Raw genomic sequence first — 56,497 nt, 5'->3', positions numbered from 1 at the left:
CCACCAGTTGCTGCTCTACGGTGAACAGCGGATTGAGGGAGGTCATGGGATCCTGGAAGATGAAACCGATGCGGGAACCACGGATGGCCCGCATCTCGTTCTGGCTCTTGCCGGAGATGAGTTCGCCGTTGAGATAGATGTCACCACGGGCGATGCGGCCCGGCGGGCTCAGCAGATCGATGACGGCATTGCCTATGGTGGATTTACCGGCGCCAGATTCGCCCACCACACCGACGATCTCCCCTTTTTCGACACACAAAGAGAGATCTTTGACCGCGGCCAGCACCCCATAGCGGGAGGGGTACTCGATCCGCAAGTTTTTCACTTCGAGCAAGGACATGTTTACCTCTGCGGGGGACATCCGTCCCAAATAATTCGTCCGTAAATCGGCCGCAGATGCCGGTTGTGCCTTGAGTACTGATCTTGAGTGCTTTTCTGAGTAATAAACGCTCAATCCATGAGGCAGCGAAACCAGCGATCCGGGCGGGTTTTTTGCATTTTTTTGGAATAACCCGCGAGTAACTTAGACGGTTTGACCGCGAGTGTAAATGATCGGGTTATACAATTTCGCAATACTTTGCTCAGCCAGTGGCCATTGCAGCAGTCATAAATGATGACTTGCGTCACATAACCAGACTATATGACCACCATCAAGATTTTTTAGTGCTTTTACTTTCAACAAAGACGCAACAGGCGGGAATAATCACTATTGGCACAATAGCATTAAGCTTCGAATGAGTAGTGAATATTTATGTGAAATGATTTTTTAACGGCAGCATATGCCGATGAATGAAAACTAAACAGAGCTATATAGGGGGATGCCAGGCTGGCGATCCCCCTTGCGGGGAGATTCACCCCAGCCAGTATGCCAGCAATTGCATACAAAACAGGGCGAACAGGCCGGCGATGAGATCGTCCAGCATGATGCCGAGTCCGCCGTGAATGCGGCGATCAAACCAGGAGATGGGCCAGGGCTTGAACACATCAAACAGCCGGAACAGCACGAAACCGGCCAGCACCCACTGCCAACCGGCTGGCGCCGCTATCATGGTCACGCCAAAACCTATCACCTCGTCCCAGACGATGGCACCGTGATCCGGCATGCCGATGGCATCGGTGGCACTCTGGCAGATGCGAATGCCCGCCACAAACCCCACCGCCAGCAGGGCGATGAACCAGGGCGTCGGCAAACCGCTCACCAGCAGATAGAGCGGAATGGCGACCAGCGTCCCCATGGTGCCCGGCGCCCTGGGGGAGAGACCGGAGCCAAACCCCACCGCCAGCAAGTGCAGCGGGTGCTTCAGGTTCAGTCGTGTCAGTTCGGGCTTTATCCTGAACAAGCTCATGCGAAGTGATCCCACCCTTTCAGTTGCAGTTCAACCATTTGCTCGCCTCTCAGGTAGTCGATGCCCACCTCGCCCGCTACAATGCGGCCGATGCGGGTGAACTTGACGCCACAGTTGGCCAGCGCCGTATCCAGCGCGCCGCGATACTCCTCCGGCACGGTGAAACAGAGTTCGTAATCATCGCCACCGGCCAGCGCCAGCTGCCAGGCATCCTGCTCGGGTACCGCATCCTGCAGCACGGGCGAGAGGGGCAGCAGGCCGAGATCTATCTGCGCCCGCACCCCGGAGGCCTTGAGGATGTGGCCAAGATCCGAGGAAAGCCCGTCGGAGAGATCCAGCGCACTGCTCGCCAGCCCGCGCAGGGCCTGCCCTGCCAGAATGCGGGGATGGGGATGATCGAGCCGTGGCAGCACGGCGGCCAGCTGGTTCTCGTTGAGGCTGCGCTTGCCGAGCAGATGGGAGAGCGCCAGGGCGGCATCCCCCAGGGTGCCGGTGACATAGATGCCGTCGCCGGCCTTGGCACCGCTGCGCATCAGGGCGCGACCGGCGGGGACGGATCCCTTCACCGAGACTGTGATGGAGAGCGGGCCGCGGGTCATGTCCCCGCCCACCAGCGCCACGTTGTAGTATTCGGCCAGTTCGAGAAAGCCTTCGGCAAAGCCGGCGACCCAGGGTTCGTTGATGGCGGGCAGCGTCAGTGCCAGCGACACCCAGCGCGGCTCGGCGCCCATGGCGGCAAGGTCGGACAAATTGACCGCCAGCGCCTTGTAGCCGAGATCCACCGGATCCATGTCGGGGAAGAAGTGGACGCCGCTCACCAGGGTATCCGTGCTCACCGCCAGCTGAGTATCGGCCGGCAGGGTCAACAGGGCGCAGTCATCTCCAGGGCCCATCACCACGTCCTTGCGGGCGTGGGGGACCTTGAAGTACTTATCAATCAGCTCAAATTCACCCATACAGTAAAAAGCCAGCGGTTAGGCTGGCTCCTCTCTTAATGCTGACGGACAGCAGGATCAACGCTTGGCCAGCGTCTTGATCACCTTGTCCAGTACACCGTTGACAAACTTGTGGCTGTCATCGGCAGCAAAGGCCTTGGCCAACTCGATCGCTTCGTTGATCACCACGCGCGGCGGCACATCATCACGACGGGTCAGCTCATAGGTCGCCAGACGCAGGATCGCCTTGTCCACCATGTCCACTTCTTCCAGCGGACGGGAGAGGAAAGGGGAAAACACCTTGTCCAGCTCGTTGCAGTGGAGGGCTACCCCGAACAGCAGATCGCGGAAATAGTTCAGGTCCACACCCTTGGTGTCCTGATCTATCTTGAACTGCTCTTCGATGTCGCCCACGTTGGCCCTGGTCATCTGCCACTGGTAGATGGCCTGGGTGGCGCAATGGCGGGCTTTACGGCGCTCGGACGGTTTCAATGTACTTCTCCTCGTTACACGTCCAGCTGTTTCAGGACGTTGATCATTTCGAGCGCGCTCAGTGCAGCCTCTGCACCCTTGTTACCCGCCTTGGTACCGGCGCGCTCGATGGCTTGTTCAATGTTTTCTGTGGTCAGTACGCCGAAGGCAACGGGAATTTCATATTCCATCATTACCTGGGCCAGGCCCTTGCCGTTCTCGCTCGCCACCAGCTCGAAGTGGTAGGTGCCACCACGGATGACGGTGCCCAGCGCGACTATGGCGTCGTATTGACCACTCTTGGCCAGCTTTTTGGCAGCCAGGGGGATTTCGACGGCGCCCGGCACACGCACCAGGGTCAGATTGCTGTCCTGGATCTGGCCTTGACGCTTCAGCACGTCCACAGCACCGTCCACCAGGCTTTCGTTGATGAAGCTGTTGAAACGGGCAACGACAATAGCAACGCGCGCCTCAGGAGCGGCGATATTTCCTTCGATAACCTTCATTGGAAATCCTGTATCTGTGCAATCAAAAGGGGCCGGAGTCAAAAGTGCGCATATTCTAGCACAACAGACCCACGACAAAAACCATGGCCGCAACGGGCGGCCATGATCTCAATGTCATTCGGACGACGCGCTTATTCGCCCACGTATTCCACCACTTCCAGGCCGAAACCGCCGAGGGCGTGGTATTTCTTCGGTGAGCTCAACAGCCGCATCTTGCCGACCCCCAGCGTCTTGAGGATCTGGGAGCCCACGCCGACCCGGCGCGAGGTGCCCTGCCACTTGGCCCCTTCCGGTTGCAGCCCCTTGTCGGCGGCTTCAAAGCCCTTGACCCTGGCCAGCAGCTCCTCGCCGTGGGCCTCGGCCCCCAGGATCACCAGCACGCCACCTTCCTGGGCAATGCGGGCCATGGATTTGGGCAACGGCCAGCTGCGGGCGGCGTGACGGTCGGTCAGCAGCAGATCGCTCAGCACGTCGTGCAGATGGACCCGCACCAGGGTCGGCTGCTCGGCCTGTACTTCGCCTTTCTTCAGGGCAAAGTGCACCTGGTTGTCTATGGTGTCGCGGAAGGTGATGAGGTCGAACTCGCCGTATTCGGTAGGCAGCTTGCACTCGGCCACCTTCTCGACCGTGGTTTCGTGCTGGTTGCGGTATTCGATAAGGTCGGCAATGGTGCCAAGCTTGATGCCGTGCTGCTCGGCGAAGATCTCCAAGTCAGGCCGGCGCGCCATGGTGCCATCCTCGTTGAGGATCTCGACGATGACGGAGGCCGCCTCGTAGCCCGCCAGCCGGGCCAGATCGCAGCCCGCTTCGGTGTGACCGGCACGGGTCAGCACGCCGCCATCCTGCGCCATCAGCGGGAATATGTGGCCCGGCTGCACCAGATCGGCGGCCTTGGCATTGGGCGCCACCGCAGCCTGTACCGTGACGGCGCGATCGGCAGCCGAGATGCCAGTGGTCACCCCTTCGGCCGCTTCTATGGTGACGGTGAAGGCGGTGGAGAACTGGGCATTGTTGCGATCAACCATCAGCGGCAGCGCCAGCTGCTTGCAGCGATCCCGGGTCAGGGTCAGGCAGATGAGACCACGGCCATAGCGGGCCATGAAGTTGATATCCTCCGGGCGGACACAGGAGGCGGCCATGATGAGGTCCCCTTCGTTCTCCCTGTCTTCGTCATCCATCAGGATCACCATCTTGCCAGCCTTGATATCGGCAATGATTTCCTGGGTTGTGCTCAGCGCCATGGGTTACTCCATCAACATGCTTGGGGGATTGAGCCTGCCGGCTCGGCTTGATACGGGATTATTCTGCTCTAGATGGGGGCACAAGGCCCCATTTCAATCGGAGCGGGATCACAGAAAAGCGTTTTTCCCGCGGCATCGGCCGTTACAGGAAGCCGGACTGGGCCAGCTTTTCCAGCGTCAGGGTCGATGACGAGCTGTCATGGGCCTTGCCTTGCATCAGTCGCTCCAGATAGCGGGCTATCTGATCCACCTCGAGATTCACGCTATGGCCCGGTTTCCAGCGCGCTATGGTGGTCTCCTGCGCCGTGTGGGGCACTATGGTGAGCCGGAACAAGTCCCCCTGCACGGCGTTGACCGTCAGGCTGATGCCGTCCACCGCGATCGAGCCCTTCTCGGCTATGTAGCGGGAGAGCGACCCTGGCGCCTTGATCCAGTATTCGATGGCGCGGCCGCTGCTGGACTTGCTCTTCACCTCCCCCACTCCGTCCACATGACCGGAGACCAGATGGCCGCCCAAGCGGGAGCTGGGCATCAGCGCCTTCTCCAGATTGACGGGATCGCCCACCTTGGCCGTGGCAAAGCCGGTGCACGACAGGGTCTCCAGCGACACATCGGCGCTGTAGCGCTGGTCGCCAAGGCTAATCACAGTCAGGCAGACACCGTTGGTGGCGATGGAGTCACCCAGTTTGACGTCACTGAAATCCAGAGTCGGGGCCTGGACGGTGAGAACCATGTCTTCACCCTGGCGACGCAGCTCGGCCAGGGTGCCCACAGCTTCGATAATTCCGGTAAACATGCAGATCACCTTGCTGATGACGGGGCCGGACAGGCCCCAGATAAACATTGAAAAATCAGGCTATTTTGGCCGTGATGCGAATGTCCTGCCCCACCAGCCGCACATCCTTGATGTTGAGCTTGGGTGCCTGGAACAGCCGGGTGAGTTCGGGCAGATGGAACAGGCCACGCCCCTCATCCCCCATCAGTCTGGGTGCCTGGTAGAGCACCAGCTCATCCACCAGCCCCTTGTTCAACAGGGCGCCACACAGCCGCGGCCCCGCCTCCACCAGCACCGAGTTGATGTGCTGCTTGGCCAGCAGCATGAAGAGGCTGACCAGATCCAGCTTGCCATCCAGCAACGGCAGCTCCAGTTGCTGCACCCAGGCGGGCCAGTCGCCGGCAGCCTTGTGGCGGGCCAGCAAGACAGGGCCTGTGCTCTGGAACAGGGGCAGGTCCGGGGTGAGCCGGTTTTGCGAGTCGACTATGACCCGCAGCGGCTGGCGCAGGGTCTCTTTGGGGTAACTGGCCTTGACCGAGGGGGGCAGCTCGTCCCAGCGCACGGTCAGGGAGGCGCCATCGGCCAGCACGGTTTCGGCGCTGGAGAGCACGGCGTCGTGACGGGCCCGCAGTCGCTGCACATCGGCACGGGCCAGGGGCCCCGTTATCCACTGGCTCTCACCGCTTGCCATGGCGGTGCGGCCATCCAGGCTGGCGCCGAGCTTGACCGTCACCTGCGGGAAAGCGGTGCGCATCCGCTTGAAGAAGCCCGGATTGAGTGCCTCGGCCTCGGCGCTGAGCAGGCCGAAGTCGGTCTTGATGCCGGCCTCAGACAACATGCGCAGCCCGCGTCCACCCACCTCGGGATTGGGATCGACCATGGCGGCCACCACCCGGGTCACCCCGGCCTTGATCAGCGCCTCGGCGCAGGGCGGGGTACGGCCATAGTGGGAACAGGGTTCCAGGGTCACATAGGCGGTGGCGCCACGGGCCTGTTCACCGGCGGCATGCAGGGCATAGACCTCGGCATGGGGCTCGCCGGCACGCTTGTGCCAGCCCTCACCGACCACAACGCCGGCTTTCACCAGCACGGCACCGACGCAAGGGTTGGGCGCCGTGGTATAGCGGCCGCGGCGGGCCAGTTCGAGGGCCCGACTCATCCATTGGTAATCATCTTGACTAAACATCTGAGCTCCCGTTCAAAGCGAGAAAATGGGCGTTGCAGGTTCGATTAGCGCAGCGAGATCGGACGTTGGGAAAGCTTGTTTCTCCAACTTCGTAATCTCTTCGCCGCTTCTTGCCATAAACAAGGCGAATCTCTTCGACGCCGCGATAGGTGGAAACGAAGCGGATATCAGCTTGCCCACCCGACAGCGTTACTTCTCCAGCTTGGCGATCTCTTCGCCAAATTCACGAATGTCTTCGAAGCTGCGATAGACGGAGGCGAAGCGGATATAGGCGACCTTGTCCAGGCCCTTGAGCTCATCCATCACCAGGTTGCCCACCAGCTGGGAGGCGACTTCGCGCTCACCTGTGGCCCGCAGGCGGGACTTGATGTGATTGACCCCCTTCTCGATGGCCTCCATGCTCACCGGCCGCTTCTCCAGTGCCCGCAGTATGCCGGCACGCAGCTTGTCTTCGTTGAAGGGTTCACGGGAGCCGTTGGACTTGATGACGCGGGGCATCACCAACTCGGCCATCTCGAAGGTAGTGAAGCGCTCGTGACAGAGCAGACACTCACGACGGCGGCGCACCTGATGGCCTTCTGCCACCAGACGGGAATCGATCACCTTGGTATCAACGGCACTACAGAAAGGGCAATGCATCTGACCTCCGGCGTTAACTGAAAAGGCACCTGCCCCGCGGGGTCAGGATCTTGGTCGGCCAGTGTAGCACGGCCATCCAAAGCCGGTAAAAGCCCAGAAAAACAATATGTCACCGCAGCTGCACCTTGGCCGTCTCAGCCAGTGCGCAGCGCCTCTATAGCCTCGCCTGGCAACCAAATCACAGTATTTGCATCCCCCTCGATCAGCGCAACGATGGCCTCTCTCGGGCCTGTTTGCCAGGCCTTGGTCCCATAGAATGCCGCCTGGGAGCGGTTCAGATGCTCAAGGTCATCGTAGGCCCGCATCAGAAAATAGGCGTCCGGATCATGCAAGGAGGGGCCATGGCTCACCACATCCATCCCCCAGGCAAGGTGCAAGGGCAGGCTCTGCTCGGTAACCAGCCGATGAAAAGCCGCACGGCTCCCGGCCTTGAGCCGATAGCTCCGGATCTCCAGCACTCGCTTCATCACGCTTTCTCCTGCTAAAAACGGCGTAAAAATGCCCGTATGGCGCCACTCAATCGACCAGAGGCTCAATCGTCATAGGGCAAGGCGTCGGGGTCGCAGTCCACATGGTCGGGCGCCGGGTCTTGCTCGAACTGCACCGCATCGATATGGGTATGGCCCTGCATCAGCGCCTTGCTCACCCTGTGCATGCCATCCATGACCCTGCCCGCACTGTCCAGAATGATGGGATAGACGAGGTCGACGGCCAGCATCAGCTGACAGTGCTCGACTATGCTGCGCACCGTGGGCCGGATGTTCCCATGCCCGTACCAGTGCTCACTATCGAGCTCCGCGATCTGCGAGAGCGGCACAGCTTGCACCGGCAGCCCGCGGCTCAGCCGCACCAGACGGCGCACATCCCATGCCAGCAGGCCCTCGGGGCTATCGCGAAAGTGATACTGGGCGCGGATGGCAGAGATGAGTTCCTCATCACTGAGCGCGGTCTGATTTGGCATGGTGCCTCCTCTGTCGGTCGAATGAGTACAGCCCTATGGCAAGGCCGGAGCAGAAACAACAATGCCACCCTGGGGTGGCATTGTTTTTATACCAGAGTCTCTGGCGTATCAGGCATAAACCGGGAAACGACGGCAGATATCCAGTACCTGCTCGCGCACTGTGGCCAGCACGGCATCGTTGTCATGGTTGTCCAGCACGTCGCAGATCCAGTTGGTCAGCTGGATGGACTCGGCTTCCTTGAAACCACGGCGGGTGATGGCCGGGGTACCGATCCGCACACCCGAGGTGACGAAGGGAGAGCGCGGGTCGTTCGGCACCGAGTTCTTGTTGACCGTGATGTTGGCCTTGCCAAGGGCGGCATCGGCTTCTTTACCGGTCAGCTCGCGGCCGATCAGGTCAACCAGCATCAGATGGTTGTCGGTACCGCCGGAGACGATCTTGTAACCGCGCTCGATGAAGGTGGCCGCCATGGCCTTGGCGTTCTTGACGACCTGAGCCTGATAGGTCTTGAACTCGGGCTCAAGCGCTTCCTTGAACGCCACGGCTTTACCGGCGATGACGTGCATCAGCGGGCCGCCCTGGCCGCCCGGGAAGACGGCGGAGTTCAGCTTCTTGTAGAGCTCTTCGTCGTCGGCGGCGGAGAGGATCAGGCCACCACGGGGACCGGCCAGGGTCTTGTGGGTGGTGGAGGTAACCACGTGGGCGTGGGGCACCGGGTTCGGGTAGACGCCAGCGGCAATCAGACCGGCCACGTGCGCCATGTCGACGAACAGCCAGGCACCGATCTTGTCGGCGATTTCGCGCATGCGCGCCCAGTCAACCACGCCTGAGTAGGCGGAGAAGCCACCTATCATCATCTTCGGCTTGTGCTCGACCGCCAGACGTTCCATCTCGTCATAGTCGATCTTGCCGGACTCATCGATACCGTAAGGAATGATGTTGTACAGCTTGCCGGAGAAGTTGACCGGGGAGCCGTGGGTCAGGTGACCACCGTGGGCCAGGTTCATGCCCAGCACGGTATCGCCCGGCTGCAGCAGGGCCATGTAGACGGCGCTGTTGGCCTGGGAGCCGGAGTGCGGCTGCACGTTGGCATAGGTGGCACCAAACAGTTCCTTGGCGCGCTCGATGGCCAGGGTTTCGACCACGTCGACGTACTCGCAACCACCGTAGTAGCGCTTGGCCGGATAGCCTTCGGCGTACTTGTTGGTCAACTGGGAGCCCTGGGCTTCCATGACGCGGGGGCTGGTGTAGTTCTCAGACGCGATCAGCTCGATATGCTCTTCCTGACGACGGGTCTCGTCTGTGATGGCCTGCCACAGCTGGGGATCATAGCCTGCGATGGTCATGTCACGTTTCAACATCCGTTTCTCTCCTGAAAATCGTTTGCGCGTTAGGTGAAGTGGGCAGCGGCATTGTAACGTGAGCGAGATCAAAGAGACAGTCCAACCACCCAAAAAAATGTTTAAAAAATGTAAAATGTGTCGCAAATATCCAAGCCAGCGCCAGGTGAGCTGTCTCCCGAGAGGGTGCCGGTCAAGGCCCTCTTTCCCATGCCTCCTTCCCTGCTGTTCACTCCTCCACAGCGCAGCAAGCCGCCGCAAGCACAGCCAACAAACAGCAAAAACCAGAGCCGGATCATGGATATAGCGTTTACTAACAGATAACATCTTTGCGTGGCACAGTGGTTGCCCAGCCAAGATGGAGGCTAACAATGCCGAGCAAGGCCCTCACCCTGCTCCCGATGGATCTGGATCTGCACCTTCCCCTGGCGCTCACCCTCCGCCAGCACACCTGCCGACCCTGGGTTGGTGGCGACGACCGCCTGACTGAGCCGCCCAGCCGCCGCCGGCCGCCCCATTGCAACGCCATGTTCCCGACCCACTTCCGCCTCTCTCTTCCTTCTCTGCACCGGCTCTATACGGGAGTACGCCATGATGGATAACCTGATGCTTTTTCTGATCATATCGGTATTCGCTGTTTTCTATTGGGTCTACTATACCGGCAGTCGCAAGAGCCCCTTTACCCACCAGTGGGAGGCCTTGCCCACCCGGGAGCAGTATCTGGCCGCCCATCCGGAGGCCGTCGATGGCGATATCATCTTCTGCATTCATTGCGGCCATCATGAGCAACTGGACGTCGGCCTGCTGCATCAGACCGACTTCCGGCGCCAGCATATCTGCACCCGTTGCAAGCAGGCGCTCTACCGCGAAGAGCGCTGAATCATCAGCCAAGGAACCGCAAGATGAAACAATTGACCGCCAGCTGCCTGTGTGGCGCCGTGGCCCTGAGCCTGCCCGACCGGTTCGACTACCTGGGCAACTGCCACTGCTCCGAGTGCCGCAAGTTCTCCGGTGCCGATTACGCCCCGGTCGGCGGGCTGGACGGTGACAAGGTCACTGTCACCCGTGGTGAAGAGGCCATCAGCCGCTTTCAGAAATCCCCCGAGACCAGCCTCGCCTTCTGTCGCCACTGCGGCTCCAGCCTGTTCAGCGAGAAGCGCAGCAGCGGCAAGCTGAACCTGCGCCTCGGCATCCTCAACGAGGCGCCGACCCAGCGACCCGGCTTCCACATCTTCGTTGGATCCAAGGCGCCCTGGCACGAGATCTGTGATGCACTGCCGCAGTTCGAGACCCGCCCCACGCCCTGACGTCGTCGCCGACATACCCTGAAAACGTCGCCTCCGGCGGCGTTTTTGCTGGCCTGTTCGGTGAATTGTCACCTATGGGTTAACTTTTCTGCCAAAGCCGTTAGAATCGGGCTCACTCTGTTTCCCGCTTGCCATCCACGGAGGAAAAATGCAGGAATTTCTGGCCACTAGCGAACGTCGGGCCGAACTGTACTGGTGGTTTGCCACCCTGTTTAGCGCCGAGCTCAGCGATGAACAGATCGCCGAATACGACAGCTACGATGTGCGAAGCTTCCTGAAGAGCCTCTCCACGCTGGATCCCATGCGCCCGGCCGTCGCCGAGCTCAACGAGGCCATCACCCGCCTGCTGGTGCGCCCGGATCGGGCCCTAGCCCTGGCGGCCGATTTCAAGGCACTGTTTCTGGCCGACCCGGCCGTTCAGCCTTATGAATCCGCCCATCTGACGGCCGCATCCCTGGTGCGCATGCAGCAACGGCTGGCACGGCTCGCCATCGACGTCAGCGCCAAGTACCCGCAGCCGGTCGATCATCTGGGGGTCGAGCTGGATCTGATGGGCAATCTCATCATACGCGCCGCCGAGGCCACCAGTGCCGATCAACGTGAACTCTGGCTCGGCGAGCAGGAAGAGTTGCTGCACACTCATCTGCTGGTCTGGTTCCCCCATTTCGAGGCCGCCTGCCGCGCCGCCGATCCATTCGGCTTCTATGGCGCCAGCGCCCGCCTGCTGGGGGTATTCCTCACCATGGATGCCAACTACCTCAGCCTGGTCAAACCGGCCCGCTCCGCCGACTGAGTCGATGAAAACCGCCCTGTTGCTGATCGCCTGCTGGCTGCTGACCCTGATCCCGCAGGATCAGGGTCTGACGCCGCTCTTCAGCCTGCTGTTCCATCCGGACAGAGACTTGTATGGTACGGCACAGCTCACCGGCTTTGGCGGCATATTGCTGACCCTCTACCTCGCCAACCTGGGGGTGGAGGTGGTACTGCGCCGCCGCTTTCAGATAGCCGGCATGCTCACCCTGCTGGTCGCCTGGATAGGTTTTATCAATGCCAGCGGCAGCGAGGCCCACTGGCTCTTGTTACTTGCCCTCTCCCTGCCCTTTCAGGTGCTCGGCCTGCTGGTACTGGCGCGCGGCATTCAGGCATTCGGCCGCCAGAAGGGCTGAAAAAGCGCCAAAAGTATTACAAATCATGACAGCCGGATCCGCAGATCCCCCGTTATCGCGGGGCTGACGCAACCACAGCCGGTAACATCCGCTTACATTCAGCTCCCATTCAGTTTTGTTGCAACCGTTATAGTGCCGCTCCTTTTCCCACCGATACAGGAGCAACCCCATGCCTCCACAGGACGCACGCATCACGGGTCTCGACCTGTTGCGAGGGCTCGTCATCTTCATGGCCGTCTTCGAACACTACACCGGCTACCTCAACTACTGGTACATCGATTTCTTCACCCGGGAACAGGCCCTGTGGGACAGCTTCTATCTGTCGCACAAGGCCATGGCCGGCCATCTGCTGCCCATGGATCACACCACGGCCCAGGTCTCGGCCTGGCTCATTCCCTGGGTGAGCCAGATCTACCTGGCCCTGGCGGCCTTCAACCTGAGCCGTCGCGATCAGGCCAGCTTCAGACCGCAGCTGGGCGGCAAGCTGGTGTTGTTTGCCAGCATCATTCTGGTGCTCTATGTCGAGGGACTGGTCATAGCCCCCAACTTCGGCGAGGCCATCTCCTTCTATCCGGTCATGCTGTGGATGTGCCTGCTGGCGCTCTTCTCCCTGGTCTACGCCTGGTTCGGCATTCGCGGCATGCTGCTGCTGACCCTGCTCAGCCTGCTGCTGGATCAACTCGGCGTGCAGACCCTGCTCGGCCACATCGACGGCTGGATGAAGCTGCACGTGCACCCCGACTATGAGCTGGATGCCCGCCTCGATCTCTTCATGGCCAGCGGCTGCTTCGGCTTTCTGTATGGCTGGTGCTGGCATCAGCGTCCCCAATGGCGGGATCGCCTCAACGGCCTGGTGCTCACCCTCTCCCTCATAGCCCTCGCCGTTTACCTGGTGTTTGGCGAGAGCAGTTCGGTCGAACTCAACGACATCTACGCCAACGAGCATGAGCTGGCGATGGACATGACGGGCCGCGCCGGGATCTGGGGCATGGAGTTTCTGGTGATCGGGGTCGTGCTCTGGCTGCATCAGCGCAACATCCGCCTGTGCTGGCGCCCGCTCAACTGGATTGGCATGTATTCGCTGACCGTCTTCATCTTCCACAAGAGCATCTTCGTGCACCTGTGGGGCCCCTTGCTGCTGTGGTGGACTGCGCGCCAGGGCACCATATTGCCCAACAGCTTCGGCCTCATCATGGCACTCAGCGCCACCAGCGTGCTGCTCATCTACGCCTTCCAGCGCTCCGGCATCATCTGCCATCTGATGGGCATGCATCAGGACAGAGACTGGGTGCGGCTCTATGGCAAGTAGTCATCGCTGGCTGCTGCTGACCCTTGCCCTGGCCTTGCCCCTGTCAGCCAAGGAGCCGGACAACCAGTGGCAAGTGGGCGGCCAGTGGCAGCTTGGCAGCAATCAGGCGGGGGTCAGCGCCGATGCCAGCATGCAGTTCTGGCTCGCCTACGAGCGGGAAACCCAGGTCGGCCTGCTCTTCGCCGATGGCCAGAGCGCCGGGCTGGCCTTGCCGCTATATAAAAAGAGCTTCTTTGCGGTCGGCGTCGCTCCCATGCAGGTGGTCGATCGTACTCGCTTCAGCGCGCTCTGGCGCCTCGGCTGGCAGCTGGACGAGGATCATCAGCTGACCCTGGGCCAGCTCTATGATATCACCGGCCGCTATGGCCAGATCTGGTATATGGAGCACAGCCTGCCGCTGCCGGCAGCCCTCTCCCTCAACCTCTGGCTGACCCGGGGCAGTCAGGCGCACATGGCAGCCTATGATGCCGATGCGGGTTGGCGGGACTGGGGGCTCACGCTGGAGCGCAGCTGGGCCTGGCAGCAATGGCGGCTTGGCACCGAGCTCGGGGCCAAGCAGTGGCTGATCAAGGAGCACGACTGGCAGCCTGTGGTGTACCTGACCCTGAGCTATCGCTTCAGCTGGTAGCGCCCCCACCACGGCACCTTTGACAAGCCAACCCCTGAACGGGTCAGGCACCAGATAGGGGGCAAATGCAGCCCCCTCTCTTCCCTCCAAAGCGCTTCATGCCATACTGACAACACCTTAAATGACAATAAAGTCAATTCAGGAGCCGTCATGCGTGAAGAGACATCCGAATCCATGCCTGATCCGCCGATACCGGGTCAGCTGAATCCAAACGAGCTGCAGCAACTGTTCGAGCTGGCGCCGTTTGGCATAGGCGTGTTCGACCGCCAATTTCGCTGCCGCAGCGTCAATCAGACCCTCGCCGATATCAACGGCCTCTCCCGGGAGGATCACTACGGCAAATACCTGCGTGAGATAGTGCCGACGCTGGCACCTGTGCTGGAACCCCTGTTCCAGCAGATCATCAGCAGCGGCGTCCCCCAGGTGGAGCTGAGCCTGAGCGGCCAGACGGCGGCGCATCAGGGCCAGCAACGGCACTGGCAGGCCATTTACAGCCCCATGCGGGATGAGCAGGGCACGCCTGACGGCATCCTGACCATAGTGCGGGATGTGACCGAACAGGTCGAGGCGCAGCAACGGCTGCAACTGGCCATGAGCGCCGGCCAGGTCGGGGTCTGGGAGTGGCACGTGGCAGAGGATCGGCTGCAATTTGATGGTCAGGTCGAGCGCCTGCTCGGCACGCAAGCCAATCAATTTCAGGGGGGAATGGATCAGTTCATCAAGCGCTTCGACCCGGTATCGGGGGAGCAACTCAGATCGGCACTCAAGGGCACGGCCCCCCTTCACCTGACCCTGAGCTATCTGGGGCCCGATCAGGTGCGGGGCTGGGTCGATCTCCACGCCGATCACGTGGCGGCCACCGACAGTCTGGGGCGTCGCATCATGGGGGTGCTCCACGACGCGACCGATCGCTGCATCCAGGAGGACCGGCTGCGCCAGGCCAATGTGGTATTCGAAACCACGGCCGAGGGCATCATCATCATGGATGGCCAGCGCCAGATCATCTCGGTCAATCCGGCCTTCTGCAACATGACCCAATATGAAGCGGACGAGATTGTGGGCAAGTCGCCGGAATCCATCATGCATCCGCGCCGCCATACCGACATCGACTACCCCTGGCATACCCTGCTGCCCGGCAGCCATGCCTGGCACGGGGAGATGATGTGCCTGCGCAAGGATGGCGGCTACTTCACCTCCTGGCAGCATGTCAGCGCCGTCTACGACAGTCGCCACAACACCACCCACTACGTGATCGCCTTCTCCGACATCAGCGCCATCCGCAAGGCCGAGGCACAGCTCAATCACCTCGCCTATCACGATCCCCTGACCGAGCTCGGCAACCGCAACCTGCTGCAGGAGCGGCTCGAACTGGAGCTCAAGACAGCCCAGCTCAACCGGCAGCGGCTCGCCCTGCTGTTCATCGACCTGGACGGCTTCAAGCTGATCAATGACAACCTGGGCCACAGGGCGGGGGATCAGCTGCTCAAGCTGCTGGCCGAACGCATCCGCCTCTGCCTGCGTCACAACGATGTGGCCACCCGGCTCGGTGGGGATGAATTCCTGGTGTTGATCCCCTATTTCGAGCAGCCAGAAGAGCTGGAGCGGCTCGCCGAACAGCTGCTGGCCCGCCTGCGCGAGCCGGTCGAGCTGGCGCACGAGCAGGTCGCCGTCTCCGCCAGCATAGGCATAGCCCTCTACCCGGAACACGCCCAGAACCCAGATGCCCTGGTCAGCGCCGCCGACAACGCCATGTACGAGGCCAAGAGTCAGGGCCGCAACGGCTATCTGTTCTACACCCCCGGCATGGCCGAGCAGATCCGTGAGCGCATGAGCATGGAGCAGGGACTGATCAAGGCCATAGAGCAGCATCAGCTCTGCATCCTGTACCAGCCCATGACGGATCTGACCAGCAACCGCCTGAGCGGGCTGGAGGCCCTGCTGCGCTGGCAGCATCCCGACGAGGGCATGATAGCCCCCGCCCGCTTCATCCCGGTGGCCGAGGAGTGCGGTCTGATAGAGCAGATTGGGGAGTGGGTGATGCGCACCGCCTGTCAGCAAGGGCAGACGTGGCTGGCGGCCGGGCTGTCGGTGCCACGGCTCTCGGTCAATGTCTCGGTGCGGGAGATGCGATCCCTTGGCTATGTGGAGCGGGTCGCCGCCATTCTGGCGGAGACAGGTTTCCCGCCTGAGCGGCTGGAGATAGAGGTCACTGAAAGCATCATACAGCGGGTCGATCAGAGCCTTTTGCTGTTCACCCGCCTGAAGGCGCTGGGAGTGCAGATCGCCATCGACGACTTCGGAACCGGCTTCTCATCCCTGAGCCTGCTGAAAAGCCTGCCCATCGATCGCATCAAGATAGACCGCACCTTCGTGCAGGCCCTGCCGGATGACAAGCACAGCCGGGAGCTGTGCCGCACCATCATCAACCTGGCCGACAGCCTGAACATGGCAGTCACCGCCGAGGGGATAGAAACCCAGGCTCAGCGCCAGTTTCTGCAATCCTTGCACTGCCAGGAGGGACAGGGCTATCTGTTCAGCCACCCCTTGACCGAACCCCATCTGGCGGCGCAGCTGGCTCCCCAGAAGGGAGTCTGGTGCTGAAACGGGTGTGGCAACAAATGCTCGATGACAGATAAACAACTCACTCGCTGAACGTCAATCGGGCACCCCATCCCTCACTCTGCCCCTGGGGCGAGTCTGCCAGCAGAGAATTCTGTGGATAGGGCGACTTTTTCTCTTCGAGGGTGACGGACACCGGCGGTTTGCGGGCCAGAAATGCACTCCCCATCTGCTCGGCGACACGCTCCCGCACCGCCGGCGAGCCCGTCTGTTCGCGGGTCACGGCAAACTCTTTGGGCTGGGGAGCCGCCAGTGCGGCGTCATCGGCAAGCGGGGGGGCATCGAACTGCCAGAGAGAGGTGCAAAGGAACAAGGACAGCATGGCTATCTCCATCGATAAAACCGATGTTTTTACTCAATCACCGATGAATTGTCACTCATGGCGCTGTAAGCGGATGTTTCCATCTATCCAAAAGTCTAATTGCCCTCCCTCGCCAAAGGTATAAGTTGTTATCTAATCATTACGAGAATGTATTCAAAGGAGTGACAGATGAGCGAGAGCAAGGTCTACCCGGTCAAGGCCCACATCAGCAAGGGCGCCCTGTTGAACAAGGCAGGCTATGAGGCCATGTACCAGGCCTCGGTGCAGGATCCGGATGCCTTCTGGGGCGAGCAGGGAAAAATCCTCGACTGGATCAAGCCCTATACCAAGGTCAAGAACACCTCCTACGACCCGGGCCACGTCTCCATCAAGTGGTATGAAGATGGCCTGCTCAACGTCTCGGCCAACTGCCTGGATCGCCATCTGGCACAGCGCGGTGACAAGGTCGCCATCATCTGGGAAGGGGACAACCCGGCCGAGGATCGCAAGCTGACCTACCGCGAGCTGCACGCCGAGGTGTGCAAGTTTGCCAACGTATTGAAAGCACAAGGTGTGCATCGGGGTGACGTGGTCTGCCTCTACATGCCCATGGTGCCGGAAGCGGCCATCGCCATGCTGGCCTGTACCCGCATCGGCGCCGTGCACAGCATAGTCTTCGGCGGCTTCTCGCCGGAGGCCCTGGCCGGTCGCATCATAGACTCCGGCTCCTCCATCGTCATCACGGCCGACGAGGGGCTGCGCGGCGGCCGCCCTGTCCCGCTCAAGAAGAACGTGGATGAAGCGCTCACCAACCCGGAGACCCAGGTCAGCAAGGTGATAGTGCTCAAGCGTACCGGCGGCAAGGTCGCCTGGCACGGCCACAGGGACATCTGGTGGCACGAAGCCATCACGACCGTCAGCGCCGACTGCCCGCCCGAGGCCATGGGTGCCGAAGATCCCCTGTTCGTCCTCTACACCTCGGGTTCCACCGGCAAGCCCAAGGGCGTGCTGCACACCACGGGCGGCTATCTGGTCTATGCCACCCTCACCTTCAAGTACATTTTCGACTACCACGAGGAGGACATCTACTGGTGTACCGCCGACGTGGGCTGGGTCACGGGTCACTCCTATCTGGTCTACGGGCCTCTCGCCAACGGCGCCACCACCATCATGTTCGAAGGGGTGCCCAACTACCCGGCCACCAACCGCATGAGCCAGGTGGTGGACAAGCACCAGGTCAGCATCCTCTATACGGCACCGACGGCGATCCGCGCCCTGATGGCCAAGGGCCGTGATGCGGTCGAGGGTACCTCGCGTTCGAGCCTGCGCATCATGGGTTCCGTGGGTGAGCCCATCAACCCGGAAGCCTGGGAGTGGTACTACCGCACCATAGGCGAGGAGCGCTGCCCCATAGTCGATACCTGGTGGCAGACCGAAACCGGCGGCATCCTCATCAGCCCGCTGCCCGGCGTCACCGATCTCAAGCCAGGCTCGGCCACCCGTCCCTTCTTCGGCGTGCAGCCGGCGCTGGTGGACAACATGGGCGAACCGCTGGAGGGGGCCACCGAGGGCAACCTGGTGATCACCGACTCCTGGCCGGGCCAGATGCGCACAGTGTTCGGCGATCACGAACGCTTCGAGCAGACCTACTTCTCCACCTTCCCGGGCCGCTACTTCACCGGCGACGGCGCTCGTCGCGACGAGGATGGTTACTACTGGATCACCGGGCGGGTGGATGATGTACTGAACGTCTCGGGCCACCGCATGGGCACAGCCGAAATTGAATCTGCGCTGGTCTCCCATCCCAAGGTTGCCGAAGCGGCCGTGGTAGGGGTGCCCCACGAGATCAAGGGTCAGGGCATCTACGCCTATGTCACCCTGATCGCCGGGGAAGAGCCAAGCCGCGAGCTGCATAAAGAGGTGAAGGAGTGGGTGCGCAAGGAGATTGGCGCCATCGCCACCCCGGATGTGATCCACTGGGCCGAGGGGCTGCCCAAGACCCGTTCCGGCAAGATCATGCGCCGTATATTGCGCAAGATCGCCACCGGCGAGACCGACAGTCTGGGGGATATCTCCACCCTGGCGGATCCGGGCGTAGTCGACAAGCTCATTCGCGAGAAGTCGGAAGCGGCTTGATCCCGCCCCTTATCCACCTCCAAAGCCGGCCCTGTGCCGGCTTTGTCGTCTCTGCTACTGAGCAATTGAACAGCGAACCAATAAGCTCAAAAAATAGACAGATGTAGAGATTAGACCAGTAAAATGCTGCTAATTTTCACGAAATCAATATAATTGCGAAATCTGTGTACCAGTGCACACCGAATTGCGCAGAAAATGGCTAGATTTCTGGTAGTCCACAAGATAGCTGATAGATAGCAGCATTATCATCGAGGATGTACTCAATATGTCGCAACATCACCGAATTCTCCTGCTCAACGGGCCTAACCTGAACCTGCTGGGCAAACGGGAACCGGGCATCTACGGCAGCAAGACGCTCGACGAGATCGTTGCCGATCTGATGCACAACGCCAGCGAACTCGGCGCCACACTGGAACACCTGCAATCCAACGCCGAACATGAGTTGGTCAGCCGCATTCACCAGGCCATGGGCCAGGTGGATTTTATCATCATCAATCCGGCCGCCTTCACCCACACCAGCGTCGCCATTCGCGATGCGCTGCTGGGTGTGGCCATCCCCTTTATCGAGGTTCACCTGTCAAACGTCCATGCCAGGGAACCCTTCCGTCATCACTCCTATCTGTCTGATGTCGCCAGGGGGGTGATCTGCGGGCTGGGTGCCGATGGCTACCAATTCGCTTTAACCGCGGCCGTGCATCAGTTGCGCGCGGCTTGATAATCACTGATCAGATAAAGAAGAAAGAGAATGCTAATGGATATCCGCAAAATCAAGAAGCTGATTGAACTGGTTGAAGAGTCCGGCATCGCCGAACTGGAGATCTCCGAGGGTGAAGAGTCCGTTCGCATCAGCCGCAACTTCTCCGGTCAGGTGACCACCGCCATGCCGCAGATGATGATGCAGCCAGCCATGGCCCCTGCCGCCGCACCGGCAGCTAGCGCCGCAGCACCGACCGCAGAGGCGGCCGCGCCGAGTGGCCATCTGATGCGCTCCCCCATGGTGGGTTCCTTCTATCGCTCCTCCAGCCCGGAAGCCAAACCGTTCGCGGAAGTGGGTCAGCACGTCAATGTCGGCGATACCCTGTGCATCGTCGAAGCCATGAAAATGATGAACCAAATCGAGTCTGACAAGGCCGGCGTGATCAAAGCGATCCTGGTTGAAAATGGTCAGGCCGTCGAATTTGACGAGCCGCTGTTCATCATCGAATAAGGGAAATTGCCACCCATGTTGGACAAAGTAGTCATCGCCAACCGCGGTGAAATTGCCCTGCGGATCCTGCGCGCTTGCAAAGAGCTCGGGATCAAGACAGTGGCCGTTCACTCCACCGCCGATCGGGAGCTCAAACATGTGCTCCTGGCCGACGAAACCATCTGCATCGGCAAGCCTGCCAGCGGTGAATCCTACCTCAATGTGCCGGCCATCATAGCCGCCGCCGAGGTGACGGGTGCCGTTGCCATCCACCCGGGTTACGGCTTCCTCTCCGAGAACGCCGATTTCGCCGAAGTGGTCGAGAAATCCGGCTTCATCTTCATCGGCCCGCGTGCCGAGACCATTCGCCTGATGGGTGACAAGGTCTCCGCCATCGAGGCGATGAAGAAGGCTGGCGTACCTTGCGTACCAGGCTCCGACGGCCCCGTCGACAGCGATGCCAAGCACAACGCCGCCATCGCCAAGCGCATCGGTTATCCGGTGATCATCAAGGCCGCCGGTGGCGGTGGTGGTCGCGGCATGCGCGTGGTGCGCAGTGAAGCCGAGCTGGCTGCCGCCATCGCGCTGACCAAATCCGAAGCAGGCCAGTTCTTCAAGAACGACATGGTCTACATGGAGAAGTACCTGGAAAACCCGCGCCATATCGAAATTCAGATATTGGCAGACGGCCAGGGCAACGCCCTCTATCTGGGCGAGCGTGACTGCTCCATGCAGCGTCGCCACCAGAAAGTGGTCGAAGAGGCACCGGCACCCGGCATCACCGAAGAGATGCGCAAGTTCATCGGCGAGCGCTGCGTGCGCGCCTGTATCGAGATCGGCTACCGCGGTGCGGGGACCTTCGAGTTCCTGTACGAAAACGGCGAGTTCTATTTCATCGAGATGAACACCCGTATCCAGGTTGAGCATCCGGTCACCGAGATGGTCACCAGCGTGGATCTGATCAAGGAGCAGCTGCGCATCGCCGCCGGTCAGCCCCTGTCGATCACCCAGCAGGACATCCGCATCCGTGGCCATGCCATCGAATGCCGGATCAACGCCGAAGACCCGGCCACCTTCATGCCGTCTCCGGGCCTGATCCAGCGCTTCCACGCGCCGGGTGGTCTGGGCGTACGTTGGGATTCCCACATCTACGCCGGTTACAAGGTGCCGCCTTACTACGACTCCATGATCGGCAAGCTGATCTGCTACGGCGAGAACCGTGACGTCGCCATCGCCCGCATGCGCCAGGCGCTGGACGAGCTGGTGGTGGAAGGGATCAAGACCAACGTCTCCCTGCAAAAAGAGATCATGAAGGACGAAAACTTCCAGCACGGTGGGACCAATATCCACTATCTGCACAAGAAGTTGGGTCTGTAAGGATCCAAGGCAGAACAATGACTTCCGATAGAAGTCAGCTCCGCAAGGAGCCTCTGTTGAAAAAGGGCCATGGCGACATGGCCCTTTTTTGTTATCCTTGCGCCCCTCAAAATTGTCGGAGGCCAAGGTGAATCGTTTCGCGCTCGCTCGCCGGGAAGCAGCCCTCTGCCTGCTGCTGACCCTGCTCTACTTCCTTGCCTGGTATGGCACTGCCTATTTCATCCCCGAAGAGATCGAATACTGGGACATGCCGCTCTGGTTCCTGCTCAGCTGCATTGTGATGCCGCTGCTGTTCATAGTGCTGTGCGGCCTGATGGTGGATCGCCTGTTTGTGGATATTCCCCTCGATACGCCTCATCCCCCTGCCAAGGAGTCCACCCATGAATCTTGAGCTGATGCTGCCGCTCATCATCTATCTGGTGCTGGTGCTGGGAGTCGGCTTCTGGGCCAGCCGCCACCGCGCCGGCGGCGACTTCGTGCAGGAGTACTTCATCGGCAACCGCAGCATGGGCGGTCTGGTGCTGGCCATGACCCTGGTGGCCACCTACACCTCGGCCTCCTCCTTCATCGGCGGGCCCGGTGCGGCCTACAAAATCGGCCTGGGCTGGGTGCTGCTGGCGATGATCCAGCTGCCCACCGTCTGGCTCACCCTGGGGGTGCTCGGCAAGAAGTTCGCCATCATAGCCCGCCGGGTCAATGCGGTGACCATCAACGACATGCTGTGGGCCCGCTACCAGAGCAAGGCGGTGGTGGTGCTGGGCTCCGTCACCATCATCCTCGCCTTTATCGCGACCATGGTGGTGCAGTTCATCGGCGGCGCCCGCCTGCTGGAGACGGCGACCGGCCTCAGCTATCAGCAGGGGCTCTTCCTGTTTGCCAGCTGCGTGCTGCTCTACACTGTGATCGGCGGCTTTCGCGCCGTGGTGATGACCGACGCCCTGCAGGGGATCATCATGCTGATCGGCACCGGCGCCCTGCTGGCGGGCATTCTGGTGGCAGGCGACGGCCTGCCCAATCTCATCCACCAGCTCAAGGTGATAGATCCCAAGCTGGTGAGCCCGCAGGGGGCCGGCGACATGCTGACCCAGCCCTTCATGCTGAGCTTCTGGATCCTGGTCTGTGTCGGTGTGGTGGGGCTGCCCCACTCGGCCCTGCGCTGCTTTGGCTATCGCGATAGCAAGGCGCTGCACAGAGGCATTCTCATCGGCACCGTGGTCAGCGCCCTGCTGATGTTCGGCATGCACCTGGCCGGGGCGCTCGGTCGCGCCATCCTGCCCGGCATGGACAGCCCGGACAAGATCATGCCCTCGCTGATGATGGAGGTGCTGCCCCCCTGGCTGGCCGGGGTCTTCCTGGCGGCGCCCATGGCGGCCATCATGTCTACCATCGACTCCCAGCTGATCCAGGCCTCCGCGACCCTGGTGAAGGATCTCTACCTCAACTACCTCAGTCCGAAGCAGGAGAAGCTGGAGGTGCACATTCCCCGCCTCTCCCTGCTCTGCACCCTGATCCTGGGCACGCTAGTGCTGCTGGCGGCGCTGCAGCCCCCCGAGATGATCATCTGGCTCAACCTGCTCGCCTTCGGCGGCCTGCAGGCCGTGTTCCTGTGGCCGCTGGTACTCGGCCTCTACTGGTCGCGGGCCAACGGCCCCGGCGCCCTGGCCTGCATGGTGTCCGGCATCGTCTGCTATGGCGTGCTGAGTCAGTGGGGGATCAAGCTGGCCGGACTGCACGCCATAGTGCCGAGCCTGGGGCTGGGGCTGGCCGCCTTCGTGGTGGTCAGCCTGCTGACACCGCCACCCAGCCAGAGCGTGCGGCGATTGTTTGAACAGCAATAACAAATAGATTAATAAAGGGTTCCAAAACTATCCCCAAATGGGTGTTTTGCGGGTAAACTGTGCGCCAAGTCACAAAACGCCGCGCCCTTATGCCAGTACAGAACGCCAGACAGATCCTGACTCATGCCCTGCAACGACTCGGTTATGCCCTGTTGTTACCGGTCTCCATACTGCCGCTGGCGGCCCTGCTCTATCGGCTCGGTCAGCCGGATGTGCTGGATCTGGCGGTGCTCTCCCTCACGGGGCGCGCCCTGTTCAGCCAGATGCCGCTCATCTACGCGGTGGCCATCGCCTTCGGCCTGAGCCGGCAGGGAGAGGGCACCCAGGCGCTGGCCGGGGCGGTCAACTTCCTGCTGCTGAGTTCGGCGCTGGGCACCCTGGCCCCCGGCCTGCATGCGGACATGATCTGCGGCCTGCTGGCGGGCATGACCACGGCCATCGTCTACCCCTGGGTGAAACGGCACACACTGTCTGGCTGGTTGCAGAGAGTGAATGGGGATTTCCTCTGCCTGTTCGCCTCGGCGCTCAGCTGCCTGTTGCTGGCGTTCCCCCTCTCCCTGTTCTGGCCCCTGCTGGAGCAGGGCATCACGCTGCTGGCCTCAGAGCTGCTCACCACCCCGCTGGGAGCCTTCTGCTATGGCGTGCTGAACCGCTTGCTGATCCCGCTCGGCCTGCATCAGGTATTGGGCAGCCTGATGGGGCTGGGCGAAAGCAACCTGCTGGCGCTGGCCAGCGCCCAGCCGCTGCACGAAGGCTATGTGGCCGGGCTCTACCCCATCATAATGTTCGGCCTGCCCGGCGCCTGCTTTGCCATCTGGCTGCACCGCCAGCGCATGCAGCGCCTGCCGCAGGGGGGCCTGCTGCTCACCCTGGCGCTCACCTCGGCGCTGGTGGGGATCACCGAACCCATAGAGTTCCTGTTCGCCTTCACCGCCCCCTGGCTGTTTCTGGCCCACGCCCTGCTGACCGGGCTGTCGCTCGCCATCTGCAGCGGCCTTGGCATCCAGGTGGGCAGTTACTTCTCCGCCGGCCTGCTGGATCTGGTGCTGAGCTATCAGTCCGGCGAGCACAGCTTCTGGCTCATTCCGGTCGGCATCCTGTTCTTCGTCGCCTATACCCTGCTGTTCTATCAACTGCTGGAGCGCGCCCCCCTCAGCCTGCCGAGCAAGCCCATCGCCAAAGAGCATCCACGGCTGGCGAGCGTCGCCCCCTCGGATCCGCAGATGCTGGCGATCCAGTATCTCAAGGTGCTGGGCGGGATGGACAACCTGCAGGCCATGAGCGTCTGCCTGACCCGTCTCAGCCTGCGGGTGCGCGACATAGCGCTGGTGGATCAGTCCCGTCTGCTGGGGCTGGGTTGCCTCTCCTGGATCCAGCTCAACGACCATCAGCTGGTGCTGGTGCTGGGCCCCAATGCCAGCCTGATCGAGGGGCAGATCCGCATGCTGGCGGAGCGCCAGTCGGTGCCGCTCGGCCTCAAGCCCAATCAGGAGTCCGCCAGCCAGAGCAACTGGTAGCCTCAGGCAAACGGCAGCCGCTCGGCGACGAAGTCCATCAGCGAGCGCAAGGCGGGCGCCAGATGTTCCCGGCTCGGGTAGATGAGGTAGAAGGGATTGGGCGGTATGGGGTGATCCGGCAACACCTTGTGTAGCCGCCCCGCAGCCAGATCCTGTTGGCAAACGTGGTGTGGCAACAAGGCAATGCCCCCCTCGTGCAACGCCAGCTCCCGCAACGCCAGCAAACTGTTGCTGATGCAGGCCCCTTGTGGCCGCCAGCCCCCCTCCTGCAGTGGCCACACCGGCAATGCCGAATGCACCAGACAAGGGTGAAGCCCCAGCTCAGACAGCTGCTGCGGCGCGCCATGGGTCGCCAGATAACCGGGAGCCGCCACCAGATGGCGCGGCACCTGACCGATGCGCCGGCAGATGAGGCTGGAATCTTTCAGCGGCGCCGCCCGCAGCGCCAGATCGTAACCCTCCCCCACCAGATCCAGCTGCTCGTCACTCAGGGTCAGCTCCAGCACCACCTCGGGGTAGAGGGCACGAAACTCGGCCAGGATCCGGCCAAGCAGCAGGGTGCCGGTCGCCTCGGGCGCCGTGATCCTTACCCGGCCTGCGGGGGCGGTGCGCAGCCGAGCCATCGCCAGGTTGGCACTGCGAGCCAGCGCCAGCAGCGCCCGGCACTGCTCCACGTAGATCTCTCCCTGCGGGGTCAGGCTCAGCCGGCGGGTGGTGCGCTGCAGCAGTCGCACCCCGAGCTGGGCTTCGAGCCGTGAGATCTTCTGGCTCACCGAGGACTTGGGCATGCCGAGCGCCTCGGCAGCACCGGTAAAACTGCCCTGCTCCACCACGGTAGCGAACAGCCCCATCAACTCCAGTTCGACATTGTTCATATATTCAAACAGTCTTTACCAATTACCCATCTTAATCAGGATAATCAATCAGACTAGAGTGGCTGGCAATCCCAATCCATCCGATTTGAAAGGAACTGCCATGAAAGCCATCGCCCTCACCCATTATCTGCCCAGTGATCACCCCCACTGCTTCATCGAGGCCAATCTGCCCGACCCGACCCCGGGCCCGCGGGATCTGCTGGTGAAAGTGACGGCAACCTCGGTCAACCCGGTGGATACCAAAGTCCGCTCCCCCAAGGCCAAGGTTGAGAGCACGCCCCGCGTGCTGGGCTGGGATGCGGTCGGCGAGGTGATCGCCGTCGGCCACGAGGTGAGCCTGTTCAAGGCGGGCGACAGAGTCTGGTATGCCGGCGACATCAGCCGCCCCGGCAGCAACAGCGCCCTGCAGCTGGTGGATGAGCGCATCGCCGCCCTCGCCCCCACCAGCCTGACAGACCCGGAAGCCGCCGCCCTGCCGCTCACCGCCATCACCGCCTGGGAGGCGCTGTTCGAGCGCATCGGCCTTCGCCGCGAGAGCACGGGCAAGCTGCTCATCATAGGCGGCGCCGGCGGCGTCGGCTCCATTGCCATCCAGCTGGCCCGCCAGCTCACCAACATGGAGGTGATCGCCACCGCCTCCCGGCCAGAAAGCCGTGAATGGTGTCTGGCAATGGGCGCCCATCAGGTGGTGAGCCATCACCAGCTGCAGGCAGAGCTCACCGCCCTTGGCGTCACCCAGCTTGATGCCATCTTCTGCACCAATGCCACCGAGCAGCACTGGGATGCCATGGCCAGCCTGATTCGCCCGTTCGGCCATATCTGCACCATCGCCGAATCCAGCGAGCCCTGGGATCTGGGCCTGCTCAAGAGCAAGAGCGTCACCTTCAGCCAGGAGTTCATGTTCACCCGCTCCCTGTTCCAGACCCCGGACATGATCGAGCAACACAAGCTGCTTGGCCAGGTTGCCTCCCTCATCGACCAAGGGGTGCTCAAAACCACGCTCACCCGCACCCTGTCTGAGCTGACCCCCATCACCCTGGCCCGGGCCCATGCAGAGGTGGAAGCGGGTCGCATGGTCGGCAAGCTGGTGATCGACATGAGTCGACTCGGCAACTAATCCCTTATAGGTAAAAACTGCACCATCATGGGGTGAATTCACCAGTGACAGGCCCCATCAGTGCACAGTTCACAGCAGGCACCAGACAGTCACCACGCAGCATCACTCCAAAAAACGATAAAAAAGGGGCCATCCCGCCGGGATGGCCCTAAATACCTGAACGTTGGGGTAACAATCACACACATATCCTTATGCAGGACATCTCCATCTGTGCATCTTGTGTGCCAATCCCCCGGATCTGCACCCTTTCTTCACGCTCATCCCCACGCAGCAACCCACGCAAGCCTGCTAACCGCCAGCAGGCAAAAAAAAAGCCACCCTAAGGTGGCTGAAAAAGATGACGGAACTTTCCTAGAGCAAAGCATTCAGCGGGAACAGGTTGCTTCCCGTCACCCAATGAGGAATACATTAACCGTGCCAACTTGGCAGAGTTCTCTTCCTGCACCATGCCGACATGGGCAAACCACGACAGCACAGGCCCATGATGATAGAATCTCGCGGTTTCACATTTATGAAGAGTCGACGCCATGCCCTGGATACAAATTCGAATCAACGCCACTGCCAAGACAGCAGACAAGGTGAGCAACATGCTGCTGGGGCGTGGAGCCCAGGCCGTGACCTTTATGGATGCCCAGGATGTGCCCGTGTACGAGCCTCTGCCGGGTGAAACCCCACTCTGGGGCGAGACCGAAGTGATGGGCTTGTTCGATGCCGAAACCGATCCGGCCCCCACCATCGCCTTCTTCCAGCAGATCTTCGGGGAAGACGTGGGCTACAAGGTCGAGCAGCTGGAAGACAAGGACTGGGTGCGCGAGTGGATGGATCACTTCCACCCCATGCAGTTTGGCGAGCGGCTCTGGATCTGCCCGAGCTGGCGCGACGTGCCCAATCCGGATGCGGTCAACGTCATGCTGGATCCGGGTCTGGCCTTCGGTACCGGCACCCACCCCACCACGGCGCTCTGCCTGCAGTGGCTGGACGGGCTGGATCTGGCCGGTAAAACCGTGGTCGATTTTGGCTGTGGCTCCGGCATCCTCGGCATCGCCGCCCTGAAACTGGGCGCCGCCCGCGTCATCGGCATCGACATAGACCCGCAGGCCATTCAGGCCAGCCATGACAACGCCGAGCGCAACGGCGTCGCCGGCCAGATCGAACTCTACCTGCCGGCGGATCAGCCGCAAGGGGTGGAAGCGGACGTGGTGGTGGCCAACATCCTGGCCGGCCCGCTGCGGGAACTCGCACCGCTCATCGCCGGCCACGGCAAAGCGGGCAGCCTGATGGCCCTCTCCGGCGTGCTGGAGAGCCAGGCCCCTGAGCTGGAAACCATCTACGGCCAGTGGTTCGACATGGACCAGACTGCCGTCAAAGAGGAGTGGTGCCGCCTCTCCGGCCGCAAACACGGCTGATAGAGACAGGCATCTTCGATGTCTGCAGCAGCAGACCAACAAGGGCACCCCAGGGTGCCCTTGTTGTTTCTCAGCGCCAGCCGTGCGCCCTTCTGCCCACTCTGGGGAGAACTTCACGCTTCTCTGCGCCTAGATGGCTTATTCTCTCCTCCTCCACCCCATTGAGTCCCAGCCATGACCGAATATCAGAAGATGATCAGCAGCCAGCCCTATAACTGCATGGCGCCGGAGCTGGATGTCCTGCGCCGGGAGACGGCGCGCTTGTACCGCCGTTTCAATCGCAGCGACGAGGAGGAAGAACAGCTGGCGCTGCTGCAGGAGATAGTCGGCGAGCTGGCGGAGAACGCCTTTATCTGCCCGCCCCTCTACTGCACCTATGGCCGCCATATCAGCCTGGGAAAGGATTCCTATATCAACATGGGAGCCACCATGCTGGACAACGCACCGATCCGCATCGGTGCCAACGTCATGATAGGGCCGAACGTGCAGATCTACACAGCCGCCCACGCACTGGCAGCCGATGAGCGCATCCAGGGGGTGGAGACGGCGCTGCCGGTGACCATAGAAGACAAGGTCTGGATCGGCGGCGGCGCCATACTGCTGCCCGGTGTCACCATAGGGCGGGAAGCCATAGTCGGCGCGGGCGCCGTGGTCACCAAAGACGTGCCGGCCGGTGCCAGGGTGGTGGGCAACCCAGCCCGGATCCTGGCTGCCAAGGCAAACATCACCCAGCAGCAAAGCTGCCCATAAAAATAAAGCCCAATGTCATAAAGACCACGCTGGTCTGTAAAAAGGGTTGCTTGCCGGGACTATGAAGCTGAGGGGCCGACACCAAAAAACGCAGATAAAAATGAAGCCCAATGTCATAACGACGTTGGGCTGTAAAAAGGTGCTACGGAATTGCGACTCTCATCGCAGAAAATTAGAAGGGGTCACCTTCTAAACTGGCACAGGGATATTAACGAGGCGCAAACGTTTTACATAGCGTAATCAACCAGGATTGAGAACAGCCTCTCACTATTTAAAAAATTCCCTGCCAAGCCCCATCCCCCTCTTGGCAAGCATTTATTTATCAGTACAGCCTCGGGATCGTGATCGGGGGGGATCAAAAAAGCCCTGACAAGTCAGGGCTTTGGCTGAAATTGATACGGCTTAGAAGCGACGGACAAACTCATCCGGCGGCAGTTCGCGCAACTTGCGCGCCTCCAGCATGGGGGTGCCGAGGTAGAGGAAACCCACCAGTTGATCCTCCGGTGCCAGCCCCAGCCCGGCGTTGACCCGCTCATCGAAGATGAACCAGCCGGAGCGCCAGATGCCATTGAAGCCCTGAGCCTGAGCCGCCATCTGCATCGCCATCAGGGCGCAACCGGCGGAGAGTTCCTGCTCCAGTTTCGGTACCTTGGGGTGGGTCTGATAGCGGGTGGCGACGGCCACCAGCAAGGGAGCGCGCAGCGGCGCCTCCTGGCACTTCTTGATGCTCTCCTCATCTTCGCCACGGGCTCGGCCAGCCTCGGCCAGCAGGGCCCCCAGCCGCTCCCGCCCCTCCCCTTCAAACAGGATGAACTGCCAGGGCGTCAGGGTGCCGTGATCCGGCGCGCGCAGCCCCGCTCTAAGGATATTGTCGAGCACCTCACCGCTGGGGGCGGGTGTGGTCAGGCGGCCACAGGAGTGGCGGTTGAGCAACAGAGTGAGGGCATCCATGGGCAAATCCTTGTCAGGGGCTGTGATGGCGCTACCTTAGCACAGCGCAGAATGAAGAAAACCCCTGAGCCTCAGGGGTTTATCGCAATGCCATGGCGAACTAGATGATGGCCGCCAGCTCGGCCCCCTGACGGATGGCCCGCTTGGCATCCAGCTCGGCGGCAACGTCGGCGCCGCCTATGATGTGTACCGGCTTGCCTGCCGCCTGCAAGCCGGCTTGCAGCTCCTTGAGCGGCTCCTGCCCGGCGCAGATGATCACCTGATCCACCGGCAGGCACTGCCGGGTTTCTCCCACCTGGATGTGCAGGCCCTCGTCATCGATTCGCAGGTACTGGACGCCGGAGAGCATCTGCACCTTGCGGTTCTTGAGCACGGTTCTGTGGATCCAGCCTGTGGTCTTGCCCAGGCCGTCCCCCACCTTGCTCTCCTTGCGCTGGAGCAGCCAGATCTGGCGCTCGGGGGCGTCGATCTCGGGGGCCATCAGGCCACCGCGTTCGCCAAACTGCTTGTCGATGCCCCACTCCTTGAGCCAGTGATCGCGGCTGCGATCCCCCTTGCCCTCTACCAGATATTCCGCCACGTCGAAGCCGATGCCACCGGCACCGATCACCGCCACCTTGTCGCCCACCGGCTTGTGATCCCGCAGCACGTCTATGTAATTGAGCACCTTGGGATGTTCTATACCAGGTATGTTCGGAGTGCGCGGGCGTATGCCGGTGGCGAGGATCACCTCGTCAAAGCCGCCGCCGAGCAGGCTCTCGGCACTCTGGCGCTGACCGAGATAGAGCTCGACGCCGCACTTCTCCAGCCGTTTGGCGAAGTAGCGCAGGGTTTCGTGAAACTCCTCCTTGCCCGGGATCTGCTTGGCGAAGTTGAACTGGCCACCGATCTCGCTCGCCTGATCGAACAGGCTCACCTGATGGCCGCGCTCGGCGGCGTAGCAGGCAAACGCCAGCCCGGCCGGGCCCGCCCCCACCACCGCCAGCTTCTTGGGCTGGGGCACGCGGCCGAAGGTGAGTTCGGTCTCGAAACAGGCGCGGGGATTGACCAGGCAGGAGGCGCGCTTCTGCTTGAACACGTGATCCAGGCAGGCCTGGTTGCAGGCGATGCAGGTGTTGATCTCGTCCGCCCGGTTCTCGGCGGCCTTGATGACAAATTCAGGATCGGCCAGGAAGGGGCGCGCCATGGAGACCATATCCGCCTCCCCCTGAGCCAATATGCGCTCGGCCACCTCGGGGGTATTGATCCGGTTGGTGGTGATAAGCGGCACACTCAGATGTTTCTTGAGCTCAGCCGTCACCCAGCTGAAGGCGCCGCGCGGCACGCTGGTGGCTATGGTGGGAATGCGCGCCTCGTGCCAGCCGATGCCGGTGTTGATCAGGGTCACGCCGACCTGCTCCAGCGCCTTGCCCAGCGCAATCACCTCTTCCAGGGTGGAGCCCTGCTCCACCAGATCCAGCATGGAGAGGCGGAAGATGATGATGAAATCCGTGCCCACCCGCTCGCGAATGGCGCGCACTATCTCCACCGGGAAGCGCATCCGGTTCTCATTGCTGCCGCCCCAGCCATCGGTACGCTTGTTGGTGCGCTCGCAGATGAACTGGTTGATGAGATAGCCTTCCGAGCCCATCACCTCGACCCCGTCGTAACCGGCCGCCCTGGCCAGTTGCGCGGTGGAGGCAAAGTCGCGGATGGTGCCGCGGATCTGCCGCTCGCTCATGGCACGCGGCTTGAACGGGGAGATGGGCGCCTTGAGGGCGCTCGGCGCCAGGCTGAACGGATGGTAGGCGTAACGGCCGGCATGGAGGATCTGCAGCGCTATCTTGCCTCCCTCCTGATGCACGGCCTGGGTCACCTTCTTGTGCCTGGCGACCTGCCAGGGGAAGCTCAGCTGCGAACCGTGGGGCACCAGCCGCCCACGCAGATTGGGGGCTATGCCGCCGGTGACGATGAGGCCGACGCCGCCACGGGCCCGCTCGGCATAGAAGGCGGCCAGCTTGTCGAAGCCCCCCTTCTCCTCCTCGAGGCCTGTGTGCATGGAGCCCATCAATACCCGGTTCTTAAGCTGAGTAAAGCCGAGATCGAGAGGGGTCAGAAGCGTTGGGTAGCGGCTCATCATGAACTCCTTTTCGAGGCCGGTGCGCCGGAATCCATACGCAATGCCCGGTTCTTGAGCTGGGTGAAGCCAGCGTCGAGGGGCGTCAAAAGCGTAGGGTAGCGGCTCACAAGGCCTCCGGTTAACTTTTTGTTATCAAATTGAAGCTAGAGTAAAGAATCGAAAATGCTTTTTCAAACAAATGTTTGGACATTTTTTCGGCGAACAGACGTGTTCCGAAGCAAGGAAGGAGAATCGCGCCATCGATCGCACCCAAGCGGAAATGGCAATTGGCGGGTCAACTGGTTAATAATGGCCCTTCTCTACCCATTAACAGGGCGATAACGCGGCTATGTCTATTTTCAAAGGTCTGGGGTGGCTGTTTCGCAGCCTCTGGCGTCTGCTCAACTTTACCCGGCTGATGCTGGTCAATCTGCTGTTTCTCATCGTCGTGCTGGTCATCATTTTCAGCGTCAGCCAGAAAGAGGCGCCCAGCGCCCCCATCGAAGGAGCCCTCACCCTCAATCTCTCCGGCGTGCTGGTGGAACAGCGCTCGCAAACCGATCCTACTGTGCAACTGCTGCGCCAGGTGGACAACAGCGAAGAGCTGCCCAGCGAGATAGTCCTCTCCGATCTGCTGTGGGCCATTCGCAGCGCCAAGGATGACGATCGCATCAAGGCGCTGGTGATCAAGCCGCAGGGGCTGCAGGGTACCAGCTTCTCCAAACTGCAGGAGGTGGCGACTGCCATCGACGAGTTCAAGGAGAGCGGCAAGCCGGTCATCGCCATGGCCGACTACTACAATCAGGGCCAGTACCTGCTGGCCGCCCACGCCGATCACGTGCTGCTCAACCAGAGCGGCGCCGTGCTGATCGAGGGGCTGGGCGTCTACCAGACCTACTTCAAGTCGGCGCTGGAGCAGCTCAACATCACGCCCCACGTGTTCAAGGTCGGCACCTACAAGTCCTTCGTCGAGCCCTATACCCGCGACGATATGTCCCCCGAGAGCAAGGAGGCGAACCAGCGCTGGCTGGATCAGCTGTGGCAATCCTATGTGGCGGACGTGGCCGAGCAGCGGGAGATAGAACCCGAGGCCGTCGCGCCCGGCAAGGATCGCTTCCTCGAGCTGCTGCGCAAGGCCGGTGGCAACGCCGCCAACTACGCCCTCGACAACGGCCTGGTGGATCAGCTGGCCACCCGCGACGAGATGACCCAGGCGGTCATCAAGGAAGTGGGGGAAGACGAGGATCACGGCTGGAAAGGGGTCGGCCTGAAAACCTATCTGGCGGCGCTCCCCGAGCAATACCCCCAGAGCGGCAAGGATGAGGTGGGCCTCATCGTCGCCAGCGGCGCCATCATGGATGGCGTGCAGCCGGCCGGCACCATAGGCGGCGACAGCCTCTCCGATCTGCTGGCCGATGCCCGCCGTGACGACAAGGTGAAAGCCGTGGTGCTGCGGGTCGACAGCCCGGGCGGCAGTGCCTTCGCCGCCGAGCAGATCCGCGCCGAGCTGCTGGCTCTGAAGCAGGCCGGCAAGCCCGTGGTGATCTCCATGGGCAGCTACGCCGCCTCCGGTGGCTACTGGATCTCCGCCGATGCGGACAAGATCTTCGCCTCTCCCACCACGCTCACCGGCTCCATCGGGGTGTTTGGCATGTTCGCCACCATCGACAAGGCGCTCTCCCAGTATGGGGTGCACACCGACGGCGTCGGCACCACGGATTACGTCGGCGTCGGCCTGACCCGCGCCCTGCCGGATCACGTCGGCCAGGCCATTCAACTGAGCGTGGAAGACACCTATCAGCGCTTCGTCGGCCTGGTGAGCAAGGGCCGCGGCCTGAGCCCGGAAGAGGCGGAAAAAGCGGCCGAGGGCCGGGTCTGGACAGGTCAGGATGCCAAGGCGCTGGGGCTGGTGGATGAGTTTGGCAACCAGGAGGCCGCCATCAAGGCCGCCGCCGAGCTCGCCAACCTCAAGGAGTGGCAGGTCACCCCCATAGAAAAGGAGGAGTCCACCAGAGACAGGTTCCTGCGTCAGCTGTTCGACAGCAGCGCCCAGGCACTGGCCCCGCACCTGCAAAGCTGGTTGCCGGCAGGGCTTGGCAAGGCGCTGGCAGAGGTGAACCGCAGCCTGGATCCGCTGACCCGCTTCAACGACCCGCAGGGCACCTATGCCTTCTGCCCGGTCTGTGTGCCGTAGCCGGCAGACGCACAACAAAAAACCGCCCTAGGGCGGTTTTTTTACATCTGCCTCAAGGGGCCCGAGTCACGCCAGCAGGCCGGATTCGTGCCAGTGATGCAGCTCGGCCAGCACCCGGGTTTCGCGCGCCGTCCACTGGGGACAGGGGCCAGCCAGCTGGGTCTTGTTGGTCTGCAGCGCATCTTCCAGCTCGAACCAGCCGGGAGTGAAACCGAGTCGCACCTCGTAGGGCTGGGGCCGCGGCTCACTCCAGTCCTCCCCCACCTGGCAGAGGTAGTAGAAGGAGCGGATGCAGTAGGCGTCATAGTCGGCCTCGCGGGCGGCGCGATACTCCCGGGTCTGGCCGAGCAGGGCGCCGACCGCCACCAGCTCGGCGCCACACTCTTCGCGCAGCTCGCGTGCCAGGGCGGCGCTGTGGCACTCCCCCTCCTCTATGCCGCCACCGGGGAACATGAGATCGCCGTTGACCCGGGAGTGAACCAGCAGCAGCCGGTCACCACGCAGGACTATGGCCCTGACGGTGATGCGCTCCAGCTGGCGGCCACCCGGGGTCACCTGGCCGTGCATGAACTGGATATCGAAGGGGTGAGGCCAGTCACTGGCCAGTTGTTCAATGTGATTCATCAGGTTCAGGGACGGTAAGTCCCGCTTTTTAGCTGCTCGACCAGGGTGGCGGCCTGGCTATCCCAGGCCTCCTGATCGGCTTTGCTCAGGGAGTGATAGAGGCCGAAGCGCTTGGCCGAGACCTCGGGCGTATTCTGGAACGACTCGCTCACCTTGCCCCACAGATAGGCCAGACCGTACTGCTTCTGGCCCATGTAGAGGGTGCTGAGAGAGGTGAGGATCCGGCTGTTGACCGCATCCCCTTCCCGGTAGAGGGAGAGCGCATGGTGCATGAGCGCGATGGCCTTCTGCGGTTCGCTCTTGGCATGGATGCCCCCCAATGCCAGCTGCAACTCGGGCTCCTCCAGCACGGACTGCCCCTCCAGCGCCATGAACTGCTGGCGTGCCAGCTCGTTGGTGTTGTTGGTCCAGTGCCAGAGTAACAGGTAGGGATCCTGCGAGTTGCGGGTAGCGGCATCGAGCCGGGCCAGCTGATCGCCGGCGGCCAGCATCCCCTCCACCCGAGGGCTCTTCTGCTCCCGGGCCGTCTTGTATTCGATGTTGGTGGAGCGCTCGGCGCACTTGAGGTAACGCTCCAGGCTGCGCATCACATCATATTTGCGCCTGTCCGTCCCCTCTTCCTGCAGATGGTAGCGAGCCCGGATGACGTCGGTTCGCTCATAGCGACACCAGCCGTCGTCCACCAGATCCTGACAGAGGGTCGGATGATTGCCGCAGATGTTGTGGATCCGGTCGTCGTTGCAGGCCGTGAGGGTCAGGCCGCAACAGAGAGCGAACAGCAGGGAGCGCGCTGGAAAATGGGTCATGGTTCACATCTTGTTGGTAACAATTGCAGCCTGTCACGGCCACCCTTGGCTAGCAAACAGATTACATATCCATTACAATGCGCGCGCCGTATAAGGCCGCGACTGCAGAATAATATAACGAAATATACATCCCTACACTGATCTGCATTCGACGAATTTCTATTTGCCCCAACAACGTGAAATAAAGGATCTGGTTAATGACCCACGAGCACTACTTGCAAGCGTGGCAGGAGAGCCAGGAGCTCGCCGAAGCCATGCAACCCTTGATAGGTCGCCTCTACCGACAGCAAGGGATCGAGATCACCGTCTACGGACGTCCCCTGCAAAACGCCTCCACCATCGACATCCTCAAGGCCCACAGGGTCGTCCGCCGCCATCAGGGCGCCCCGCTGCCGATCCAACAGAGCTTCCCCCTGCTGCAGGCCATCCTGGCCCTCAACCCGACCGCCGCCGAGATCGATCTGGGCAAGCTGGCCGTGGGTTACTGGCAGGATCACCAGGATGAAGCCGGCATCGACGACTACCTGCGCGCCAAGCTGGCACCGGCACTGGGTCGCGGCGTACCAGCCCCCACTGATGTTGTGCTCTACGGCTTTGGCCGCATAGGCCGCCTGCTGGCGCGGCTGCTGATCGAGCGCACCGGCGCCGCCAACTCCCTGCGTCTGCGCGCCATAGTCGTGCGCGGTGGCCGCGAGGGGGATCTGGAGAAACGTGCCAGCCTGCTGCGCCGCGACTCGGTGCACGGCCCCTTCAACGGCTCTATCGAGGTGGATGCCGAGCGCAGCGCCATCATAGCCAACGGCACCTTCATCCAGGTGATCTATGCAAACAGCCCGGCCGACATCGACTACACAGCTCATGGCATCCAGAATGCGCTGATCGTCGACAACACGGGTGTCTGGCGCGACGAAGCGGGGCTGTCCGAGCACCTCAAGGCGCGCGGCGCCGCCCGTGTGCTGCTGACCGCCCCCGGCAAGGGCGAGATGAAGAACGTGGTGTTCGGGGTCAACCACGAGGTGATAGGTCCGGATGACAAGATCATCTCGGCCGCCTCCTGCACCACCAACGCCATCACCCCTGTGCTCAAGGTGATGCAGGACAAGTACGGCATCCGCCACGGCCACGTGGAGACGGTGCACTCCTACACCAACGATCAGAACCTGATCGACAACTATCACAAGGGCGAGCGGCGCGGTCGCAGCGCGGCCCTCAACATGGTGATGACCAGCACGGGCGCCGCCAAGGCGGTGGCCAAGGCGCTGCCTGAGCTCAAGGGCAAGCTGACCGGCAACGCCATCCGGGTGCCGACCCCCAACGTGTCGCTGGCCATCATCAACCTGTCGCTGGAGCAGAGCACGGATCGGGAGAGCCTCAACGCCTATCTGCAGCAGATGGCGCTGAGCTCGGCCCTGCATCGCCAGATCGACTTCAGCGCCAGCACTGAGCTGGTCTCCTCCGACATGGTGGGTTCGCGCTTCGCGGGCATAGTGGACTCCCAGGCCACCATAGCCGAGGGGGATCACTGCGTGCTCTACGTATGGTATGACAACGAGTTCGGGTACAGTTGTCAGGTAGTGCGGGTGATGGAGCAGATGGCTGGCGCGGTTCGCCAGGATCTGCCCGCCTGATCCCGATTCGTCATGGCTCAATGTGCAAGGAGAAGGCCGGATGTCGTTTCAACAGGGTGAGTTTCAACAGGCCATCAGACAGATGCCCAAAGAAGTGTATGAGCGGCTCAAGACCGCGGTCGAGCTCGGCAAGTGGCCCGATGGCAAGCCCCTCACCGACGAGCAGAAGGCCACCTCGCTGCAGGCCGTGATGGCCTGGCAGGCGATGCACATCGATAACCCCGAGCACATGAACATAGGCCGTGACGGCGAGATAGTGATGAAGAGCAAGAGCGAGCTCAAGCGTCAGTATCGGGATGAAGAAGAGATAGTCCGTATCGAGATCAGTCACTGAGCCTTGCCGCGAGCCCAGGCTCGCACGCCATAGCAAAAAGGGGAGCCATTATGGCTCCCCTTTTTTTCCTATCGATGCAGGATGGCTCATCCCCCTCATCCCCAGCCCTTCTCCCGCAAGGGGAGAAGGGAGCAGGCTCGCACCTGCGAACAGTAAGCGGGCCACCAGCCGGCGATCTTTATGGCGAGCCTCGCTGCCAACAGCACCTCGATCTATCCCCTCTCCCCCAGGGAGAGGGCCAGGGTGAGGGCCGCAACGCTCAGGGGGTCAGCTCACCGCGCAGGGACTGCTGCATCAGCTCGCGGATGCGCGGCGCCGGCAAGTCCTGGCTCAGCAGGAAGTGCAGCTTGGTCAGCGCCGCCTCGGCTGTCATGTCAAAGCCCGAGATGACCCCGGCACGGGACAAGGCATTGCCGGTGGCATAGCCCCCCATGTTGACCTTGCCGTGCAGGCACTGGCTCAGGTTGACTATGATGACGCCGCGGGCCGAGGCCTCGGAGAGCAGCGCCAGCATGGCCGGGTTCTGCGGCGCATTGCCCACCCCGAAGGAGAGCAGGATCAGCGCCTTCACCGGCTGCTGCAGGATATTGGCGATCACCTCGCTGGAGATGCCCGGATAGAGGGTCACCACGCCGATAGGCTGGGGGGTGATATCGTGCAGCACCAGCGGCCGCTCGGACGGTGCGCCCAGCTCGCCCGCTTCCAGCGAGATGGCGATGCCGGCGTTGAGCAGCGGCGGATAGTTCGGTGAATCGAAGGCGTGGAAGCCATCGGCGTGCACCTTCTTGCTGCGGTTGCCGCGATAGAGCTGGTTGTTGAAAAACAGCGTCACCTCGTGGATCGGGTAGTTGGCCGCGATGTAGAGGGCGTTGAGCAGGTTCTGCTGACCGTCGGAGCGCAGCTCGGCCAGCGGGATCTGGGAGCCGGTGATGATCACCGGCTTGTGCAGATCTTCGAGCATGAAGGAGAGGGCCGAGGCGGTGAACGACATGGTATCTGTGCCGTGCAGGATCACGAAACCATCGTATTTCTCGTAGTTGTCTCGAATGTCCTCGGCGATGCGCTGCCAGTCCGCCGGCGTCATGTCGGAGGAGTCGATGAGGGGATCGTATTCGTGAATATGGTAATCCGGCATCTCGGGGCGATGAAACTCGGGCATCCGCGCCAGACAGTCTTCCATGAAGCCCGCCATCGGCACATAGCCGTGGTCGGAGCGCTGCATCCCTATGGTGCCGCCTGTGTAGGCAATGTAGATGGACTTCTTCACACCCTCTCCTCTTTGATGGGCACAACACCCATGTTAATGGGCTGAATACCCGCAAACCATGAATCCCATGGGAAACGAACCTGTGTCTTCACATTCCGTTCGTTGCCGCTGATGGGCTGGAAACCGGCGAATTATAGAGACTGGCGCCCCAAATGACAGCCGGGAAATGGCCTGCATGCCGTATTAAACGGCGACTAACCCAATAGTGTTAAATGTCACAATAAAGTACAAACCTGACCATTAATCTGACAAATCTGGATATAAGCGGTGCTTTTTGCTACTATCCGCCGGATTTTTCATAAATCTCATCTGGATGCCTGATCCGTTCAGGCCCACATCGATCCCATTTTTGCGTGGGACGGGGGCATGTCGCCCCTTCTTTGTTGGCACGTGAGCCACACTGTTTTTATCCCGGCTGAATCTGTGAGTCTTCATCAACGAAAGACACAGCCAATCAACATGGGAGTACTGAATGCTACAACTTGATTCCTACGCCACCCTGGTCGCAGCCACCCTGGTGCTGCTGCTCGGTCGTTTGCTGGTGACCCGAGTCGGGCTGCTGCGAACCTTCAACATCCCCAAACCGGTTGCCGGTGGCCTGGTGGTCGCCCTGGTGCTGCTGCTGCTGCGCTCGACCCTGCAGCTGGAGTTGCAATTCGACACCAGTTTGCAGACCCCGCTGATGCTGGCCTTCTTCGCCTCCATCGGTCTCTCCGCCGATCTCGCCAGCCTCAAGCGCGGCGGCAAGGCGGTGATCACCTTCCTGATGGTGGTGACCGGCCTGCTGCTGGTGCAAAACAGCCTGGGTGTGGGTCTGGCGACCCTGCTCGGCCTGGATCCCCACATGGGGCTGCTGGCCGGCTCCATCACCCTCTCCGGCGGCCACGGCACAGGCGCGGCCTGGAGCGCCACCTTCGCCGAGAAGTACGGGGTGCAATCCGCCGCCGAACTCGCCATCGCCTGTGCCACCTTCGGCCTGGTGCTGGGTGGCCTGATCGGCGGTCCGGTGGCCCGCTATCTGGTCAAGAAGGTGCAGGTGCCCGGTGAAGAGCACAACAAAGATGAGGCGCCCAAGGGCTTCGAGATGCCCGACATGGAGCGCCCGCTCACCACCTTCAGCCTGATCGAGACGCTGGCGCTGATCGCCATCAGCCTCAAAGGGGGCGAACTGCTCTCCGCCTCCCTCAAGGGCGGCGCGCTGGAGCTGCCGATCTTCGTCTGCGTGCTGTTCGTCGGTGTGCTGCTGCGCAACCTGCTGACCCTGTTCAACTGGCATGAGGTGAGCGACCGCGAGGTTTCCCTGCTCGGCAACGTCAGCCTGTCGCTGTTCCTGGCCATGGCGCTGATGAGCCTCAAGCTGTGGGATCTCGCCAGCCTGGCCCTGCCCATCTTCATCCTGCTGGCCGCCCAGACGGTGGCGATGGCGCTCTACGCCATCTTCGTCACCTTCCGGGTCATGGGCAGCAACTATGACGCGGCCGTGCTGGCGGCGGGCCACTGCGGCTTCGGCCTGGGGGCCACCCCGACGGCCATTGCCAACATGCAGGCCATCACCCAGCGCTTCGGCCCGTCCCATCTGGCGTTCCTGGTGGTGCCCATGGTGGGGGCCTTCTTCATCGACATCATCAACGCCATGGTGATCAAGCTGTTTATGGCGCTCCCCTTCCTGTAAACCGCTCGGCCAGACGTGATATGAACAAGAGCCCACCTCATGGTGGGCTCTTTGCTTGCTGGCATCCTGGCTGTGCGGCGCCATCGTCCGTGGGCAACACCACCCAGGCGGCAACGGCAAGCATGGTCAGCCAGCTTTCCCTGTCATGACACAGCCAGACCGCAGACAACAAAAAGCCCCGCACAGAGTGCGGGGCTTTGTTCAGGATGGGACGCCTGCGTCCCATCGGCATCATCCCTTACAGGATAAAGGTCGACACCTGCTGGTTCAGGTCGGTGGCACGACCCTTGAGGCTCTGGGCCTGATCCAGATCGCGCATGGCGGCGGCGGTGATCTCGTCACTCACATCCTTGATGGCGGTGGTGTTCTGGGTGATCTCGCCAGTCACCTGGGTCTGCTCCTCGGCGGCGGTGGCGATCTGGCCCGCCATGTCGGAGATGAGCGACACGGCCCGGGTGATCTCTTCCAGCGCGGCGGCGGCGGCATCGGCGTCTTTCACGCTGTTGTCGGCCAGCCCCTGGCTGGTCTGCATCAGGCTCACCGCACGGGCCGTGGTCTGTTGCAGCGTCTCTATGGTGGACTGGATCTCCTGGGTGGAGTCCTGGGTACGGCGCGACAGCACCCGCACCTCGTCCGCCACCACGGCGAAACCGCGACCCTGTTCACCGGCGCGGGCCGCTTCGATGGCCGCATTCAGCGCCAGCAGGTTGGTCTGCTCGGCTATGCCCTGGATAGTGGAGAGGATGCCGGAGATGGCCTGGGCGTGACGGCTCAGCTCGCCGATCACCTCGGTCGCCTGCCCCACCTCTTCGGCCAGACCGTTGATGGACTGGCGAGTCTGGTTCACCAGCATCTTGCCCTGCTCACTGCTCTGGGCAGATTGCTGGGCGGCGGCGGCAGTGTTCTCGGCGTTGCCGGCGATCTCCATGGTAGCGCTCGCCATCTCGGTGACGGCGGTGGCGACCATGGTCACTTCCTGCTGCTGACGCTGCAGCTCGTCCACGGCGGCCTGGTTGGTCACCAGACTGCGCTCGGCATCGGCGTTCAGCTCGTTGGCCAGCTTGCGGATGTTGCCGATCAGCTGGTGCTGGCTGCCGACGAAACGGTTGAAGCTGTTGGCCAGCTGGCCCACCTCATCGTTGGCGTCGATCTTGATGCGCTGGGTCAGATCGCCGTTACCATCGGCGATGCGGGCCAGGGCCTGGGAGACCTTGCTGAGCGGGCCGAGCAGCAGACTCACCAGCCAGGAGATGGCGATGATGCTGCCCACCAGCACCAGCAGGGCCAGGCCAAGCTGGGTCATCAGCAGGGAGGAGAGCGGAGCCTCCAGGGTTTCCTTGTCCAGCACCAGCACCAGCTCCCAGTCGGTATCCGGGATATCCACGGCCCACAGCAGCTTGTCACGGCCTTCGTTGTCGAAGTAGGCCGGGATCAGACTGTTGCTCGCCTTGCTCTGTTCGATCAGGGCATTGGTCAGATCGTTGTCGATCTCGGTGGCCGGCTTCATCGCCTTGGCCGCGTCCTTGTACGCGATGACGGTGCCATCCTTGTGCATCATGATGGCGATGCCGTCGGCGGGCAGCTTCATCCGGGTGACGTCTTCCACCAGAGAGGCGATGGAGAGATCACCACCGACCACGCCGCCCTGCGCCGGCTGGGCCAGGGTCACCACCATGATGTTGTAGGCCACGTCCAGATAGGGCTTGGTCACGATCAGACCGCCCTTGCTCATGGCTTCCTGATACCAGCCACGGGAGCGCGGGTCATAACCGTCACGATTGATGGAAGGGTCAGAGTCGTTCATCTTGCCGCTGCCCTCACCGAAATAGGTGAGCTGGAAGCGACCCGAGACTTGCGCCTGTTGCAGGGCGTTGAGGGGGTCGGCACCGGCCTTGCTGCCGAGCGCCTGGATCACGTCGCGACGGGCGGAGAGCCAGTCACTGACACTGGCGGCCTGCTGGCTGCCGAGGCGTTGCACCTGTTCCTGACTGCCTTGCAGCAACAGGGACTTCTGGCTGGTATAGCTCTGCCAGGAGAGCAGCAGGATCACCAATGACAAGGCGATCACCACTGACAACAGTATCTTCTGCTTGAGTGATAGGTTTTTCATCATGATTTCTTCTTATGAGGTCAGGAACAGGATTTCCCAAAAGTGCACAGCACTGCATCGTTGTTAGCGACCCGCCAGGCCGAAACTGAACCTGAAAATGAGTCTGCGGGCGATATTTTCCACCGAGTTGGGGAAAACTGCACCAGAAATTGACTACAGGACGCGCACAAGGACAGGCGACCCTGTTTATTCCTTCCACAATTGGCTAGAATATCCCGTTTTTAAATCACATCGACCCCGAGAGTTTTCACGATGTTTGAAGTCAATCCTGTATTAAACAAGCTTAAGGAGCTGTCTGAGAGGACCGAGCTTCTTAGGGGGTACCTTTGACTATGACGCCAAGAAAGAGCGTCTAGAAGAGGTCAACGCCGAGCTGGAACAGCCGGACGTATGGAATGAGCCGGAGCGCGCACAGGCGCTGGGCAAGGAGCGCGTCACGCTGGAAAACGTGGTGGGCACCATAGACACCCTGACCCAGGGCGCCGAAGACGTCGAAATGCTGGTGAGCCTGGCGGTGGAAGGGGAAGACGAAGAGACCTTCAACGAAGCCGTGGCCGAAGCCGATGTGCTGGAAAGCAAGCTGGTGGATCTGGAATTCCGCCGCATGTTCTCCGGTCAGCACGACGCCTCCGACTGCTACATCGACATCCAGTCCGGCTCCGGTGGTACCGAAGCACAGGATTGGGCCAACATGGTGCTGCGCATGTACCTGCGCTGGGGCGATGCCCACGGTTACAAGCCTGAGCTGATCGAGCTCTCTGACGGCGACGTGGCCGGCATCAAGTCCGCCACCATCAAGTTCACCGGCGAATACGCCTTCGGCTGGCTGCGCACCGAGACCGGCGTCCACCGTCTGGTTCGCAAATCTCCGTTCGATTCCGGTGGCCGCCGCCACACCTCGTTCTGCTCCATCTTCGTTTATCCCGAGATCGATGACGACATCGACATCGAGATCAACCCGGCAGACCTGCGTATCGACGTCTACCGTGCCTCCGGCGCCGGTGGTCAGCACGTCAACCGGACCGAATCCGCGGTACGTATCACCCACATACCAACGGGTGTCGTGGTACAGTGCCAAAACGATCGTTCCCAGCACAAAAACAAAGATCAGTGTATGAAGCAGCTGAAAGCCAAGCTCTACGAGCTGGAAATTCAGAAGCAAAACGCTGAGAAACAAGCCCTCGAAGAGACCAAGTCCGATATCGGCTGGGGCAGCCAGATCCGTTCCTATGTGCTGGATGATGCGCGCATCAAGGATCTACGTACCGGCGTCGAAACCCGCAATACCCAAGCGGTACTCGACGGCGACCTGGACAAGTTTATCGAAGCTAGCCTGAAGTCAGGCCTGTAAAAAACAGAACAGCAGGAATCACCATGTCTGAACAAACCACAACTCCGGAAGTCGACCACACTCTCGAACTGAACAACGAGATGACGGAGCGTCGTTCCAAGCTGGCCGCCTTGCGTGCCCAGGGCAACCCCTTCCCCAACGACTTCCGTCGTGACAGCCTCTCCGGCGATCTGCACGCCGAGTTTGGCGACAAGAGCGCCGAAGAACTGGTGGCCTTGGGTAAACAGGTGAAGATTGCCGGTCGCATCATGACCCGCCGGATCATGGGCAAGGCGTCCTTCGCCACCCTGCAGGACATGGCTGGCAAGATCCAGGTCTACGTGACCCGTGACGATCTGCCGGAAGGCTTCTACAACGAGCAGTTCAAGAAGTGGGATCTGGGTGACATAGTCGGCGTGGAAGGGACACTGTTCCGCACCAACACAGGTGAACTCTCGGTGCACGTCTCCACCATACGTCTGCTGACCAAGGCACTGCGTCCGCTGCCCGAGAAGCACAAGGGTCTGACCGACCAGGAAGCACGCTGCCGCCAGCGTTACCTGGATCTGATCGCCAACGAAGAGTCCCGCAAGACCTTCATGATCCGCACCAAGGTGGTTGCCGGCATCCGCAAGTTCTTCAACGACAAGCGCTTCATGGAAGTGGAAACCCCCATGATGCAGGTCATCCCGGGTGGCGCCTCCGCGCGTCCGTTCGTCACTCACCACAATGCGCTGGACATCGACATGTACCTGCGTATCGCCCCCGAGCTCTATCTGAAGCGTCTGGTGGTCGGTGGTTTCGAGCGCGTGTACGAGATCAACCGCAACTTCCGTAACGAAGGCATCTCGGTTCGTCACAACCCCGAGTTCACCATGATCGAGTTCTACATGGCCTATGCCGACTACATCGATCTGATGGACCTGACCGAAGAGCTGCTGCGCACCCTGGCGCAGGACATTCTGGGCGACACCAAGATCCGTTACGCCAAAGAGGGCGAAGAGGGTCTGACCATCGACTTCGGTCAGCCGTTCCAGCGCCTCACCATGGTGGACTCCATCCTGAAGTACGCCGATGGCGTTACCCTGGAAGATCTCTCCACCCTGGAGAGCGCCAAGGCCGTTGCCAAGCGTCTGCACATCGAGCTGATGAAGGGCTGGGAGCTGGGTCACGTGATCACCGCCATCTTCGAAGAGACAGTGGAGCACATGCTGCTGCAACCGACCTTCATCACCGAGTACCCGGCCGCCGTCTCCCCGCTGGCGCGCCGCAACGACGTGAACCCGGACGTGACCGACCGCTTCGAATTCTTCATCGGTGGCCGCGAGCTGGCCAACGGCTTCTCCGAGCTGAACGATGCGGAAGATCAGGCCAAGCGCTTCCAGGATCAGGTGAACCAGAAAGAAGCCGGTGACGACGAAGCCATGTTCTACGACGCCGACTTCGTGACCGCGCTGGAACACGGCCTGCCGCCGACTGCCGGTCAGGGCATTGGTATCGACCGTCTGGTCATGCTGTTCACCAACAGCCACACCATCCGCGACGTCATCCTGTTCCCAGCCCTGCGCCCGCAACAGAAATAAGTCCGATGCGCAGGCCTGGCCTGCACCTCGATGGCAACAAAACGCCCCGCAACTGCGGGGCGTTTTTTATGGCGAAGGCAGCCCGGTGGCGGGCCCCCGAGGGTAACGCACACCGGCACCTCACGGGGTGGGCGGCAGCAGCCACTCCCCCTGCCACAGGGTCAGCGCCTGGCCCGACATCCACACGCGATCCCCCTGCAACTCGAGCACAAGCTCCCCGCCCCGCGCCGAGATCTGGCGTGCCCTCAGCTGCGTCTTGCCGAGCCGCTCGGCCCAGAAGGGCACCAGGGCACAGTGGTTGGAGCCGGTGACGGGATCCTCCTCCACCCCGACCCAGGGGGCGAAGTAGCGGGAGACGAAGTCATCATCCCCGCGGCAGGAAGGGGCCGTCACCATCAGGCCGCGACCGGGCAGGGCGCGCAGGGCGTGAAAATCGGGGGTGAGCGCGCGGACTTCCTCCTCGCTTGCCAGCTCCAGCAGAAACTTGGCGCCGGCGGCCAGAGTCTGCACGGGTGTGCAACCGACCGCCGCCCCATAGGCAGGATCCAGCGCCAGAGGCGTGAGCGGGATACACGGGAAATCGAGCCGGATCCACTCTCCCTCGCGCCTGGCCAGCAGTTCCCCGCTGCGGGTCTCGAAGCGGATGACCTCCTGCGGTGCCACAGCCCCCGTCTGCCACAGCACATGGGCGGCCGCCAGGGTACCATGACCACAGAGATCCACCTCCACCGCCGGGGTGAACCAGCGCAGCCGATAGTGCGCGGCCCCTATGGGCGTGAGAAAGGCGGTCTCCGACAGGTTGAACTCGGCCGCCATGGCCTGCAGCTGCGCATCGGACTGGGCCGGCCCCAGCACCACCACGGCCGGGTTGCCGCCAAAGGGCTGCCGGCTGAAGGCATTGACATGAAACAGTCTGATAATCGACATTCGCATTTCCTGTGGTGCCACGACCGGGCTCATTCATCGCCGTTTATACCATGAAACCGGGCCCTGCCCGAACGGACCCAGGAGCCCGCCAGGCACGTTTTTAATGCACTAATAGAATAAAAAAGACATTTTTATTCTTTGTTGTTATCCATCACACCCCTTAACCTGACCAAAAATCAGACCATGGAAGACGAGTGTGATGCAATTGAAGGATTCTCTGACCAACCTAGCCCCCCTCTCTGATGAACAACAACGTCAGCTGAACCAGGCGCTCTCGACCCTCAATACCCAGCAACTGGTCTGGGTGAGCGGCTATCTCTACGGTCTCTCCCAATCCGGCAGCCAGCCTGCGGCAGCCAGCGGTGCGCCGGCGGCACCCGGCGGCAGCCTGACCATTCTCTACGGATCCCAGACAGGCAACGCCAAGGGCGTGGCCAGTGCCATCAAGGCACAGGCCGAGGCACGCGGCCTGCCGGTGACCCTCACCTCCATGGCGGACTACAAACCCAAGCAGCTCAAGAAAGAGACCCACCTGCTGGTGGTAGTGAGCACTTACGGGGAGGGTGAACCACCGGAGAGCGCGGTCGATCTGTTTGAGCAGCTCAAGAAGGGCAAGGTCGGCAAGCTGGAGGGGCTCAAGTTCGCCGTACTGGGGCTGGGTGACAGCTCCTACGAATTTTTCTGCCAGACCGGAAAGGATTTTGATGGCCTGCTGACCAAGGCGGGCGCCGATCGCGTGCATGAGCTTGCCAGCCTGGATGTGGACTATCAGGAGGCCGCCAAGGCCTGGGGCGAGCAGGCGGTCAATGCCATTGCCACCACCCTCTCCGCAGGTTCGACCAGCAGCAGCGTGACGAACGCGGTGCAACAGGCGGTCGGCCACAGCCAGTACGACAAGGCCAACCCCTTCCCGGCCCGCCTGTCACTGAATCAGAAGATCACCGGCCGCGACTCGACCAAGGATATCCGCCATGTCGAGATCAGCCTGGAGGCGTCCGGCATCACCTATCAGCCGGGGGACGCCCTCGGGGTCTGGTTCGACAACGACGCCGATCTGGTGGGGGAAGTGCTGGCCCTGGCCGGACGTAGTGGTGACGAGGCGACCGCCCACGGCAGCCTGCGCGAGGTGCTCACCCGCAACCTGGAGCTGACCCGGCTGCACGGCGGCTTCATCACGGGTCTCGCCGAGCTATCCGACAATGCGGCGCTCAAGGATCTGGCCGGTGACAAGGCTCAGGTCAACGCCCTGGTGGCCTCTGCCCAGGTGGTGGATGCGCTGAAACGCTTCCCGACCCCCTTGAGCGCAGAACAGCTGATCGGCCTGCTGCGCCCGCTCACCCCGCGCCTCTACTCCATCGCCTCCGCCCAGAGCGAGGTGGAAGAGGAGGTGCACCTGACAGTCGCGGTGGTGCGCTACCCGCAGGAAGATGGCACAGTGCGCTCTGGCGCCGCCTCCTCCTATCTGGCGGACAGGCTGGCCGAAGATGCCGAGGTGCGGGTGTTCGTGGAGCACAACGACAACTTCCGCCTGCCGGCCAATCCCGATACCCCCGTCATAATGGTGGGACCGGGCACCGGCATAGCCCCCTTCCGCGCCTTTATGCAGGAGCGTGAGGCACAGGATGCCTCGGGCAAGAACTGGCTCTTCTTCGGCAACCCCCACTTCACCCAGGATTTCCTCTATCAGGTGGAGTGGCAGCGCTATGTGAAATCGGGTCTGCTGTCGAAGATCTCGCTGGCCTTCAGCCGGGATCAGGCCAACAAGATTTATGTGCAGGACAGGCTGCGTGAAGCGGGCCTGGAGCTCTACCAGTGGCTGGAAGCAGGTGCTCACTTCTATGTGTGCGGTGATGCCAATCACATGGCGAAAGATGTGCAGGAGGCCCTGCTGGATGTGATTGCCGAACACGGCCAGAAGAGCCGTGAAGAAGCAGAAGAGTATTTGAGCGAATTGCGTCGTGCCAAACGTTATCAAAGGGATGTCTACTGATGAGCAAGCAACCAATCTCGAAACAAGCAGCAGGACCGGTTGAAGGGCCACTGTCCGACAACGAGCGCCTCAAGCGCGAGAGTAATTTCCTGCGCGGCACCATAGAGCAGGATCTGCAGGATCCCCTCACCGGTGGCTTCAACGGCGACAACTTCCAGCTGATCCGCTTCCACGGCATGTATCAGCAGGATGACAGAGACATCCGCCCCGAGCGCACCGCCCAGAAGCTGGAGCCCCTGCACAACGTCATGCTGCGCGCCCGCCTGCCGGGCGGCATCATCACCCCGGCCCAGTGGCAGGTGATCGACAAGTTCGCCGAGGAGCACAGCCTCTACGGCAGCATCCGCCTGACCACCCGCCAGACCTTCCAGTTCCACGGTGTATTGAAGCGCGACATCAAGCTGATGCACCAGACCCTCAACAGCACCGGCATCGACTCCATCGCCACCGCGGGCGACGTGAACCGCAACGTGCTCTGCACCAGCAACCCGGTGGAGTCCGAGCTGCACCAGGAGGCCTACGAGTGGGCCAAGAAGATCTCCGAGCACCTGCTGCCCAAGACCCGCGCCTACGTGGAGATCTGGCTGGATGGCGAGAAGCTGGGGGGTGACGAGGAGCCGATCCTGGGTTCCAACTACCTGCCGCGCAAATTCAAGACCACAGTGGTGATCCCGCCCCACAACGACGTGGACATCCACGCCAACGATCTCAACTTCGTGGCCATCGCAGATGGCGGCAAGCTGGTGGGCTTCAACGTACTGGTGGGCGGGGGTCTGGCCATGACCCACGGCGACCCCAGCACCTACCCGCGCAAGGCGAGCGACTTTGGTTTCATCCCGCTCTCCCACGTGCTGGAGGTGGCTGCCGCCGTGGTCAGCACCCAGCGCGACTGGGGCAACAGGGTCAACCGCAAGAACGCCAAGACCAAGTACACCCTCGAACGGGTCGGCGCCCCGGCCTTCAAGGCCGAGGTGGAGAGCCGCGCCGGCATCAAGTTTGGCGAGGTGCGCCCCTATGAGTTCACCAGCCGTGGGGATCGCTTTGGTTGGGTCGAGGGGATCGACGGCAAGCATCACCTCACCCTGTTTATCGAGAATGGCCGCCTGCTGGACTTTCCGGGCAAGCCGCTCAAAACCGGCATGCTGGAGATCGCCAAAGTGCATCAGGGGGATTTTCGCCTCACCGCCAACCAGAACCTGATCATCGCAGGCGTGCCTGCCAGCGAGAAGGCCCGCATCGAAGCACTCGCGCGCCAGTATGGCCTGCTGGATGACGGCGTGAGCGAGCAGCGCAAGCAGTCCATGGCCTGCGTGGCCCTGCCCACCTGCCCGCTGGCGATGGCAGAAGCGGAGCGCATGCTGCCGGCCTTCGTCACCGACATCGAAGGTCTGCTGGCCAAGCACGCCCTGGCGGATGACGCCATCATCTTCCGGGTCACCGGCTGCCCCAACGGCTGCGGCCGCGCCATGCTGGCGGAAGTGGGTCTGGTGGGCAAGGCCCCCGGCCGCTACAACCTGCACCTGGGGGGCAACCTGGAGGGGACCCGGATCCCCCGCCTCTATCAGGAGAACATCACGGAGCCGCAGATCCTGGCGGAACTGGATACGCTTATCGGCCGCTGGGCCAGGGAGCGCGACGGTCACGAGTGCTTCGGTGACTTCGTGATCCGGGTTGGGGTGGTTGCGCCCGTCATCGACTCCGCGAGGGACTTCTATGCAGCCTGAACTGACTGATGGCGGGCGGCTGACACTGACCGCCGATGGCAGGCTCGACCTCAATGCCCTGCTCTCCTTGAGCCGTGAAGAGCAGAGCGAGGCGCTGGCGCCTATCAATCAGGCTCTCGAGGCCATAAGCGCCCCCGAGCGGGTGCGCTGGGCGCTGGCGAACCTGCCAGGGGAACACGTACTGTCGTCTAGCTTCGGCATCCAGGCGGCGCTGATGCTGCACCTGGTGAGCCGCGAGCGCAGCGATGTGCCCGTGGTGCTGACCGATACCGGTTATCTGTTCCCCGAGACCTACCGCTTTATCGATGAGCTGACCGGGCGCCTCGCGCTCAATCTGAAGATATACAGGGCCGAGCTGTCACCGGCCTGGCAGGAGGCGCGCTTCGGCCTGCTGTGGGAGCAGGGAGTGGAGGGGATCAGCCGCTACAACCAGCTCAACAAGGTGGAGCCCATGGATCGCGCCCTGAACGAGCTGGGCGCCCAGACCTGGTTCTCCGGCCTGCGCCGTGAGCAGTCCGGCAGCCGGGGCCAGCTGCCTGTGCTGGCCATCGCGCGCAGCCGCTTCAAGTTCCTGCCGGTGATCGACTGGAGCAACAAGGACGTCTTCTACTACTTCAAGGAGCATGACCTCCCCTACCACCCGCTGTGGGAGCAGGGTTACCTCTCGGTCGGCGACGTGCACACCACCACCAAGTGGGAGCCGGGCATGAGCGAGGAGCAGACCCGCTTCTTCGGCCTCAAGCGCGAGTGCGGCCTGCACGAGGAGAGTGTCCAGGAAAGTGGCGAGCAGAGCGGCTCCGGCATCTGAACCCGCCGACAAGCCAGGATCCTGACAATAAAAAACGCCCGGCAACTGCCGGGCGTTTTTTATTGCTGAGGTGCAGCGGCCAAGGTGTGCAGGAAATAGCACGCCGCCACGCCATCCGCTTATTGCACGGCGGCACGCGCCTGGGTCAGCCAGTCGTTGACCAGGGCCTCATGCCCCTTGAGCCAGGCCTCGGCGTGGCGCTCAATATCCGCCGGTTTGTTCTGGCCCTTGTTCATCAACCCGTTCTGGATGTTGATGTCGTTCAGCGGCAGCTTGACGATGCTGAACAGCTTGGCCGCCGCCGGGTTGGCCTCGGTGAACGCCTTGTTGGCCACTATGTGCATTGTGTTGACCGGAAAGCCGTAATCCTTGCCGTTGGGCAGGCGGGTCTGGGCGGCATCCTTGGCACCGGCAGGCACTTCCAGCCACACCACGTCCCGTCCCGGCACCAGCTCACTGCTCAGCCAATAGGGAGTCCAGGTGTAGTAGAGCACCGGCTTGCCACTCTGGTAACGGGCCCGGGTATCGGCGATCAGGGCCGCGTAGTTGCCCTGCTTGTGGGTGACGGTCGGGGTCAGGCCGAACTCGTCCAGATGATGGTTGATGGCCTCTTCACAGCCCCAGCCCGGGTTGCAGCCCACCAGATCGGCCTTGCCGTCGCCATCGCCGTCAAACAGCGCCGCCAGCTTGGGATCCTTGAGCTGACCCAGGTTGGTGATGCCGTACTGGGTGGCGGTCTTCTTGTCGATGAGGTAACCCTGGGCGGCGCCCGATACATAGGTGCCCTGGCGGAAGAACACCTTGTCGCCGCCGGCCTGTTCGTACTTGTTGTCCTGCAACGGGATCCAGTTGAAGGCCAGGAAGGTGCCATCGCCCTGCGCCACCGAGGCGTAGGCCACGTTGTAGTCCACCTCCTGCACCGCCTGGACGTCATAGCCCAGGCGATCCATCAGCTTGCTGACCAGCAGGGTCTGGAAGGTCTCTTCCGGCAAGGAGCTCTGCAAGGGTTGAACGCGGATCCCCTCCCCCGGCAGTTCGGTGCTGGCCATGGCGACCGAACTCAGCAACAGGGAGTTCAGCACCAGGGCGCTCAGGGTCTTAGTGATGAATCTCATGCGTTTACTCCTTTGTAATCAATAACGTTACGGCGACCGCGCAGGCGCATCAGCAGGGCCACGGGACCATGTTGATACCAGCGGCCTGTGTGGCTGCGATCCCGCTGTCCCATGGCCTGGGTCAGACGGTCGAGCACTATGGCCAGCAGCACTATGCCGAGGCCACCGATGGAGGCGAGCCCCATGTCGAGGCGACCTATGCCGCGCAGCACCATCTGGCCCAGACCACCGACCGCTATCATGGAGGCGATCACCACCATGGAGAGCGCCAGCATCAGGGTCTGGTTGACCCCGGCCATGATGGTGGGCATGGCGAGCGGCAGCTGTACCTTGAACAGCAGCTGGGAGGGGCTGGCGCCAAACGAATGGGCCGCCTCCACCAGATCCGCAGGCACCTGGCGGATCCCCAGCATGGTCAGCCGGATCATGGGCGGCAGGGCGAAGATGACGGTCACCACCACCCCCGGCACGTTGCCGATGCCGAACAGCATGACGATGGGAATGAGATAGACGAAGGCCGGGGTGGTCTGCATGGCATCCAGCAGCGGCCGGGTCCAGGTGGAGAGCCGCTCGCTGCGGGCCAGCAGAATGCCGACCGGCAAGCCGATCAGGATGCAGAAGAAGAGCGAGGTCAGCACCAGCGACAGGGTCACCATGGCATCGGACCAGGCACCTATGAGGCCAATCCCGACGAGAGAAAGCAGGGTTCCGATCGCCATGCGACCGTTGACCAGCTGCCAGGCGATCAGGGTCAGCATCCCTATCATCAGGGTGGATGGCATCGTCTGCAGCAGATGGGTCATGCCGTTGAGAGTCACTTCTACCGGCGCCCGGATCAGCTGGAACAGGGGACGCAGGTTCTCGACCAGCCAGCCGATGCCGCCCTCGACCCAGACATCCAGCGGTACCAGCGCCTGCTGGAAGGGATCCAGCCAGTCGACGGCCGCGGAAGTATCCGCCGCTTCAATCTGGCTCTGCCAGTCGGCGGCCTGGGTTGCGGTACTGCCCCAGGGATCCGTGGCCACAGTCGTGGCGGCCGTGGCGCCCCAGGGATCGGCCTGCGCCTCATCGGCCCGGGCGGGGGCGCTCGCCAATAACAACAGCGCCAGCAAGCCGGTCAGCAGACGATGAAAGGGTTTGATATTCATACCGGGGTACTCCTGTCCAGGGTGTTCAGCAAGTTGGCCTTGGAGATGAGCCCCAGATAGGTGCCATCTTGCTCGACCACGGGCACCTGACAGGGCGCTGCGGCCACCTGACTGATGAGTTCGTTGAGAGAGGTGTCGGCCTGGATGGGCTGGATATCGGCCAGCAAGGCCTGCTCCAGGCTTCCCTTGTTTTGCACCGCCTGACCGAGCGACTCGACCGAGACGACGCCGAGGAAGCGACGGCTGCGATCCACCACGTAACCGAACTCCCGCTCCTGATCCTTGAGCTGACGCAGGGCGTTGCCCGGCCCGTCCGTGGTGTGCTTCTTGATGAGTGGCATCTGCTTGCGACTGACGATATCGCGGGCACTGAACACGTTGGCCAGATCCACACCGCGAAAGAAGGCACGTACATAGTCGTTGGCGGGCTGGCTCAGGATCTCGTCGGGGGTCCCGACCTGGATCACCTGACCATCCTGCATGATGGCGATGCGATCGCCGATGCGCATCGCCTCGTCCAGATCGTGAGAGATGAAGACTATGGTGCGCTGATGGCTGGCCTGCAGCTTGAGCAGCTCATCCTGCATCTCGGTGCGGATCAGCGGATCCAGCGCGGAGAAGGCCTCGTCCATCAGCAGGATATCGGGGTCATTGGCCAGCGCTCGGGCCAGGCCGACCCGCTGCTTCATGCCACCGGAGAGAGCATCGGGGAAGGCGTCCATCCACTGGCCCAGGCCCACCTGATTGAGTGCCTGACGGGCACTTTCCTGGCGTTCGAGAAGCGGCACACCGGCCAGCTCCAGGCCGAAGGCGGTATTTTCCAGCACGGTCAGATGAGGCATGAGGGCGAAAGATTGGAACACCATGCTGATCTTCTTGCGCCGCACCTGGCGCAGTTCACTGTCCGAGATGGCGGCAATGTCCTCACCGTCGATCAGCACCTGACCACGGGTCGGTTCGATCAGCCGGTTGAAGAGGCGCACCAGGGTGGATTTGCCCGAACCGGACAAGCCCATCACCACGAAGATCTCTCCCTCGTGGATGGCCAGATCGACCCCATGCACACCCAGGGTCTGCCCGGTCTTCTGCAGAATGCTGGCGCGGTCGTGCCCTTTCGCCAGCAATTTGAACGCCTTTTCCGGCTGTTCTCCGAAGATTTTATAGAGTGATTTCACTTCGAGTTTGACTGTCATACTGTCCTTTTTTCATGGTCGACATCTTGGTAGTTAACCTGCCGAACGCGAACCAATTACTTTCTACACTAAGCAATTTTCATGAAAAACAAAAGAACCATAAGAGTCCACACAAAACAATGAAAACATAACATATTGATTTATAACTATTATTTTTGACAAGAAAAAGCCATAAATCGACAAGCATGGGCCATGCCAGCACGAATTATTTGATTAGATAACTAATCATAGTTCTGTTTTGACAGGCCAATAAGAGGGGAAAATCAGGCAGACCGGGGGATGCCGCCAGGCAGGATCCCGAACAGGCCGTAGGGCTGGAGAAATCATTACATCCCTAATGATATGCAGGCGAAAAACAAGGGAATATAGGAGAGGGGGTGAACGCAGCAATGGCGGAGGCCTTGCCTGCCGGGCAGCTCTTGAAACAGGATTACACAATACCAGGACCAGACACAGATCCGGCCCTGTTGTCTACGGGTCCTCTCTGCCAGTACAGCTCCTCTTCTTGAATAGACTTGTACGAATTCTTGCAAGAGTAACCGCTGTCACAGTTATCCCATTTTTCGTCTTGGTTTCGGCGTATCACCACGCTGTGGTGGCCACTTGGGAATACCTCGGGCCAGAACTGCCTCCAGCTCGCTCAGACTCGGCCAGGCATCTGGTTCTGCTGATGCAGGAGGCTGGCACATCTGCGCCAACAGTACCGGAGCTTCGGGATAGTGAGTGGCAAAGTGACGTGGCAGGGCTGCGTAAGGCCACACGTCGGCGGGATCCTCCAGCGCAGGCGGCAGCACATCAAAAGGCGCAGCCATCAGGGGATGATTCACCACCGGCAAGGGCAATCCCGCCCATTGGCGCAGGCGTAACACCAACAACACTTCCAGCGGCCAGTAATGCCACCAACCTATGATTGCCTCCTCTCGATGAAAACGGGGATCCTTGAGCCCGCCGTAAGTGTGCAAATGGCACGCCTGGGTCAACAAGTGACCCACCGCATTCAGATCCTCACAGTCCCACAAGGTCAACAGCGCCAGATAGAGAGGCTCCCGAGCCAAGTCAACGCCAAGTGGCAAGGGCCCCCACCCCAGAAAGCGGCTGGTTAGCTGCAAGGCAAAGGCTTCTATAAAATAGGGACGAATATACTCATTCGCGGGGCAAATAGCTGGGGCACTATGAGCCAATGCCACACAATCCATCAAACGACGGCGATCACCAAGCAAGGCCAGGTGCATTGCCACAAAGCCTATACGATGAAATTTGAAACCAGCATCGGGTTGTAATTGGCCAGATTGTTTACTTCGATACAGCTCCATCTGGTAGTAACGAACCAGTTGCCAATAGAGCAGCGGATAGCGGCGATATGTCGTTTGTGGCCAACTGCCTGCCAGCAGGCTTGTACCCAACAAGTGATCCAGCTCCGCCAAGCAAACACTCTCGACCATTGGCAACACCGCGTATTCATCCCCTTCAGGAACGGGGATATTGGCGAGCGTCTTATCAATCCATTGTCGGTCTGTATCGTAAAATTGATTTTCACTTGAAATCCTTGATGACAGCTTCTTGCGGCAATATGGATCTCGTTTGGGAAAGCGGGGCCAGGAAGCGTAATCAAATTGGGCGAGCAGGGCGGTCAGGTGAGGAGACATACACATTCTCTTATGGGGTCGATGAGGATGCCGTGGCACTCTTTCTGCTCGGTGTGGGAGCATCTCCACGCTGTGGTGGCCACTTGGGAATACCTCGGGCCAGAACAGCCTCCAGCTCGCTCAGACTCGGCCAGGCATCTGGTTCTGCTGATGCAGGAGGCTGGCACATCTGCGCCAACAGTGCCGGGGCTTCGGGATAGTGGGTGGCAAAGTGGCGCGGTAGGGCTTCATAAGGCCACACCTCGGCGGGACCCTCCAGCGCAGGTGGCAGCACATCAAAAGGCGCGACCATCAGGGGATGATGAACTACCGGCAAGGGCAACCCCGCCCATTGACGCAGGCGTAATACCAACAGCACCTCCAGCGGCCAGTAGCACCACCAGCCGATGATCGCCTCCTTTCGATGGAAACGGGGA

53 protein-coding genes (1 of these 53 cut by a window edge) are annotated in these 56,497 nt (G+C 61.5%); 27 read left to right on the top strand and 26 right to left on the bottom strand.

What is annotated here, in order from left to right; translation table 11 throughout:
• From ACM3N8_RS08030 to glyA, 12 genes are all read right to left on the bottom strand, one after another.
• Positions 1–340 carry the 5' end (the start) of a dipeptide ABC transporter ATP-binding protein gene (locus tag ACM3N8_RS08030; protein ID WP_416015936.1) on the bottom strand. The gene continues 1,385 nt to the left of window position 1, outside the view, so 340 of the gene's 1,725 nt are visible here — the first part of the coding sequence; its start codon is at positions 338–340; its stop codon lies off the left edge, out of view.
• A 511-nt stretch (positions 341–851) separates the two neighbouring features.
• On the bottom strand, positions 852–1,346 hold the full coding sequence (locus tag ACM3N8_RS08025) for a phosphatidylglycerophosphatase A (protein WP_043555036.1): 495 nt from the start codon (positions 1,344–1,346) through the stop codon (positions 852–854).
• The gene (gene thiL, locus ACM3N8_RS08020; RefSeq protein ID WP_416015934.1) at positions 1,343–2,302 is read right to left on the bottom strand and encodes a thiamine-phosphate kinase; all 960 of its coding nucleotides are present in this window, start codon (positions 2,300–2,302) and stop codon (positions 1,343–1,345) included. Before thiL ends, ACM3N8_RS08025 begins: the two co-directional genes overlap by 4 nt.
• 57 nt (positions 2,303–2,359) lie before the next feature.
• Positions 2,360–2,773 (bottom strand): transcription antitermination factor NusB, encoded by a 414-nt coding sequence (nusB, locus tag ACM3N8_RS08015; RefSeq protein WP_042035824.1) that lies wholly within the window; start codon positions 2,771–2,773, stop codon positions 2,360–2,362.
• Positions 2,774–2,787: 14 nt separating this feature from the next.
• Positions 2,788–3,258 carry a 6,7-dimethyl-8-ribityllumazine synthase gene (gene ribE / locus ACM3N8_RS08010; RefSeq protein WP_042866640.1) on the bottom strand — a complete coding sequence of 157 codons (471 nt, stop codon included), beginning with the start codon at positions 3,256–3,258 and terminating at the stop codon, positions 2,788–2,790.
• 131 nt (positions 3,259–3,389) lie between these two features.
• A complete protein-coding gene (gene ribBA / locus ACM3N8_RS08005) occupies positions 3,390–4,499 on the bottom strand; it encodes a bifunctional 3,4-dihydroxy-2-butanone-4-phosphate synthase/GTP cyclohydrolase II (RefSeq protein ID WP_043140152.1) in 1,110 nt (369 codons plus the stop codon).
• A gap of 142 nt (positions 4,500–4,641) precedes the next feature.
• Positions 4,642–5,295, bottom strand: a complete 654-nt coding sequence (locus tag ACM3N8_RS08000) for a riboflavin synthase (protein WP_416015931.1) — start codon at positions 5,293–5,295, stop codon at positions 4,642–4,644.
• Between the two features lie 55 nt (positions 5,296–5,350).
• Positions 5,351–6,460: a bifunctional diaminohydroxyphosphoribosylaminopyrimidine deaminase/5-amino-6-(5-phosphoribosylamino)uracil reductase RibD gene (gene ribD / locus ACM3N8_RS07995; protein WP_043140151.1), complete on the bottom strand. Its 1,110-nt coding sequence runs from the start codon at positions 6,458–6,460 to the stop codon at positions 5,351–5,353.
• A gap of 189 nt (positions 6,461–6,649) precedes the next feature.
• A complete protein-coding gene (gene nrdR, locus ACM3N8_RS07990) occupies positions 6,650–7,099 on the bottom strand; it encodes a transcriptional regulator NrdR (protein ID WP_042866644.1) in 450 nt (149 codons plus the stop codon).
• 134 nt (positions 7,100–7,233) lie between these two features.
• Positions 7,234–7,566, bottom strand: coding sequence for an NIPSNAP family protein (locus tag ACM3N8_RS07985; protein WP_378081360.1), 333 nt, complete (start codon positions 7,564–7,566; stop codon positions 7,234–7,236).
• A 65-nt stretch (positions 7,567–7,631) separates the two neighbouring features.
• Positions 7,632–8,060 carry a hypothetical protein gene (locus ACM3N8_RS07980; protein WP_416015929.1) on the bottom strand — a complete coding sequence of 143 codons (429 nt, stop codon included), beginning with the start codon at positions 8,058–8,060 and terminating at the stop codon, positions 7,632–7,634.
• A 108-nt stretch (positions 8,061–8,168) separates the two neighbouring features.
• Positions 8,169–9,422, bottom strand: a complete 1,254-nt coding sequence (gene glyA, locus ACM3N8_RS07975; RefSeq protein WP_043555030.1) for a serine hydroxymethyltransferase — start codon at positions 9,420–9,422, stop codon at positions 8,169–8,171.
• 350 nt (positions 9,423–9,772) lie between these two features.
• Here glyA and ACM3N8_RS07970 point away from each other — a divergent pair, with 350 nt between their 5' ends.
• The 8 genes from ACM3N8_RS07970 (at position 9,773) to ACM3N8_RS07935 (ending at position 16,412) form a co-directional block, all read left to right on the top strand.
• Complete coding sequence (locus ACM3N8_RS07970; protein ID WP_290017891.1) at positions 9,773–10,003, top strand: hypothetical protein; 231 nt, start codon at positions 9,773–9,775, stop codon at positions 10,001–10,003.
• Positions 9,993–10,280, top strand: a complete 288-nt coding sequence (locus ACM3N8_RS07965; protein ID WP_043140140.1) for a hypothetical protein — start codon at positions 9,993–9,995, stop codon at positions 10,278–10,280. The genes ACM3N8_RS07970 and ACM3N8_RS07965 overlap by 11 nt, the downstream gene beginning before the upstream one ends.
• A gap of 23 nt (positions 10,281–10,303) precedes the next feature.
• Positions 10,304–10,708, top strand: a complete 405-nt coding sequence (locus ACM3N8_RS07960) for a GFA family protein (RefSeq protein ID WP_043140138.1) — start codon at positions 10,304–10,306, stop codon at positions 10,706–10,708.
• A gap of 148 nt (positions 10,709–10,856) precedes the next feature.
• Positions 10,857–11,501, top strand: coding sequence for a molecular chaperone TorD (gene torD / locus ACM3N8_RS07955; protein WP_290017895.1), 645 nt, complete (start codon positions 10,857–10,859; stop codon positions 11,499–11,501).
• A 4-nt stretch (positions 11,502–11,505) separates the two neighbouring features.
• Positions 11,506–11,874, top strand: a complete 369-nt coding sequence (locus ACM3N8_RS07950; protein ID WP_043140136.1) for a hypothetical protein — start codon at positions 11,506–11,508, stop codon at positions 11,872–11,874.
• Positions 11,875–12,043: 169 nt separating this feature from the next.
• Positions 12,044–13,183 carry a hypothetical protein gene (locus ACM3N8_RS07945; RefSeq protein WP_043555023.1) on the top strand — a complete coding sequence of 380 codons (1,140 nt, stop codon included), beginning with the start codon at positions 12,044–12,046 and terminating at the stop codon, positions 13,181–13,183.
• On the top strand, positions 13,173–13,811 hold the full coding sequence (locus ACM3N8_RS07940) for a hypothetical protein (RefSeq protein WP_290017898.1): 639 nt from the start codon (positions 13,173–13,175) through the stop codon (positions 13,809–13,811). The genes ACM3N8_RS07945 and ACM3N8_RS07940 overlap by 11 nt, the downstream gene beginning before the upstream one ends.
• A gap of 150 nt (positions 13,812–13,961) precedes the next feature.
• Positions 13,962–16,412 carry an EAL domain-containing protein gene (locus ACM3N8_RS07935; protein WP_043555019.1) on the top strand — a complete coding sequence of 817 codons (2,451 nt, stop codon included), beginning with the start codon at positions 13,962–13,964 and terminating at the stop codon, positions 16,410–16,412.
• A gap of 40 nt (positions 16,413–16,452) precedes the next feature.
• On the opposite strand, the gene ACM3N8_RS07930 is transcribed toward ACM3N8_RS07935, so the two are convergent.
• Positions 16,453–16,752 (bottom strand): hypothetical protein, encoded by a 300-nt coding sequence (locus tag ACM3N8_RS07930; protein ID WP_241325241.1) that lies wholly within the window; start codon positions 16,750–16,752, stop codon positions 16,453–16,455.
• Positions 16,753–16,920: 168 nt separating this feature from the next.
• Between ACM3N8_RS07930 and acs the strand changes: the two genes are divergently transcribed.
• From acs to ACM3N8_RS07895, 7 genes are all read left to right on the top strand, one after another.
• Positions 16,921–18,867: an acetate--CoA ligase gene (gene acs / locus ACM3N8_RS07925; RefSeq protein ID WP_378081352.1), complete on the top strand. Its 1,947-nt coding sequence runs from the start codon at positions 16,921–16,923 to the stop codon at positions 18,865–18,867.
• A gap of 265 nt (positions 18,868–19,132) precedes the next feature.
• A complete protein-coding gene (gene aroQ / locus ACM3N8_RS07920; protein WP_043140128.1) occupies positions 19,133–19,582 on the top strand; it encodes a type II 3-dehydroquinate dehydratase in 450 nt (149 codons plus the stop codon).
• A 36-nt stretch (positions 19,583–19,618) separates the two neighbouring features.
• Positions 19,619–20,074, top strand: coding sequence for an acetyl-CoA carboxylase biotin carboxyl carrier protein (gene accB / locus ACM3N8_RS07915; RefSeq protein WP_043140125.1), 456 nt, complete (start codon positions 19,619–19,621; stop codon positions 20,072–20,074).
• 15 nt (positions 20,075–20,089) lie between these two features.
• Positions 20,090–21,430 carry an acetyl-CoA carboxylase biotin carboxylase subunit gene (gene accC / locus ACM3N8_RS07910; protein WP_042866664.1) on the top strand — a complete coding sequence of 447 codons (1,341 nt, stop codon included), beginning with the start codon at positions 20,090–20,092 and terminating at the stop codon, positions 21,428–21,430.
• A 127-nt stretch (positions 21,431–21,557) separates the two neighbouring features.
• Complete coding sequence (locus ACM3N8_RS07905) at positions 21,558–21,821, top strand: DUF997 family protein (protein WP_416015923.1); 264 nt, start codon at positions 21,558–21,560, stop codon at positions 21,819–21,821.
• Positions 21,811–23,268 (top strand): sodium/pantothenate symporter, encoded by a 1,458-nt coding sequence (gene panF / locus ACM3N8_RS07900; protein WP_290017901.1) that lies wholly within the window; start codon positions 21,811–21,813, stop codon positions 23,266–23,268. The genes ACM3N8_RS07905 and panF overlap by 11 nt, the downstream gene beginning before the upstream one ends.
• A gap of 89 nt (positions 23,269–23,357) precedes the next feature.
• On the top strand, positions 23,358–24,785 hold the full coding sequence (locus ACM3N8_RS07895) for a PTS transporter subunit EIIC (protein WP_290021435.1): 1,428 nt from the start codon (positions 23,358–23,360) through the stop codon (positions 24,783–24,785).
• A gap of 2 nt (positions 24,786–24,787) precedes the next feature.
• On the opposite strand, the gene ACM3N8_RS07890 is transcribed toward ACM3N8_RS07895, so the two are convergent.
• Entirely contained in the window at positions 24,788–25,660 is an 873-nt protein-coding gene (locus tag ACM3N8_RS07890; RefSeq protein WP_043140115.1) for a LysR family transcriptional regulator, read from the bottom strand.
• 100 nt (positions 25,661–25,760) lie between these two features.
• On the opposite strand from ACM3N8_RS07890, the gene ACM3N8_RS07885 reads away from it, so the two are divergent.
• From ACM3N8_RS07885 to ACM3N8_RS07875, 3 genes are all read left to right on the top strand, one after another.
• Positions 25,761–26,777, top strand: coding sequence for a zinc-binding alcohol dehydrogenase family protein (locus ACM3N8_RS07885; RefSeq protein ID WP_290021434.1), 1,017 nt, complete (start codon positions 25,761–25,763; stop codon positions 26,775–26,777).
• A 527-nt stretch (positions 26,778–27,304) separates the two neighbouring features.
• Entirely contained in the window at positions 27,305–28,183 is an 879-nt protein-coding gene (gene prmA / locus ACM3N8_RS07880) for a 50S ribosomal protein L11 methyltransferase (RefSeq protein WP_043140108.1), read from the top strand.
• A 174-nt stretch (positions 28,184–28,357) separates the two neighbouring features.
• Positions 28,358–28,933, top strand: coding sequence for a sugar O-acetyltransferase (locus ACM3N8_RS07875; protein WP_290021433.1), 576 nt, complete (start codon positions 28,358–28,360; stop codon positions 28,931–28,933).
• Positions 28,934–29,335: 402 nt separating this feature from the next.
• Here the strand turns inward: ACM3N8_RS07875 and ACM3N8_RS07870 are convergent, their stop codons facing one another.
• The gene (locus ACM3N8_RS07870) at positions 29,336–29,884 is read right to left on the bottom strand and encodes an NAD(P)H nitroreductase (protein ID WP_290021432.1); all 549 of its coding nucleotides are present in this window, start codon (positions 29,882–29,884) and stop codon (positions 29,336–29,338) included.
• Between the two features lie 100 nt (positions 29,885–29,984).
• On the bottom strand, positions 29,985–32,000 hold the full coding sequence (locus tag ACM3N8_RS07865; protein WP_290021431.1) for an NADPH-dependent 2,4-dienoyl-CoA reductase: 2,016 nt from the start codon (positions 31,998–32,000) through the stop codon (positions 29,985–29,987).
• 331 nt (positions 32,001–32,331) lie between these two features.
• On the opposite strand from ACM3N8_RS07865, the gene sppA reads away from it, so the two are divergent.
• Positions 32,332–34,176: a signal peptide peptidase SppA gene (gene sppA / locus ACM3N8_RS07860; protein ID WP_416015918.1), complete on the top strand. Its 1,845-nt coding sequence runs from the start codon at positions 32,332–32,334 to the stop codon at positions 34,174–34,176.
• Between the two features lie 66 nt (positions 34,177–34,242).
• Here the strand turns inward: sppA and ACM3N8_RS07855 are convergent, their stop codons facing one another.
• Together ACM3N8_RS07855 and ACM3N8_RS07850 are read right to left on the bottom strand one after the other, a co-directional pair.
• A complete protein-coding gene (locus ACM3N8_RS07855) occupies positions 34,243–34,800 on the bottom strand; it encodes an NUDIX domain-containing protein (protein ID WP_043555005.1) in 558 nt (185 codons plus the stop codon).
• Between the two features lie 5 nt (positions 34,801–34,805).
• On the bottom strand, positions 34,806–35,606 hold the full coding sequence (locus ACM3N8_RS07850; RefSeq protein ID WP_098982723.1) for a DUF2989 domain-containing protein: 801 nt from the start codon (positions 35,604–35,606) through the stop codon (positions 34,806–34,808).
• Positions 35,607–35,803: 197 nt separating this feature from the next.
• Between ACM3N8_RS07850 and ACM3N8_RS07845 the strand changes: the two genes are divergently transcribed.
• The gene (locus tag ACM3N8_RS07845) at positions 35,804–37,234 is read left to right on the top strand and encodes a glyceraldehyde-3-phosphate dehydrogenase (protein WP_290065206.1); all 1,431 of its coding nucleotides are present in this window, start codon (positions 35,804–35,806) and stop codon (positions 37,232–37,234) included.
• 40 nt (positions 37,235–37,274) lie between these two features.
• The gene (locus tag ACM3N8_RS07840) at positions 37,275–37,568 is read left to right on the top strand and encodes a YeaC family protein (RefSeq protein WP_043140085.1); all 294 of its coding nucleotides are present in this window, start codon (positions 37,275–37,277) and stop codon (positions 37,566–37,568) included.
• Between the two features lie 259 nt (positions 37,569–37,827).
• Here the strand turns inward: ACM3N8_RS07840 and ansA are convergent, their stop codons facing one another.
• Positions 37,828–38,835 carry an asparaginase gene (ansA, locus tag ACM3N8_RS07835; protein WP_042866682.1) on the bottom strand — a complete coding sequence of 336 codons (1,008 nt, stop codon included), beginning with the start codon at positions 38,833–38,835 and terminating at the stop codon, positions 37,828–37,830.
• Positions 38,836–39,307: 472 nt separating this feature from the next.
• Between ansA and gltS the strand changes: the two genes are divergently transcribed.
• Positions 39,308–40,507, top strand: a complete 1,200-nt coding sequence (gltS, locus tag ACM3N8_RS07830; RefSeq protein WP_042866683.1) for a sodium/glutamate symporter — start codon at positions 39,308–39,310, stop codon at positions 40,505–40,507.
• A 238-nt stretch (positions 40,508–40,745) separates the two neighbouring features.
• Here gltS and ACM3N8_RS07825 read toward each other — a convergent pair whose 3' ends face one another.
• Complete coding sequence (locus ACM3N8_RS07825; protein ID WP_098982718.1) at positions 40,746–42,617, bottom strand: methyl-accepting chemotaxis protein; 1,872 nt, start codon at positions 42,615–42,617, stop codon at positions 40,746–40,748.
• A 252-nt stretch (positions 42,618–42,869) separates the two neighbouring features.
• Here ACM3N8_RS07825 and prfB point away from each other — a divergent pair.
• A protein-coding gene (gene prfB, locus ACM3N8_RS07820) for a peptide chain release factor 2 (RefSeq protein WP_098982715.1) occupies positions 42,870–43,968 on the top strand; the annotation gives its coding sequence in 2 pieces (ribosomal slippage) (positions 42,870–42,944 and positions 42,946–43,968; 1,098 coding nt in all).
• Between the two features lie 23 nt (positions 43,969–43,991).
• Complete coding sequence (gene lysS, locus ACM3N8_RS07815; RefSeq protein WP_042866684.1) at positions 43,992–45,530, top strand: lysine--tRNA ligase; 1,539 nt, start codon at positions 43,992–43,994, stop codon at positions 45,528–45,530.
• Positions 45,531–45,650: 120 nt separating this feature from the next.
• On the opposite strand, the gene ACM3N8_RS07810 is transcribed toward lysS, so the two are convergent.
• Positions 45,651–46,457 (bottom strand): PhzF family phenazine biosynthesis protein, encoded by an 807-nt coding sequence (locus ACM3N8_RS07810; RefSeq protein ID WP_416015913.1) that lies wholly within the window; start codon positions 46,455–46,457, stop codon positions 45,651–45,653.
• 199 nt (positions 46,458–46,656) lie between these two features.
• On the opposite strand from ACM3N8_RS07810, the gene ACM3N8_RS07805 reads away from it, so the two are divergent.
• The 3 genes from ACM3N8_RS07805 to ACM3N8_RS07795 are packed head-to-tail and all read left to right on the top strand — an operon-like array spanning position 46,657 to position 50,979.
• Positions 46,657–48,447 (top strand): assimilatory sulfite reductase (NADPH) flavoprotein subunit, encoded by a 1,791-nt coding sequence (locus tag ACM3N8_RS07805; protein ID WP_290017922.1) that lies wholly within the window; start codon positions 46,657–46,659, stop codon positions 48,445–48,447.
• Positions 48,447–50,171: an assimilatory sulfite reductase (NADPH) hemoprotein subunit gene (cysI, locus tag ACM3N8_RS07800; RefSeq protein ID WP_290017924.1), complete on the top strand. Its 1,725-nt coding sequence runs from the start codon at positions 48,447–48,449 to the stop codon at positions 50,169–50,171. Before ACM3N8_RS07805 ends, cysI begins: the two co-directional genes overlap by 1 nt.
• Positions 50,161–50,979, top strand: coding sequence for a phosphoadenylyl-sulfate reductase (locus ACM3N8_RS07795; RefSeq protein WP_290017925.1), 819 nt, complete (start codon positions 50,161–50,163; stop codon positions 50,977–50,979). Before cysI ends, ACM3N8_RS07795 begins: the two co-directional genes overlap by 11 nt.
• Before the next feature lie 119 nt (positions 50,980–51,098).
• Here the strand turns inward: ACM3N8_RS07795 and proX are convergent, their stop codons facing one another.
• The 5 genes from proX to ACM3N8_RS07770 form a co-directional block, all read right to left on the bottom strand.
• Complete coding sequence (gene proX / locus ACM3N8_RS07790) at positions 51,099–52,094, bottom strand: glycine betaine/L-proline ABC transporter substrate-binding protein ProX (protein WP_290017927.1); 996 nt, start codon at positions 52,092–52,094, stop codon at positions 51,099–51,101.
• On the bottom strand, positions 52,091–53,242 hold the full coding sequence (gene proW, locus ACM3N8_RS07785) for a glycine betaine/L-proline ABC transporter permease ProW (protein WP_290017929.1): 1,152 nt from the start codon (positions 53,240–53,242) through the stop codon (positions 52,091–52,093). The genes proX and proW overlap by 4 nt, the downstream gene beginning before the upstream one ends.
• Positions 53,239–54,435, bottom strand: coding sequence for a glycine betaine/L-proline ABC transporter ATP-binding protein ProV (gene proV, locus ACM3N8_RS07780; protein WP_043556197.1), 1,197 nt, complete (start codon positions 54,433–54,435; stop codon positions 53,239–53,241). The genes proW and proV overlap by 4 nt, the downstream gene beginning before the upstream one ends.
• A 551-nt stretch (positions 54,436–54,986) precedes the next feature.
• Positions 54,987–56,081 (bottom strand): hypothetical protein, encoded by a 1,095-nt coding sequence (locus ACM3N8_RS07775; protein ID WP_290017930.1) that lies wholly within the window; start codon positions 56,079–56,081, stop codon positions 54,987–54,989.
• A gap of 10 nt (positions 56,082–56,091) precedes the next feature.
• Positions 56,092–56,497 (bottom strand): hypothetical protein (locus ACM3N8_RS07770; protein ID WP_416015909.1); only part of this gene is annotated, 406 nt, incomplete at its 5' end.

The sequence above is a fragment of the Aeromonas sp. A04 genome (assembly GCF_047780465.1).
GTDB lineage: Bacteria > Pseudomonadota > Gammaproteobacteria > Enterobacterales > Aeromonadaceae > Aeromonas > Aeromonas bestiarum.
This window is presented reverse-complemented; position numbering and strand designations above follow the sequence as displayed.

What these genes read in the sequence shown, in the direction of transcription:
- ribD (WP_043140151.1), bottom strand. Translation starts at nt 6,460, where the DNA reads ATGTTTAGTCAAGATGATTACCAATGGATGAGTCGGGCCCTCGAACTG.
- gltS (WP_042866683.1), top strand. Translation starts at nt 39,308, where the DNA reads ATGCTACAACTTGATTCCTACGCCACCCTGGTCGCAGCCACCCTGGTG.
- thiL (WP_416015934.1), bottom strand. Translation starts at nt 2,302, where the DNA reads ATGGGTGAATTTGAGCTGATTGATAAGTACTTCAAGGTCCCCCACGCC.
- ACM3N8_RS07885 (WP_290021434.1), top strand. Translation starts at nt 25,761, where the DNA reads ATGAAAGCCATCGCCCTCACCCATTATCTGCCCAGTGATCACCCCCAC.
- ACM3N8_RS07850 (WP_098982723.1), bottom strand. Translation starts at nt 35,606, where the DNA reads ATGACCCATTTTCCAGCGCGCTCCCTGCTGTTCGCTCTCTGTTGCGGC.
- ACM3N8_RS07970 (WP_290017891.1), top strand. Translation starts at nt 9,773, where the DNA reads ATGCCGAGCAAGGCCCTCACCCTGCTCCCGATGGATCTGGATCTGCAC.
- ACM3N8_RS07950 (WP_043140136.1), top strand. Translation starts at nt 11,506, where the DNA reads ATGAAAACCGCCCTGTTGCTGATCGCCTGCTGGCTGCTGACCCTGATC.
- ACM3N8_RS07980 (WP_416015929.1), bottom strand. Translation starts at nt 8,060, where the DNA reads ATGCCAAATCAGACCGCGCTCAGTGATGAGGAACTCATCTCTGCCATC.
- ACM3N8_RS07810 (WP_416015913.1), bottom strand. Translation starts at nt 46,457, where the DNA reads ATGTCGATTATCAGACTGTTTCATGTCAATGCCTTCAGCCGGCAGCCC.
- acs (WP_378081352.1), top strand. Translation starts at nt 16,921, where the DNA reads ATGAGCGAGAGCAAGGTCTACCCGGTCAAGGCCCACATCAGCAAGGGC.
- ACM3N8_RS07845 (WP_290065206.1), top strand. Translation starts at nt 35,804, where the DNA reads ATGACCCACGAGCACTACTTGCAAGCGTGGCAGGAGAGCCAGGAGCTC.
- accB (WP_043140125.1), top strand. Translation starts at nt 19,619, where the DNA reads ATGGATATCCGCAAAATCAAGAAGCTGATTGAACTGGTTGAAGAGTCC.
- glyA (WP_043555030.1), bottom strand. Translation starts at nt 9,422, where the DNA reads ATGTTGAAACGTGACATGACCATCGCAGGCTATGATCCCCAGCTGTGG.
- ACM3N8_RS07840 (WP_043140085.1), top strand. Translation starts at nt 37,275, where the DNA reads ATGTCGTTTCAACAGGGTGAGTTTCAACAGGCCATCAGACAGATGCCC.
- ACM3N8_RS08000 (WP_416015931.1), bottom strand. Translation starts at nt 5,295, where the DNA reads ATGTTTACCGGAATTATCGAAGCTGTGGGCACCCTGGCCGAGCTGCGT.
- prmA (WP_043140108.1), top strand. Translation starts at nt 27,305, where the DNA reads ATGCCCTGGATACAAATTCGAATCAACGCCACTGCCAAGACAGCAGAC.
- ACM3N8_RS07775 (WP_290017930.1), bottom strand. Translation starts at nt 56,081, where the DNA reads ATGTCTCCTCACCTGACCGCCCTGCTCGCCCAATTTGATTACGCTTCC.
- ACM3N8_RS07855 (WP_043555005.1), bottom strand. Translation starts at nt 34,800, where the DNA reads ATGAATCACATTGAACAACTGGCCAGTGACTGGCCTCACCCCTTCGAT.
- ACM3N8_RS07865 (WP_290021431.1), bottom strand. Translation starts at nt 32,000, where the DNA reads ATGAGCCGCTACCCAACGCTTCTGACCCCTCTCGATCTCGGCTTTACT.
- ACM3N8_RS07960 (WP_043140138.1), top strand. Translation starts at nt 10,304, where the DNA reads ATGAAACAATTGACCGCCAGCTGCCTGTGTGGCGCCGTGGCCCTGAGC.
- ACM3N8_RS07805 (WP_290017922.1), top strand. Translation starts at nt 46,657, where the DNA reads ATGCAATTGAAGGATTCTCTGACCAACCTAGCCCCCCTCTCTGATGAA.
- ACM3N8_RS08025 (WP_043555036.1), bottom strand. Translation starts at nt 1,346, where the DNA reads ATGAGCTTGTTCAGGATAAAGCCCGAACTGACACGACTGAACCTGAAG.
- ribE (WP_042866640.1), bottom strand. Translation starts at nt 3,258, where the DNA reads ATGAAGGTTATCGAAGGAAATATCGCCGCTCCTGAGGCGCGCGTTGCT.
- ACM3N8_RS07935 (WP_043555019.1), top strand. Translation starts at nt 13,962, where the DNA reads ATGCGTGAAGAGACATCCGAATCCATGCCTGATCCGCCGATACCGGGT.
- panF (WP_290017901.1), top strand. Translation starts at nt 21,811, where the DNA reads ATGAATCTTGAGCTGATGCTGCCGCTCATCATCTATCTGGTGCTGGTG.
- ACM3N8_RS07870 (WP_290021432.1), bottom strand. Translation starts at nt 29,884, where the DNA reads ATGGATGCCCTCACTCTGTTGCTCAACCGCCACTCCTGTGGCCGCCTG.
- ACM3N8_RS07895 (WP_290021435.1), top strand. Translation starts at nt 23,358, where the DNA reads ATGCCAGTACAGAACGCCAGACAGATCCTGACTCATGCCCTGCAACGA.
- aroQ (WP_043140128.1), top strand. Translation starts at nt 19,133, where the DNA reads ATGTCGCAACATCACCGAATTCTCCTGCTCAACGGGCCTAACCTGAAC.
- ACM3N8_RS07965 (WP_043140140.1), top strand. Translation starts at nt 9,993, where the DNA reads ATGATGGATAACCTGATGCTTTTTCTGATCATATCGGTATTCGCTGTT.
- lysS (WP_042866684.1), top strand. Translation starts at nt 43,992, where the DNA reads ATGTCTGAACAAACCACAACTCCGGAAGTCGACCACACTCTCGAACTG.
- ACM3N8_RS07945 (WP_043555023.1), top strand. Translation starts at nt 12,044, where the DNA reads ATGCCTCCACAGGACGCACGCATCACGGGTCTCGACCTGTTGCGAGGG.
- proW (WP_290017929.1), bottom strand. Translation starts at nt 53,242, where the DNA reads ATGAATATCAAACCCTTTCATCGTCTGCTGACCGGCTTGCTGGCGCTG.
- nrdR (WP_042866644.1), bottom strand. Translation starts at nt 7,099, where the DNA reads ATGCATTGCCCTTTCTGTAGTGCCGTTGATACCAAGGTGATCGATTCC.
- ACM3N8_RS07795 (WP_290017925.1), top strand. Translation starts at nt 50,161, where the DNA reads ATGCAGCCTGAACTGACTGATGGCGGGCGGCTGACACTGACCGCCGAT.
- accC (WP_042866664.1), top strand. Translation starts at nt 20,090, where the DNA reads ATGTTGGACAAAGTAGTCATCGCCAACCGCGGTGAAATTGCCCTGCGG.
- torD (WP_290017895.1), top strand. Translation starts at nt 10,857, where the DNA reads ATGCAGGAATTTCTGGCCACTAGCGAACGTCGGGCCGAACTGTACTGG.
- cysI (WP_290017924.1), top strand. Translation starts at nt 48,447, where the DNA reads ATGAGCAAGCAACCAATCTCGAAACAAGCAGCAGGACCGGTTGAAGGG.
- ACM3N8_RS07890 (WP_043140115.1), bottom strand. Translation starts at nt 25,660, where the DNA reads ATGAACAATGTCGAACTGGAGTTGATGGGGCTGTTCGCTACCGTGGTG.
- ACM3N8_RS07940 (WP_290017898.1), top strand. Translation starts at nt 13,173, where the DNA reads ATGGCAAGTAGTCATCGCTGGCTGCTGCTGACCCTTGCCCTGGCCTTG.
- sppA (WP_416015918.1), top strand. Translation starts at nt 32,332, where the DNA reads ATGTCTATTTTCAAAGGTCTGGGGTGGCTGTTTCGCAGCCTCTGGCGT.
- proX (WP_290017927.1), bottom strand. Translation starts at nt 52,094, where the DNA reads ATGAGATTCATCACTAAGACCCTGAGCGCCCTGGTGCTGAACTCCCTG.
- ACM3N8_RS07875 (WP_290021433.1), top strand. Translation starts at nt 28,358, where the DNA reads ATGACCGAATATCAGAAGATGATCAGCAGCCAGCCCTATAACTGCATG.
- ribBA (WP_043140152.1), bottom strand. Translation starts at nt 4,499, where the DNA reads ATGGCGCTGAGCACAACCCAGGAAATCATTGCCGATATCAAGGCTGGC.
- ACM3N8_RS07985 (WP_378081360.1), bottom strand. Translation starts at nt 7,566, where the DNA reads ATGAAGCGAGTGCTGGAGATCCGGAGCTATCGGCTCAAGGCCGGGAGC.
- ACM3N8_RS07825 (WP_098982718.1), bottom strand. Translation starts at nt 42,617, where the DNA reads ATGAAAAACCTATCACTCAAGCAGAAGATACTGTTGTCAGTGGTGATC.
- ACM3N8_RS07930 (WP_241325241.1), bottom strand. Translation starts at nt 16,752, where the DNA reads ATGCTGTCCTTGTTCCTTTGCACCTCTCTCTGGCAGTTCGATGCCCCC.
- proV (WP_043556197.1), bottom strand. Translation starts at nt 54,435, where the DNA reads ATGACAGTCAAACTCGAAGTGAAATCACTCTATAAAATCTTCGGAGAA.